This window comes from Salinicoccus jeotgali, assembly GCF_055379195.1.
The window spans coordinates 1,548,903-1,597,500 of record NZ_AP043830.1; the positions used below are offsets into that span (position 1 = coordinate 1,548,903).

Consider the following 48,598-nt stretch of genomic DNA (forward strand, 5'->3'; position numbering starts at 1 on the left):
TTAGTGACGGCATCCTTGATCTGCTGCTGGATGTAATCCTCGTTGCGTACATCGTTGAAATCTTCGACATAAGCAACATCGACAGTGGCGTTTACAGTGACTTCGATGGATTTCACTTTGACGACTGGTAGTGTTGGATCTGCATGCATGTAATCACTCCTTCTGCGCCATTTTGCCTGCTATTACAGGTGCGACCATCGTGAGTAGCGCGACTGCGATGAAACTAATGAAAAGTATCTGTCCTGTACTGATGACTTGTAGTGCGGAAAGCGTAGCGACAATACCAAACGCGAAGATGCCAAGCCATACCATCTATCCCACTTCCCTTCTGATCTTCGGCGCTTCTTGGAATAGTTCATCCACAGACAAGCCATAATGTTCAGCCAACTTGAAGGCCTCTTTTAACTTGAAATCGGTGATGCCATTCTCACGGTTCCAATAGTTCCCTTTAGTGAGTCCGAGCAGCTTGGCGGTATCTGCTATAGAGTCGCCGGCTTCGTTTCGTGCAATGTAGAGTGTGTAGAACTTCTTCATATACGTCGCTCCATTCTGAGTCGAGCGTCCCGACCCTGGTTGATTTCTTTTGGTGGAATACCGTAGTCATCCAGCAGTTTCATGAGCATGCCTTGCCCTTCAAACAGAACGTCCTGCAGCTCCGATGCGATTCGAGTGACGGATTCCTTCTCTTCTCTTGTCAGGAACTCTGGGTGCTTGTCCAAACGGATCTGAGGCAACATGTCTGTAAACTCCTCAATCTCCTTCTGAATGCGGAACCTGAAGCTCATGCGGTGGTCGTCGTACACTCTGTTAGATGGTGTTGGCATGGTATAACCACCCGTGACTTCATGGGCCATGTCATTGAGTAGATGTGGATCTGGTACATTGTTGAAGCCTGCTTCATACATTGAAACGGTCATGGTGCGGTCGCCTTTTTCAATCTTGCAGACTTGGGACTTGTCCGTGAAAAGCATATTTGCAACGTCTTGTTGGGTGGCTCCGGTGCGTTTTCGATACCTGACAATTGATGATTTCATAAGTTGACCCCCTGTCATTTTTCATCTATTGAATGTTGTCAGTGTCTACGGTTATTATTAAGTTAGAGTTAATCAGTCGCATAATTGATAACTCACTGGTAAGGCTAGTTGGTCGCTAGTCCTTACCGCCTTTCATAACTGTGAACCCTTTCCTCTTTTGGGCATCTCGCAGCATAGATACATCTATTTTTTTGAGCGCTTCAAGCTGATCTTCCAGTTCTTTAACGGTCGTTTCATCGATCAGTACGTCCTGCACGTGAGAAAGAATGTATTCCAGGAATCCTTCTCTATCCGTCAGCGACTTGATTTTTGCACCTTCATATTCTTCGGGAATCGTGTATACTTTCTCTTTATTGAGCCGCGCCTGTTCAATTAGGTCGATTAGATATTTTAGTCGATTGTAGGTATGTTGATTCATTATGAACTCTCCTTTAAATTTGAATATCTTTTGCTGTAAGTGATTTGATGTACCGTGTCGCCCTATCTACATCCACGCTTCTGATATGGTCATTTCGGGCGTTACCTTTCATCCCCAGATACTTCTTGGTGGAGACAAGAATCTTACTTTTGACAGCTCTTAAGTCTTTCCTGAATTGCTTCTCTGCCGCATTTCGCTTGATTGTAATTTCTTCTAGGGTCATATGACCGACTGGTGTGATTGCATCTAACGTAAGTTGAACCCCGTTGCGTCTGACAAAAAGCTCCGCTTTATCGGATACTGCATTTTTTATAGCGTCCACTTCCCAAGGTTCCGCATACTTTTTTGAGTGCTTTTCATCGACGGTTTCGATGTCCTTCCTGACTTTGCCGAACTCCTCTTTGTTCAATTCATGCCTTCTTTCCTCGCGTCTATCGTTCATCTTCAGATGCCTGACCAGTTCGTCGTTTCGCTCCTTGAATGCTTCTAAAACCGCCATGATCCCTTTATCTAGGTCAGCTACCGTCAAGTTGTACTCTTCCATTGCTTGCTCTTGCTTTCTAACTCCGAACATTTCTTGAAATTTCATGTGAACCGCCTCCATTAATTTACTGTGATTCTATTGTTCAATGCTGTACGCATTGCTCGGCAGAAGGCTTCCAATTCTTCTACGCCCTGCAATAGATTGTCTTTCGTTCTCTGGCTACTTGTGGCAATTGCACCTTCTCTAAAGGCGTTGACGGAGTTTTCTTCAAGGAAATCGTTTATGTTTTCCTTCAGGAAGAGGACGTTGCTTTCCGCTTGGAAACGTCTTGATCCAATCTGCGTCTCTTCGTCAACTTCTTCGACGCGTTGCATCTTTTCCTGATTCTCCTTGGCCTTCCGCAATTCGCTTTCAAGTTGGGCAATGGAGCGCTTGGAATCAAGGAGTTCTCTTTCCTTATCGCTCATCTGTTGCTCAATATACTTCGGTACTTTCTCTTTGTAGACGGTCTTGATTTCAGGCTCTTTGTTCTCGGCTTCATCCACCTTTGATTGAAGAATCTCATTCTCTCTTTGGGTGGATTGGATGACAGAGTCACGTTGTTTTAATGCTTCTTCCTGCTGTTTGAGTTGCTTTTCTAACTCCCTGTATTCTTTGTGAGTTTTAATATCACCATCGAATACTTTCTGATTAACTTCAGGATTCGCTGATGGTTTGGACATTTCGTTTTGTAAACTAGGTGTGAGTTCTTGGAATGTTTCTAGCATTTTTGAATCTTCCAATTTGGAAGAAACGAATTCGTAACGGTTGATATATCTATAAACGCTAGTAGTTTTTAAGCCTAATGACGTGTACCAGTCTTCGAAGCATCCATATCCTTTTTTGGATAGTTTCTCTTTCGCTTTAGTCAAATCTTCTCCGAGTTTTTCGGCTGCGTTTTCCAACGTCTTACTCATGCTGTTTTCTCTATCTTTCAGATATTCAGCAGTGGAAGAATCCAAAACCGAGTAATCGAAGTTGTTCGTTTGAATTTCATTCATTTTCATCACCTGTCCGTAATAGTCGCATGGAGTAATAAAAAACCTTATCCCTTTGCACTCTATTAAAATTCTCTTTTAGCCATTGATCCATCTCTTCGCAACTAAATACTTTTTTGGAATTGTCACTTGTGATGGCATGAATTAAACTATGGCAATTCGGGCACAGTATAGATAGATTTTCTATATCGTCCGTCCCTCCTCGAGAGACAGGTATTTGGTGATGCACTTCTAATGTCGGTTTAAAATCGAAACCGCAAATCTCACAGGACTCAATAATTTCTAATAAAGAATTCTTTTTATTTTTTATAGATTTTCTAGATAGCTGTTTCTCGTTCATGTCGTCTCTCCTTTCTTTGGTATACTCCCTTTAGATGGGAGGTGATTAAATGAATTATTCTGCTGAAATCCAAAGCGTTCTTGATTCGAATAGAGGAGTACATGCTTACGTCAACGGTAAGCCTCTAAGAATCAAAGAAGTTATTAACGAAACAGACGACACGCTCTTGATTTTAGGTAATCAATCAAGATTTCTTATAAACAAGGATAGAATCGACTATCTGAAACTTGATGAACCTAAATCAGGCGATATGCCAAGCCTTAAGCATTGATGTTGTAATCCGTAATGGCTTTAATGAGATTCGCAGTTGCTTCAACCAATTGCGGATCTCTACCTTCTTTAATTTCTTCAAGTAGTGCTTTGACTGTTTCCTGCATTAGTTCTTCCATGTTATGCCTCCTTAATTAACGTTATCCGTTACTATAATGTCAAAAAAATTTGATGGGTCTACATCCAGTATTTTCGCTAATTCAGGAAGGAGATTGGCATCTAATTTCGCTACGCCTGTTTCAATCCTGTAATACTGCATCTGGGAGAGCCCCAGTTGTTCTGCAACGTGCTTCTGAGTGAGCCCTTTTCTTTGACGGATAGATCTGATATTTTTGTTAATCATTTGCCTCACCTCCCACTAACGCTATCCGTTAATTAGACTATACTAACGTTTTTAGTTAATGTCAACACTTTTAGATAAAAAATTATCAAATTACGTTAGTAAGGTAACATATACCGTTATTTTTGATAGTATTAAAGATGATTGGAGGGGGTTATATGAGTGTTTCCGATAACATCAAAAAATATCGAAAAATGAATAACTTACTCCAGAAACAACTGGCTGATAAAATCGGGGTATCTTCACAAGTTATATCTAATTGGGAAAGAGGATACACTAACCCAAATTATGAAGATGTAATAAAATTATCCGATGCGCTCGACTGCTCTACTGATGATTTATTAGGTAAGAGAAAAGAGCTGGAAACCCCTCTCGATGATGTGGACGCTTTAATGTTCTCTGATAAGGAAGGCTTCGATAATCTTTCCGAAGAGGATAAGCAGGAGTTAAGGGAGTTGCTGAACGATCAACTAGAGTATTGGATTGATAAGAAGAACAAGGGGAAGTAATTAGGGCACTGCCCTATTATTTATAGATTTAAGTTACATATTTTAGAATTATAGGGGGATTTAGTATGCCAGAACAAAAGACGCCAATTTACAAGAAGTCGTGGTTCGTCATTATTATGTTGATTATCTTCTTTCCGATCGGCTTATACCTGATGTGGGCGCACACAAATTGGAATAAGGCGGCGAAATGGATCGTCACAGCAGCAATTGCAGTGATTGGCTTATCATCTTTAATCACTGGAGAAGATGAAACAGACACCGCAGGCACAGAAGTCGCCACCGGTACCGAACAGAGTGAAGAAGCTACTTCAGCACCTGCGACGGTGGAAGAAGAAACTGAGGAAAATACAGAGGAACCAACCGAAGAAGAGACGGTTGAAAAGGAGGAACCGACAGAAGAAAAGACTGTTGAAGAAGAAGTTGATGAAACGGCTAGTGTAGGTGAAGCTTTAACAGTGGATGAAATCGACTTTGTTGTGAATGAATGGTTCCAACGCGATTCCGTCGGCACTGGTTTATCATCAACAGCAAACGACACCTATCTTGTTTTGGATGTATCAGTAACCAATAATAAAAATGAAGCTGTAATGCTAACGAGCGACTTCTTTAAAATCACCGATGGTGAAGTGGTATATGAACCAGATACGACTGCTTCTACTTATATGAATCAGGAAGTTGCAGCGGACAATCTCGGATTATTGGCTGAAGAAGTCAACCCGGGATCTTCCAGAAATGCGTATGTAGTTTATGATGTAGCACCTGGCGTCATTGACAGTGACACTAAACAGCTGCAAGTACAATCCGGATTCTGGGGCACACAGACAGGCATCATCAATTTACAGTAGTAATATAACCAGCTGACCACTGGCACTTTTGGTGGTCAGTAATTTTTTAAACTTGAAACCGAACACACGTTCTTAAACTAAGGGGGATTTTATGAGAATTGAAAAAAGGGTTAATGACATTGTAGATATGTGCGTCACGGATCGGTTGGATTTGAACATCTCGCACCTGTCCTATATGTTTTCAGCACACATACTCTACAACCATATTGATAACGCTTATATGACAAAACGAGGAATAGATGTCATAGCACTTAAAATCGATGCATCATTTAAAATGTGGAAGGCGTTCTGCCATGAAGCCGGCCATATGTTCCTGCATTGTACAGATCAACGCCACATGCCACGCGCGTTTAATCAGATGCAGGAAGCTGAGGCTGAGAAGTTCGCTATTCTGTTGATGATGCCGGAGAAGTTAATCATGAAGTATGAATTATATACGGCGCAGGAAGTGACAAGCTACTTTAATGTACCATTTGATCTTGCTTTGAAACGCATCGAGATGCTGATTGAACACACGCGGATGACCATTTATAACTAGGAGGAATAAACATGCCGATATACAAGGATGAAAGCAGAAAGACATACTATGTCAGTTTGTCTTATATGGATAAGTTTGGAGAACGGAGATATCACAAGAAAAGAGGGTTCAGACGCCGCAAGGACGCTCGAACGTATGAAGATGACTTCTTCATCAGCTTGGATGAAGGGGCAATCAAAGATGCACTCCCCTTCACTCATCTATCCAATGATTATCTGGAATGGTACGCGGATCGTAGAAAGCCGTCCAGTATTAAAACCATGAAGAATTACATCAATAATCATCTGGATCCATATTTCAGGAACATAGATGTCTATAACATGACCACAAAGGACATATTGGATTTTCATAAGCATATGCAGGAAAAAGAGTTTAGAGGAAAGAAGCTATCGAAGGGGTACGTTCAGGATATCCATACTGCGCTCAGTAGCATATTGTCGCATGGCATGAAGTTCTATGACTTAAAATCCAATGTCGCGGCACTAGCAGGCAACATTGAGAATGATGAGGACTATACGTGGAATTATTGGACTGTAGCGGAGTTTGAACATTTCTATAGTGTAATAGAGGATTTACGATACAGGGCTTATTTCAGGTTGCTATACTTCAGTGGTGTGCGACATGGAGAGCAACGGGCGCTGACCTGGCGGGATATCAATTTTCAGGAAGGGTATATTAATATAGATAAGACAAACTACAATGGCCAAGTCCACAAGCCAAAAACCAAGACTTCCAAACGGAAAGTGTACATTCCGGGCCACGTAATTGAGGTGCTGCAGGAGTATAAAGCATGGTATCAGGAGAATCAACCATATAAAGAGGATTATGTCGTGTTCGGCTCCTTTTACCAATCCATTGGAGAAACAACAGTGGGGAAAAAATACGATGCGCTGGTGAAGCAGACAGATATTAAAAGAATCAAGATACATGAATTCAGACACTCCCATGCATCCGACTGCATCAATCGGTTGGGCATGGACCGGGAGACACTGGCCAAAAGACTCGGACACGCTTCATCAGTTACCATCGAAAAGGTGTATGGCCATCTTTATCCAAGCACAGAAAAGGACGCCATATCCGGCCTATAAATACGTTTTGGTGTCCATTCCGTGGCCATAGCGTGGCCACACAAAAAGAAAACCCCATAACCACAGGGGTTACGGGATTGGTACGGAGATGGAGGGATTTGAACCCTCGCGCCGGGAATACCGACCTACACCCTTAGCAGGGGCGCCTCTTCAGCCACTTGAGTACATCTCCATGGCTCCACAGGTAGGATTCGAACCTACGACCGATCGGTTAACAGCCGATAGCTCTACCACTGAGCTACTGTGGAATGCTGTCAATTTCAATCGAACATTTACAATTATAACAACTTTACACAGTATTTCAACCGTTTGAGCACATGTTTTATATTCTTATTACACTTCTCGCTTAACTTCCAACCCATTTATGTAACTTATATAAGAATGATAGATCGTTTCGTTCACTCGTGCCGCTTCTCCCCGTCCCATGGTAGGATATTGGAACTGCATACTCATTTCTTTCTTCTGATACTTCTCTTTCTGCTGATTGAATTTATAATGCAGCTTCAAGGCGTTCAAGTATTGATTGTTGAAGGATGTATATGAAATGTCTATTATCCGCTCTTCATTATTTGAAAATAGCACCCGTGTCATGCCCTCATCATTCATATAGGATTGAATATGATTGATGTTGAACCAGTTATTTTCACTAATCCGATCGGAATGGGTGCAGAAATATATGTAAGATCCGAATAGATCGATGATGATCGGTACTTTGCTTGAGATGCCGGTCAACGTCCTGCTCAAATCTTTTCTCGCATGATAGTTCTGCGAATGGCTACGGCAATTCCTCTCTATCACTTTATTTGGATTGAGTCTGCATTCGATCCCCTCTCCGTACGCTTCTCCAATCCGACTTTCGATCATCCCATCATTGTCGATCGGCACGATATACATCGTTTCCTCGTGTATCTGGTAATGAAGTCTTTTCATCGCATGCTCCCCTTTGCTTTATGTTAATTAAATAATAGCACATGCATTTATTTTTGTTAACTATAATATAACAAAATGTTAAATAAATTGCTTTAATGTAATTTTACATTATTAAATTAACGGAATATTCGAAATGTTGTTTGACCTATGGCATTTCGTGTTATATAATTTGTAACAACCAAATGATGAAGGGGGATGTAGAGATGAATAAGCAAGTATACCCGGCGAACCAGTTGAGAGTCTTCATCAACACCATAAACGACCTTTCTGCCGAACTTCTTCTCCAAGAAGCGATTGACGACTATAATCGCAAGCTATACCTTGAAAAGATTGAAGCATCACTTGTAGAAAAAGATGAAGAGAAGTTTATGATATATACATCAAAGCTAAAGGAAATGGATAATGAAGATGCTGCTGAAGAGTAATCAATATAAAAAAAGCTGACTGTTAACCGGTAGATTATACATATGGTTAACAGTCAGCTTATTTTTATGCAATTAGATCGAGAAATTCCTCTCTGGTGATCCTGCCGAGGTAAAAACTGATATCGACATCCGCCAACGCTTTGTCGATGGCTTCACGATTATGCTCGGTGCCGATCAGTCGTTCTTCGATGACATTCACTTCTCCTACGCCAAAAAAGTCGCCGAATATTTTTGCCTGTTCTATTCTGCCCTTCTTGACATTAAGCCTGACGTCCAACAAACCTGCATCGAACTTGTGGGAGACATCAAAATTGTATTTAGGGTTTTTGCCATAATTCCAATCCCACGTCTGATACTTCTCTTCCGATAACTTATAGATTCTTTCCCAATCCTCTTCAGTCAGCACATATTCTTCAATATTTTCGCTGCCATCGAATATGGATTCGAGTATTTTCTGTTTAAATGTTTCTATATCAAGAGGTTCTTCCATAAAATCGTTGATGTTGCCGACACGGCCTCTTACTGATTTTACTCCTTTTGATTCAATCTTCTTCTTATTCACCCTGAGCGCATTCTGGACTTCTGAGATGTCACTATCTAGCATCAGCGTGCCATGAGAGAACATCCGGCCCTTTTGTGTAAACATAGCATTCCCCGAGACTTTTTTTCCATCAATCTCTAGGTCGTTACGTCCAGACAATGCTGCATTGACACCCATGTTCTGCAGTACATCCACAATAGGTTGAGTGAACTTGCTGAAGTTATGGAAACTCTCTCCATCGTCTTCTGTTATGAAGCTGAAGTTCAAGTTACCCTCATCATGATAGACCGCGCCCCCTCCCGATACACGACGTACAACCTTTATGTCATTTTCACGTATATAAGGTTCGTTTATCTCCTCGATCGTGTTCTGGTTTTTGCCGATGATGATGGAAGGCTGATTTACATAGAACAGGAAATAGGAATCGTCTGTAGGTATTTCACGCAACACGTATTCTTCCATAGCGAGATTGATCATTGGATCTTTGATGTCATTATTCGAAATGAATTTCATTCAACTGGTGCCTCCTTATTAAAAATGCCCTGATATTATCATAATAACATCCGGGGCATTTTTTTACATTTATTCTGAAATTGATTCTACTGCTTCTATGGCCTGATCCACACAATCCGGCAGTCCTACCCCATTATGCGAAGCACCTGTCAGGATGATTCCTGGATACTGTTTGGCCATATATTCCTTGATTCCGGCGATCATTTCTTTATGGCCGACTTTATACTGTGGCATGGAGTTTTTCAAGCGGGTTACGATGGATAGTTCAGGTTCTCCATTGATCGTCATGATATCATCAAGGTCTTTTCTAGCCAAGCGGATGATTTCATCATCATCCTTCTCGTTGACGATCGGATCGCCCGGGCGACCGACATAAGCGCGTAGAAGTGCTTTGCCTTCCGGAGCGGAATACGTCCACTTCTTGCTGGTCCACGTACATGCTGTAATGGTCGTATCCATCTTGCGGCTGACAACGAAACCTGTACCATCTATATCATTTTTGACCTGATTCTCATCAAAGGCCATGACCACTGTCGCAACACTTGTGGCTTCCATATGCTTGAAATATTCAAGCGAAAGGTCGTTGAACCACCTTTTGTATTGGAAGTGTGGCGTCGTCACGATGATGTTGTCATACTCTTTTGTACGTTCGTTTGCGGTCAGGCGATAGCGTTTGCCATGTTTTTTGATGGCACTGACATCGTATCCGAAATGCATCGAGGCACCTTGTTGCTCAGTGGTCTCTTTCAGTCGGTCTATGAAGGACTGTAGACCATGCTTGAACTGTAGGAATTGCCCCTGTTTTTTACCGGTAGGGGTTTTGGCACCTCCGGCTTTTTGATTCTTTTGATGATAGACCCCTTTGATCAGGCTACCGTGCTGTTCTTCAAGTTCCTTGAAATGAGGGAAGGTCGACAGTAGGCTGAGTTCATCTATTTTTGTACTGTAGATGCCAGAAAGCAATGGTTCAATGATATTTTCCAAAACCTCATCACCCAGCCGTCCCCTGAAGAAGTGGCCGACAGAGATATCTGTATATACGGGGGTTGGCTTCTTAAGGAAATCAACACCGGCACGCAGTTTGGCATTAGCAGAGATGAGATCTGTCGTCATGAACGGTACAAGCTCGGTTGGCATCCCGAGGACTGAACCTTTTGGTAGGGATGAGAGCTTGTTGTTCACGTAAATATAGGATGTTCCTGTTGAATTTCGCACAAGGTCATCTCCGAGGCCGATCTCCTCAGCCAAATCCGTCATGCTCTGCTTTCTGGCAAGATAGGATTCAGGACCAAGTTCAATTGCGTATCCGTCTTTTCGGTACGTGTTGATCTTACCGCCTGCACGGTCACTCTTTTCATACACGTCCACTTCGACATCTTCCAGCTTCGAGAGATAGTACGCTGCTGATAAACCTGTTATACCTGCGCCTATAACTGCAATTTTCTTCAAGTTAATCCGCCTTTACTACAATCTATTTATTTCGTTTATCATTGCTTGGATGTAGCGTTCATCAGTATTCGGCATCGTTGGCCTATGATAGCCCGCACCGACTTCATCACATACCACTTTGCACTCGACGTCATTGTCAAACAGCACTTCAAGGTGCTCGCAGACAAAGCCGACTGGCAGATAGACGAAATGCTTGTAACCGTATTCGGCATGCAAGTCACGTGTCAGATCTTGGACGTCCGGACCAAGCCATGGATCCGGGGTGTTTCCTTCTGACTGCCAACCTATATGCACGTTCTTTAGATTAGCGTTATCCTGGATCAATTTTGCAGTTTCAGCAAGCTGATCCGGATACGGGTCATTATGCTCTTTAATCTTCTCAGGCAGACTATGTGCACTGACGATGACCGCCGTCTCATCTAGCTCGGAATCCGGTACTTCAGCAAGGGAAGATTTCACTGCTTCTGTCCAGAAATCAATAAACGGTTCCTGTTCATAATAAGATTCCACCGATTTGATTGAAATACCATACTTCTCGGCCTCTTCATGAGCACGCTTGTTGTAGGAACCGACTGAAAAGTTCGAGTAATGAGGTGCCAGTACGACTGAAACAGCTTCTTTGATGCCATGGTCATGCATCGCTTCAACCGCATCCTCGATGAATGGGTCGATGTGTTTGAGTCCAATGAACAATTCATATTCCACTGCATCTTGCGAAGCGTTGAGTTTAGCTGCCAACGCTTCTGCCTGCCTTTTTGTCGTATCAGCAAGCGGTGAAATGCCACCGATCGCTTCGTAGCGGTCCTTCAAATCTTGGAGCGCTTCTTCAGAAGGTTTTCTGCCACGCCTTATATGCGTGTAATATGGTTCAATATCTTCTTCTTTATAAGGCGTACCGTACGCCATGACAAGCAATCCTTTTTTCTCTTTCATCACTATCACTTTCCTTTACTGTATTCATGAACGAAAGCCGTAAGACGTTTTAATGTGTCCGGCTCAACTGCTGGGAACACCCCGTGTCCGAGGTTGAATATATGACCTTCATTGTTCCCCTGATCTAGGATGTCTTTCGCCCGCGCTTCGATGACGTTCCAATCTGCAAGCAACAATGCTGGGTCAAGGTTGCCCTGAAGTGCTTTTTTGACACCCATTTCCCTCGCTTCATTGATTGACGTTCTCCAGTCAAGACCCAACACATCCATGCTGAGTTTATTCCATTCGGGAATAAGGTGGGAGGCACTGATTCCAAAGACGATTACTGGTACACCCTTTTCTTGGATGGCTCTGATGATCTTGTCCATCGAAGGGGATAGATAATATGCATAATCTTCTTTACTTAACGCCCCGCCCCATGAGTCGAAGATTTGTATCATTTTCGCTCCGGAGTCCACTTGGGCACTAAGATAACGGATGCTCATCTCAGTCAGCTTATCCATCAGCTTGAACCAAGTTTCTGGTTGATTATACATCATCGTCTTCGTCTTATGGTAATTTTTGGTTGGTCCACCTTCAATCATATAGCTTGCTACAGTAAACGGCGCACCGCAGAAGCCGATGAGCGGTACTTGGAGTTTTTCTTCAGTCAATATTTTAATTGTCTTGTAGATGTAGTCGAGATCTTTATAAGGATCCAGCTCTCCAAGTTTTTCTACATCTTTTATGTCTCTGATTGGATTTGAAATGACTGGGCCGACACCAGGTTTGATGTCGACATCGATGCCCATCGGGGCCAATGGTGATACGATGTCCTTATACAGTACTGCCGCATCGACATTATAGTTTTCTACCGGTGTGCCTGTCAGATAAGCTGTCAGCTCAGGTTGTCTTGTGATTTCAAGCAAAGAGTACTTTTCTTTCACCTTGTTGTACTCAGGCTGACTCCTACCAACCTGACGCATAAACCATACAGGGGTATGATCCGTCTTCTCTCCCCTTGCTGCTTTCAATATTGTATCGTTGAACACATCATTCTCCTCCAATTTATATATATATCCACCCAGTATTTTAACATATTGAAGCAGGCGAATTGAAATAAGTGGCATAATGTCAAAAATTCGATTCATTTGAACCAGGTTTAAGACATTAGCGTTTAAGGTATAACTGTAATAAGACTAACGACGAGGTGAAATAGATGAACTTACATCTGACGACAGGAACAATATCCTACATGATTGATTTGAAAAAGAATAATGAAGGGCTCAACATCGCAGCAATCGGCAAAGACGCCCTCCTATATTATGAATCCGAAGAAAAGGAAAGCATGTTCAGTTCAAGGCATTCATATAATTTGAGTCATTCGACCAGTGAACTTGATGAACACTCTCCGGTTTCAATCCATTTCATTCCTGTGCCCGGAGACAGTAAAGGCCCTGTGCATGGCCATCTGTCTAGACTTTCAGAAGTGCTTGACAACACGCGTGGCGTACAGTTCTACCGTATCGGCGAAGCACTCGGCGAAGACGAATTCATAGTAATGATTGGCTGGGCCCAGTCCTCAACCTATTACGACTTCAAGGATACCGATGGCTACTCCGACTTCCTGAGCACCGATGCCCTGGCAAAATTCAGGACGGAGGAATCGCTTTTCCATAAATCGATTTCTTCCAAATTCTATCTCCCGCTGAAAGACAATGAAGAAGATGGAGAGGACGACTTCTAAGCGACTGAGTGACTCAGTCGCTTAGTTCTTTTTCTTTTCTGTAGACCGCCCGGCTCAAGCTTCGGTTGATGATGTACCCCCAGAGCGGGAACATGATCCCTAAGTAGAAATATCCCGGGTGGATTGATATGAAAAGGATGCTGAAAATCAGCGCTATCACGAACACCAATTTATGTGAATAGGTTACATAACTCTTCTGTATATATGACCGATCCACCGGCCAGACCTTCGGCCAGAGCAAGTATGCCTGTGCTGTATAGATCTGAGACATCTGAAGGACGATGATGTATATGCCAAAAAGTGCGATGACTACAGATAGATACAAGTTGGCGATCCATACCATAACGACACCGAACAGAACCAGTAATCTTAGGACGATCATAGGCAGATCATGGTCTCGGGCGAACGTCCGGTAGAAAAGGTATTCATACATCTTTTCTTTGTTGAAGGAAGCTTCTTTTGGTTTCCAGAGTAGCGGGTCCAAATATCTTCTACGCTTGAACTGCTTATCTATATGACTGACATTCGTAAACAACGAGACCGTCTGGTAATACTTGTTCAGCTGTTCCTCTTCGTAACCGATCAGTTTTCGCCAATCCATACTTGCATGACTATGCTTTTTGGCAAAGAGCAGGAGGAGCGCGTAGACGATGAACGGCAATACAATCAGGATGGGCTCTGTAAGGATCAAGATAAGCGAGAGGATGGTCAGGGCGATCAATCCGAATGATACGGGCAGCACAGGCCACTCTGAATTGATGATTTCTTTTCTGATCATGAAATTCATCACGTAGAAAAAAACTGAGGCTAGCAGTGCAATGATTATTTCAATGGCCGGGTGTCCTGCCGTCATCAGAATCAACGCAACAACGCCACCTGCAACCGGCCTCCATAGCCCAAGTGTCAGAGAGTAGCGATCTACCGCTCTAAGATAGTCTTTTAGCTGCGCTTCATAGGCCAACAGGAAGATTCCATCCGCCTGCTTGAATAAAGTTCGGTAGGACGGCAGCAGCGTGATGCCGAGTACAAATGAGATGATGACATTCAGCCAGAAGGATGGGGTGAGTGTCTGGACGAGCGATAATAAGGAATATAGGAAGAATCCGATTGCTATCGATAAGAATATGAGGAAATGGCTGTTGAATATGAATTTCCCGTAATGGCTGCGCCTTGCAACATCCTCATTCATCCGCATTCTGAACAGTCGATCAGTCATCGTAGACTTCTCCCCCTGTTATTTTGAGGTAGACCTCATCAAGAGTCGCCCCTGGCATATGCCACTCCTCCCGCAACTCCGGCAGTGTGCCGATTGCAGTCAAATGCCCGTCGTCGACGATAGCGAATCGATCACAGTAGCGTTCTGCAGTGGCAAGGATATGGGTGCTCATCAGTATCGAGCGCCCCTGCTCCTTTTCCTCTACCATCAATTGTATGAGTGATTCTATGCCAAGTGGATCCAGCCCAAGGAACGGTTCGTCGATGATGAAAAGTTCAGGGTGGGACAAGAAAGCACAGATCAGCATGACTTTTTGTTTCATGCCTTTGGAGAAATGTGTCGGGAACATATCTATTTTTGTTTCCAGCCGGAAGATCTTAAGCAGTTTGTCTGCACGCTGCATCGCAGTTGCTTCATCTATCCCGTAAGCCATGGCTGTCATATTGATGTGTTCTTTCAAGGTGAGCTCTTCGTAGAGGACCGGTGACTCCGGAATGTAGGCTAATTGCCTGCGGTACGCCTCGATATCTTCATCAGCAGTCACACCCCCTACCCTGATCTCTCCGGAGTGCGGTCTTAACAGACCCAATATATGCTTGATAGTCGTACTTTTCCCTGCACCGTTCAATCCGATCAGACCTATTATTTCACCTTTATCGATATTGAACGAAATATCATGTATAACCGGGACTTTGGAGTAGCCGCCGGTCAATTGATCTATTTGAAGTACCATATTCAACTTCCTTTTAAATGTAGGTTATTATTTGTATACTGATACTAAGTAAATATATCACAAGAGAACAATGGAGGTACAATGAATGAGTAAAACCATTTTTGAACAGATTGCAGACGGTGAAATTCCAGCAAACATCCTATATGAAGATGAAACATGCATCGCCTTCATGGACGCCTTCCCCCTATCAAAGGGGCATACGCTGGTCATACCCCGCAAACCGATTGAAAACATTTATGATCTCGATGAAGAAACCGGCGCGCACATCATGAAAGTCGTCACGAAGATGGCGAATGCGTTGAAGAGTACTTTTAATCCCGATGGCCTGAATGTCATCCAGAATAACGGCTCCTACGCTTCCCAATCCGTCTTCCATCTACACTTCCACCTCATCCCACGCTACAAGGCAGAATATGATGGGTTCGGATATGAATGGCAGTCTGATGAGAACTTGCACTCTGATGAAGAGAAAAAAGAAATCGCCCGCTCAATCCGTGAACAATTGGATGCATGAACCCGAGAACATGAGGGTAATGTAATATAAATCAAAAAGGACGTGACACTGTATGAAATTCAGAAATCTAGCGGCAGGCTTCGCTGTCGGTGTAGCGGGCGGTACACTCATCGCTGTTTTGAATGCCCCGAAGTCAGGAGCTGAATTGCAATCTTCCCTTAAATCCGGGTCCGGAAATATGAAGACACAGATGAATCAGCTTAAAATGGAAGCGAATGAAGTGAAATCCTCTTTCCTCCAGACTAAGCGCGAATCACAGGAAGTGTTTGAAACGCTTGGGGACGAAGTCAAAACAATGATCAGCAACTTCCAGGCGGATATCAATCCAAATATTGAACATATCAAAAAAGATGTGGATAATATACAGAATCGTGTCGAAGAGATCCAGGACACCTTTAACAGCGACAAATAAAATCAATCTGATGAAGCGGCGGGGGACTACAATTGTGCCTCGTCGCTTTATTATGATATATTAGCACCTGTATCCACTATCAAAGGAGATTTGTGCAATGAAGAAGATAATAGCGCCCATGGTGCTCGGACTTGGTCTCATCGGCCTGGCCGGATGCTCAGACGATAACAGTGAAAACAGCTCATCCAGTGAAACAGAATATGGTGACGTCCTTGCCACAAGTGATGCAGGTGATGTAACTACAGACGACATACTTAACCAGTTGGGAACAGACAGTATAGCCAACCAGACATTCCAACTGACGTTGGATACAATACTTAAAGAGAAATATGCTGATGAGATCGACACAGAAGAAATTGAATCACAGATCAATGAAGAAATAGAAGGCATGGGCGGGGAAGATCAATTTGCCGCACTGCTTCAGCAGCAACAACCAGGCATGACCGTCGAGAAATACAAAAAACAACGGATCAACAACGCCTTCCATGATAAATTCTTCAGTGAAAAATTTGATATCACTGATGAAGAAGCAAAAAAATCCGTCCGTAAAGCCTCTCATATATTGATAGAGACTGGAGATGGAGAGGACGCCCTAAGTGACGAAGAAGGCAAAGAGAAAGCCGAAGAGTTGCTTAAGGAAATCAAAGATGGCAAAGACTTCGGAGAAGTGGCCAAAGAAGAGTCATCTGATACCGGTAGTGCCCAAAACAGCGGCGAACTCGGCTACGTCCAACGGGGACAAATGGTTGAAGGTTTTGAAGATGCACTATTCGAACTCGAAAAAGGTGAGATTTCGGATGTTGTCGAATCTGAATACGGATACCACATCATCAAACGTCATGAAGAAAAAGACATTGATGGAGAACTCGATTCCATAAAAGGTCAACTGATCAACGAGAAGATTCAAGAAAACCCAGATAAAGTCCTTGAGTATTACAAAGAATTGCTCAAAGAATATAATGTAGAGTTCAAAAACGAAGAAATCAAGACGTACATCGAGGATACTTACCTGAATCCGGAATCAGAAGAACCAGTTGAAAAACCAGGTGACGACACTTCTGTAGAAGAACCGACTGAGGAATCGGAAGAATAAAAAAATACCGGGACGCTAAAATTAGCGTCCCGGTATTTTTTATTCCAAATGTTCCGGGCGGTAGAAGAAGCGGCTTTCAAGAGGGAAGATCCGTTCCGTGAACTGACCTTTTTCCGCCTTGTCTATGTGTTTATCCATCATCATCATGCGCGCATCTATATTGTCGATGAAATGGAGGATTTCTGCTTCTTTCAGCATTGGTTGCTTAGGTGAACCGTATTCGAGCTTACCGTGGTGACTTAAAATCATATGTTTAAGCAGCAGGACTTCCTCTCCCTCTATATTGAGTTCAGCTGTCACTTTGGAGATTTCTTCACTCGCTATCACGATATGCCCTATCAGATTTCCTTCAGTCGTATAGGTTGTACCGACAGGACCAGACAGTTCCTTAACCTTTCCTATATCATGAAGGATGATGCTGCTGTAAAGTAGGCTTCTGTTCAGTGAAGGATAGATGTCGCAGAGCGCTTCTGCTGTCCTCAGCATATAGTGGACGTGGTAGGCAAGTCCGGAGACGAAATCATGATGATTGCTCATTGCAGCCGGATAACTTAAAAATTCCTTGCCATATTTCTTCAGCATCTGCCTTACAATCCTTTGCAGACTGCCATTTTCAATCTTGATCACATAATCCATAATGCTTTCGTACAAGGTGTTTTCATCGATCGGCGCTTTCTCGACGAAGTCTTTAGGATTCAACCCATCCTCTTCTGTAGCTAATCTGAAGGTAGCGATCTTCATCTGTTTCTTGTTGCGGTAATCAATGATATCCCCTTTCACCTTGATCAGTGTTTCTGGCTTCAGGACTTCCATATCTTCTTTTGAAACGGTCCATAGCTTGGCTTCGATATCTCCCGTGCGATCCTGCAGGAACAGGGTCATATAGGGTTTACCTTGTGATGTGACGCCTTGCTGGCTCCTTTTTATAAGATAAAAAGTGTCGACGGAATCTCCAGCCTTCAGTTTCGATATATTATTCATGTGCACTCACCTCATTTGACTTTCTCTTTAAGTTTGATGGTTTGGGACGTAGGAATTGAGTTATCGAGGTTACATGTAAAATACAGCACCTGATCTTGCACTTCATTCCTCAAATAATCCATGATGATCTTTTTCCTCTCCTTGTCAAAATGCACGAAGGCATCATCGATGATGAGAGGTAACTTATAATACCCTTTCAACGCCTTGATCAGACTCAGCCTTAAACTGATGTAGAGCATTTCTTTTGTAGACTGTGACAGTTCAAGCGGATGGAAGAGCTGACCGTTGTCATGCCTGACCTTCACTCCGTCATCATCATAGATGATGTTGATATAACGTCCGTTTGTTATCTTCTGGAAAATAGTCCTTGCCTCTTCGATGACGACAGGCAGACGTTCATCTTTAATCTTTCGGATGTGCGCTTCAATCAGTATCCGGATGTAGTTCAATGACATGTAGTCTCTCGATATATTCTGGATATATGATTTTTTCATCTCATATAAGTGATGAAGTTCACTTAACTTACCGTCGCTCTCCATCATCGCGATCTCCGAGTTCAGTTCAGCCAGCGTTTTTTGCTCCACATGAACCTTATCATTAAGTGCTTCGATCTGTTCGACAATGTCTTCTTCTTCCTCCCGCAGCTCAGACATCAGGATATCGGCCAAGGCATTCCGTGCATCATAATCGAAATGCTCTTCACCCAACTTCTCATCCAATTCATTATAACGGCGGACATTCCTTCTATGTTCGTCGTCTTTTCTCGCATAGTAATAATATGTCTCTTCATCCTCTGCCAAAACCTGGTCGAACAGAGAGTTGATCTCGTAGTGCGCTTCTTTTACGCTATCCTGAAGCACCTTATTCTCATTCTGCAAGAGAGTAATCTGATCATTCAATCGAGTATGGTCAGCTTCATCCTTATACATGTCGGATGCTGCATTCTTTACATCATGGAATACACTCGCGTCGTCATAGTGGATACCGTAATGCATCAGATCCTCCTTGACGCTGCTTTTGAATTCCTGGAGTTCACGGGTGAGATTATCCATCTCGACTTGATACCTGTTGATCTGGTTCCTCTTTTGTTTTATCTCCCTGATCGTGTGGATGGCATCAGGCATTGATTTGTTTTCCATGTCCATATCTATCTTCAGATCTGCTTTCATCTTCGACAAATCGGTGTTCAATGAATCATGCAGTGCTTCTTTGTTCGATAAAGTTTCTTTCAGTTCTTCAAGACGGACATGGGTCGAAATGCGTTTCGCCTTGAGTTCCTTAAGATCCATTTTGAGTTCTCTTGCGGTACTGAGCTCAAACTCCATGTTGTGGTTCCTGTTGATGGTTTCAATCGCTTCTTGAAGTTCCGCGACCTCTTTTTGATAGTCCTCCTTCAGCGATTCATCCGGTTTTTCCCTGTTCAAGGTAAGTAGCAGCAATATCAGTGCGCCGGCCACGGCCGATGCACTTCCTATCACCCATTCTGACCCGACAAGATAGAAGATGCCAACCAACAGGGCAATGATCCCGACCCCAATGATGAGCATCTGCTGCATCCTGCTGGATCTATTGCGTTTACGTTTTTCCCGTTCATAGTCTTTTTCGATCAGACTGAACATCTTTTCCTTTTCCTTCAGTTCAAATTCCTTGTCCATCAGTTCCTGCTTTTTTCTGATGCGCGTTTCACTGATCTGATCCGCTTCCAACTGTGCCAATTCCTTATCGTAATGACTGATGTCGGACTTCACCTGATCGAATTCACGCACCAGAAATTGTTCCTCCAGCGCCACTTCATCCAATTTCGAAAGGAGCGACTGAACAGACTCCTTCACGATGTTGGAATCATCGACCTCATGATGTTCCTCACTCCAGCCTACGTCCCTCATGAGCAGGCCGATGGCTTCTTCATTGCTTGCTATTTCTGAAGCGAGACGCTTGTGCTCCATTCGCTTCTGCTTGATTTCAGGCTCTTTCTTCAATATACCTTCCAAATGGGCGATTTTTTCTCCATCAGGTTTTTTGATGCCTGCCAACTCTTTTTCCAGAACTTTTAATTTTTCTGTACGCAAGGCAATATCCTGATCGGACTGTTGGAGTTGATGCTTCATCTTCTCATATCGCTCGATCCCTTTTTCAGGAAAATTGATCGGTTCGATGTTCACTTGACTCTCAAGATTCTTCCATTCTTTGATGTCTTTATGGTAAACGACTTCTTTCATTTTCTGCTTTCTTATCGATTCCAGCTGATGCAGACCATCTTTGGTGAAGTTTAATGCTTCTTCACTCTTCACTCTTTCATTGGTTAGAGTATCGTACCGTTCCTCCACCTGCTCAAGCGCCCTGATCTTATCGTTGAGCTCTGACATTTCAGCAATTTCCTTATTCAATTCCGGCTTTGAACCATTTTTCTTATAGATCGTGCCTAGCTCGGAATCGATTGCACTAAGCATCTCATCATATTCATGGGAGCCAAGCGCGCCTGCACGAAGCAGGTACTCCTGCAGCTTGTCTTCAGTCATATTCTTGTGTATATCCTGCAGTCCGAGCACATCGAAGGAAAAGATCGAGCGGTATGTTCTTTTATCGATGAAATTCAATTTTTTGATGAGCCATTCTTCACCACGCACAGTCCCGTCTTCAAAATAAATTTTGACGTCACCCTGCACTTTACCTTTTATGCGTTCGATCTCTACGGTGCCCGGCTCATCAGGAAATTCGACTGTAATCTTTCCCCCATATAGATTGTGCATGCGCGGCTCTCTTCTCGGCTCCTGTTCCTTACGGGTCGGGAATCCGAATAGAATGGAGTGGATGAACGACTGCATCGTTGACTTGCCGGCCTCGTTCTCGCCAAAGAGTTGAACTAATTGTTTATTGGTATCAAATTTTGTTTCTGTTATTTTTCCATAGCCATATATATCGAGTCCAATAATTTTCATATATTCACTACTTCCTCATCAACATTCTAAGTCGTTCTTCACCCTCTTCAAGCAGCGCTTCCGGGATGATATCCTGCACAGGGTCCAGATACCTGTTCAGCCTCGGGTCCATGTAGAGCGCATTGACCGCTTCTTTGAACAGTTCTTCATCGGAAGAATGACTTGCTTTGATGTCGTTGATCAAGGCGATGTTGTCTTGCTGCAGGTACCTCACCTTAAGGTCATCAATCCAGACGAACTCTTTTATATCCCTCTCATCTTCCTTCAACAACTCAATTACTTCAGTCAGATCGGCACCCGTCAGTTCCTCGTCTCCATCATAGACGGTAGTCAACTGGATGATGTGCTTTCCTTTATCCCTTAAGCGATTTTTGAATTCTGCAATTGCCTGGTAAAGGGACTGCTTGCTCAGGTTTGCCACTTCGAGTTCATACTCGGCAAAAATGATTTCCTGTACAGGGATGAACCGTGTTGTAAGATATACATCATCGCCCTCCACCACAAGGAAGCCTTTTTCGCCATACTCATTCTTATGGCGGCCTTGTATATTACCTGAGTAATGCACAGGTGGCAGATCACTCAATTCTTCACGCTGATGGATATGGCCAAGCGCCCAATAATGATACAGTTTTTCATTCAACATCCGTAGATTGAATTCCGTGTATCGTTTTTGGGTGGACTGACTCTGGGAATAAGTACCATGCAGCAGGCCGATATGTATGCCTTCGTTCATTGTATTGACTGGATATTCCTCCAGTCTGTTTTCATATGTATCATCCATGAAATAGCTGAAACCGTGGAGGAAGATACGTTCTCCGTGTGAACTCACCATCTCATACGTTTCTACATTTTCACCAAATACCGTGACGTTGTCCGGCCACTCCGCTTTGAAGCCATCTGTCAACGGGTCATGGTTGCCATGGATGATATAGACGAAGATGCCGGCTTCTTTCAAACGTTCAAATTGGCGTTTCATGAACACTTCGGATTTCAGTGTACGGTTCGCTGCATCGAACATGTCTCCTGCTATGACAAGGAAGTCGACCTTTTCCTGGATCGCGTAGTCAATCATCCTTTTGACACTGATATATGTACTTTCTGTAAGCACGTCAAAGATTCCTGGAATCATTTTCGAGCGGGACTTGAATGGACTGTCCAGATGCAGGTCTGCACAATGTATAAATTTAAACAATATTCCTCACCTGACTTTTCTGCTCATTATATCTACAGTATACCAAAAACCAAAAGAAAAGAGGCCCTCAACAGACCTCTTAGCAATTAGTTTTCGTTATTTACACCGTATAGTTCTTCAATCGGCTTCATGATGACACGGTTCAGATCCTGGATGAGTTCACTCATCTTCTGTTCTGCTTCCATAAGAGCTTTGATGTTTTCGTCCTTTTCGATGTCTTCAGCGGATTTCTGTGCTTTTTGGACATCTTCTTCCTGGATTTCCTCACCTTGCATCTGTTTTTGCTGCAGGTTCATCTGTACTTCCCTGAACTCATCGAAGAGTGATTTCGACTCTGGATTAGCATTTACTTTTTCATAGTACTCTTTCATATTCTTGAATTCATCTGATTTGCGCAATGCATCTTCCAATGCATTTGCCTGATCGTATACGTTGACTGACATTGATAAAAAACTCCCTTTAATAAAGATAACTATACTGTAACATAAAATCGGCACTTATAAAAATACAACAATCAGCCCTTGTATGATTCCGATCATGCCACCAAGGAAAAAGCCAAGCAATGTGATCATACGGAACTCTTTATCAGATATTTCCATGACAAGCTTTTCGATATGACTCAATTCAAAGCTGTCAATCTGATTTTTTATGACGTGGGCCAAATGGAGCTTCTCGACAATCCTTCCGGTATTCGCTTTCAGATATTCAATGATATTACCACCCAATTTGTATTTGCCGGTTTCCTTGAAGGTATTGAACATCTCGGGATTGAAGTCCTTAATCGGATAATCCAGTATGCCGTCTATATCTATCCGCCTTTTCAATGTCTCCGCAATGCTGTCAATCAGAGCATCCCGGTCACCTTCTGTGACGATTTCATCCAATCGGGTCTTTTTGAGGCGTTCATATTCTTCATTGATGATCCTCAGCTCTATATCGGTCAATTTCGGGTCGTATATCAGCTTGTTCAATTCCTTTTGGATATTACGTACGATGGATTCCGTCGTCATTATATATTTCAGGGAGCGTGCGAGCCTCCCTCTGTTCTGAACGAACTCGTCAGCCATCGTATACAGGTCTTCATACCCTTTCTGAGAATTGATGTAGGCTGAAATTTTCCTCGTCAATTGGGGTTGGAGTCCATCCACCTTTCCATCGAGTGTGGCGAGCGCGGCTTTAGGAATCAGTGACTCGATGCTCCGGCCATATAGCTTGCCGCCTTCTTCAGCCACCTTTACATCAAGGGCATCGTTGAAGCTCCTCATCACCTTCTCTGACAAGCCTTCATGGATCCGCTCCAGGAAATAGCGAAGGCTCAAATTCTCCGATTCTATTGTCTCTATCTGCCGATCTATGAACAGCATGATGAAGCGCCTCGTTTCATCACTGTCGATTTTGTTGATGAAAGCGTCCGGCGTCAGCAGATGTTGGGTAATGATCTCCCCCATCTTAACTGACGCTTCTTCCCTGCGGCGCGGAATTACACCTGGTGTGAATGGCAGTTGTCTGCCGAAGATATATTTAGGTTCATAGGGTCTGAACAGCATCTTTATGGCAAGCATATTGGTCAATCCGCCTATCAGAGCCCCGATGATCATCATCAGGACGATCTGGATTCCATCATTCATGAAAAACACCCCTTCCTGTTACCGTCATGTATAAATAAGAAAAGGCACCATGAGGTGCCTTAGACAGGTTGTAGATCAGACTGTCTGTTAAAGTACGTTCTGATCTCCCTTTCGATATATGATGCATGGAGCGGTCGGTTCATCGGGCTCAGTACCCGATAGATTTTATTGCTTTTATTATATTGCAGGCGATAGCCATTCTTTCTTTCAAGGTCATCCCAATAGACCGCTTCCCCTTCATAGTTCGGGTAGACACAATGGCCTCTTGAGATCAGCTGTGCCAACTCCAGAGGGTCACCGCCGAAACTGTTGGTCAGGACATCACTATCCCTAAACAGGGCACAAAGCGAAATGCATGTCGTCCAGTTAGGAAGGATCCGTTCTTTTTCTATCTGTACAAGCGTCTTTTTGGATAGGCCGATCGTCTGACTCATGGAGTCCTGAGTATAGCCCGCTTCGGTCCTTACCATTTTGAACTTGGACTGGAGTAACTCCGTAAAAGTCTGTTTATCCATTCTTTTCTTCCTTTCACTCGTTTCGGTTATTATAAAAACCACTTACTATAATAATACACTTTTAATATAATAGTATATTTTCATGTAAATTAAAAGGGCATATATTGAATTTCACCAAGAGTTCAATATATGCCCGTCATTTAATTGTCACTAATCATCATGTTTCCTGTCCGGTTTTGCCTTCTTTACGGTTCTCCTGTTCGTTGATGATCAGAGATATTGCCGCATCACCTGTAACATTGACCATCGTCCGCGTCATATCAAGCAACCTATCTATACCGATGATGATTCCGATTGCTGCAGGATCGAGTCCGATTGCAGTCAGCACCATTGCCAGCATGACAAGCCCGACGCCCGGCACCCCTGCTGTACCGATGCTTGCGATCGTCGCAATCAAGACGACTGTAACCATCTGCATGATCGTCAGGTCGATGCCTGAAAGCTGTGCGATGAATACCGTCGCGACACCTTGCATGATTGCCGTCCCATCCATATTGATCGTGGCACCGAGCGGCTGCACAAAACTGGAGATGCTTTTACGGATCTTGAGGTTCTCCTGAGCTGACTTCAGTGAAATCGGCAGCACTGCGCTGGACGAAGATGTACTGAACGCCACACCCATTGCGGGAGCAAAACCTTTAATGAACCAGATGAAGCTCTTCTTTGCCAAGAACTTCACTGCAGCACCGTAAACCAGGAACATATGGATGAAGAGTGCCAACAGTACACAGATGAAATACATGCCGAGTTGCTGTATCGCTCCGAATCCGGCCTGGACGAAAGCTGTTGCAACCAGCCCGAACGCACCGATGGCTGCAAAGTATTTCATTATAGCGAGTACTATCCACATCACTACTTCATTTGCTTCCTCGAATAATTTGACGAGGCCCGCCGTCTTATCCTTCTTGGCGATTATCGCGATACCGATGAAAATCGCAAATGCGATGATCTGAAGCATGTTTTGTGTACCCATCGCCTCGACGACGTTTGTTGGGATCAGATTGATGACAGTTTGATCAAAACCTTGCTGCAGTGCTTCCCCCGTGCTTCCACCTTCAAGCTCGGTCTCGCGATACTCAGCGACTTCGTCTGAACCAAGTAGAGCAGACTGCCCTTCACCCGGATCCAGTATATTCGCAACGACCATTGCGATGGTGATTGCAATGGCGGTGGTCGCCAAATAGAACAGCAGCGTCTTCAGACCATAACCTCCAAGCAGTTTAGGGTCGCCTACACTTACAACGCCAAGCACGATGGAGATGAAGACTATTGGTACCACCATCATGAAGATCATATTAAGGAAAAGCTGGCCGAGAATATTGAATATGTACTGGTCGACCCATTGCACCCATTGCTGGCTGTCATACATCGGGCTCAGTATCGAGCCGATGATGATACCAAGGATTAGTGCAACTACAATCTGTATAGTAAGTTTATTTCCTATTTTCATATTATGCCTCCAAACTTTGAAATGTCTGTGCTAATTATACTGTTTGATGCAAACGTTTGTAAACAATAATTGAAAACGATTTCCAAAACACCTTACAATTTGATTATATTGTACTTGATGGCGTATATTACAGCCTGTGTCCGGTCTGTCACCTCAAGCTTGTTGAGAATATGGCTGACATGCGTCTTGACTGTCTTTTCACTGACATACAAGGCTTCACCAATTTCACGGTTTGATTTTCCACGAACGATTTCCCTCAACACCTCAATTTCACGTGCGGACAGCGCATTTTTTTCATGCGGCATATGCCCTTCCCTATCTATTACCTCAAGTATATCAGGATGGATGACCTTCTCCCCTTCGATTACACTTTTAATCGAGGCAATGAGTTCCTCTGCTTCCATTTCTTTTATGATATAACCATCAGCATGCGCCGAAAAGACCGGCCTCACATACTCTTCGGTAGTATAACTGGAGAGCACCAGAACTTTAATTTCAGGGTAATATGCCTTGATTGCACGTGTGACTTCTATACCATCCATCTCGGGCATGACAAGATCTAAAAGGATCAAGTCTATATCTTTGGCACTCTTCAGATATTCAAGAAGTTCCCTACCAGTACCGAAATCTTCGACTACGCGAATATCTTCTGTAGTCGACAACAGGAACTTCATGCCTTCCCTTACTATATGGTGGTCATCCACTAATATGATATTGTACATATGCTTCACTCCTTCATGGGGATGGTGATCATGATGCGGGTCCCCCTCCCCTTCCCGGTATCGATATTTATATTTCCATTGAGCTTATGGATCCGTTCGGTCATATTCGACAAGCCATAGCTGGACCGATGATTTTCCTCAAATTCAAAACCGCTGCCTCGATCTTCGATGATTACGGAGAAGACATCGTCCTTCGCCATCATTCTAATTATCGCATGTTCAGCACCCGAATGCTTGCGTATATTATTCAAGCTTTCCTGTATAACCCTATAAATGGCGACTTCCACATGGTCTGGCACATCATAGAAGCCCTCCATACCAATCTCAACTTCAAGGCCAAGCAGCCCTGCATACTTTTCGACAGCATCGATGATGCCGTTCTCGAGCCCTATCGGCTTCAGTTGCCAGATCAAGGCTTTCATTTCCTTCATCGCATGTTTCGAAGTCCGCTCTATGGAATCAAAAGCCACATTCGCCTTGTCCGCATCATTCAATGATTTTGCAGCATGCGAAGTGATGCCTATCGAGAACAGCATTTGATTGACCGAATCATGCAGATCTCTCGCGAGTCGCTGTCGCTCTTTTATGAGCATATTCTCCTGCTCACGCGTCGTCAGTTCTATGCGTTTTAAAGTAGATCCTATCTGAAATGCCACCGACTCCAGAAGATCCAGCTCGTCCTTGGCGAACTTCTCACGATAAGGGCTTGCCACGTTCAATAGACCGAAGGATTCGTCCCCAGAAATAAGTGGGACAGTAGCATGATGAGTGATCCCATTATTTTCATTGGGGTACTCGTTACGGGCTTGTTCAAGCCTCGAACATACAAAAATATTCGTTGCCGTCTTAAGTTCTTTCCTGTTATATTTATTGACACACCAGCATTTGCCCTCACATAAATAATGATAATTGTTATTTTTTAGGGAGGACGGGAGACGGTAATGCGTGGTGAGTTCATGTTGGCCCGCTTCATTTATGAAGAATATCCACCCCGTATCAAATTCCGAGTGATCGACCAGCATCTTCAATGCCCCTTCGACCATTGTCGGCCTATCCGTCTCTTCATTCAGGAACTCTGCGATGTCTTTCAACAACTGAAGTTTACTTTTCATAAGGATCACCCCACTTTAAAAATTAACAGCTTTGTAACCTTAACTTCCACATCCAACGGCCGTTTTCACTTATAATGATACAGTATGGGTTCGAATCACTCGTCTATCGGAGGGCAGCCATGTCAAAAAACAAGTTTTATATGCAATCCATTTTCCTCATCTCATTGATCGCCACTCTCGGTTCGCTTTATTTCAGCGAAATCAGACAGTATGAACCGTGTGAGTTCTGCTGGTATCAACGCATACTCATGTATCCGCTAGTACTGATTTCCATCATTTCAGTCATCCGTAATGATCATGGTGCCGTATACTATATCCGATTCATGAGTCTGCTTGGTCTCATTATCGCATCTTACCATTACGCCCTGCAGAAAATCAGTTTCCTCGGTGATGGATTTACAGCCTGTACCGGAGTTTCCTGTACCATCCAGTATATAGACTGGCTGGGCTTCATTACAATTCCATTCTTGTCGCTCATTGCATTTGCGCTCATCTTTATACTATCATTTATTTCAAAAAGAAAATAAGAAGGAGACTGAACCATGGGAAATAAAATATTCTACGGCATTGTAGCACTTATCATCGTGGCATTTGTAGGCATTTTTATATTTATGAACAGTGCATCAAATGATCCTGATAAAATCAGCGATTCGGGATACTATCCCTACACGGACCTTGAGCCGGAGGAGCTTGAAGGCGCAACCATCGACAAGTTGGATGATGAGAATTACCACTTCAATAAAACTTTCGATGAGACAAAGAAGATTATAGAGGAAGAAGATAACGCGTTCGTCTATCTATGGAGCCCGACATGTGTACACTGCATCGCAGCCACGCCATTTTTAGCTGATGCATTTGAACAGACGGATGCTGAAGTCACGCAATTGAATGTCTTGGAATATGACGCAGCATGGTCGGAATTTGAAATTGAAGGGACACCGACCCTCATCTATTTTGAAGATGGCAAGGAAGTCGATCGCCTCTATGGTAATCCCGGAAACTCTGATGACTACAAATCTTTCATTGAAGATATGACAGGGGACAAATAGATGAAATTCACAATACATGAGAATTTTGACGGGTCAACACTTGAAGAAATGCTGAAGACCCTTCATGTACCCAAAAAAGAACTTCATTTGCTGCGCATGTCGAAAGAGATAACGCTAAATGGTGAACCAGCCCGTCTCAATTCACCCATCCATGCAGAAGATGTAGTCGTTCTCCCAGATGACGGTTCCAAAAGCCAGTACAAACCAAGCTATCGGACATGTGATGTTTTATATGAAGATCGTTATCTCGCTGTACTCTTCAAGCCTCGCGGCGTCAAGACACATCCGAACGAGATGTCTGAGACCAATACACTGATGAACCATGCCATCTATACTCTAGAGGCCGACTACCTCGAACCAGTCCATCGTCTTGATCAGGAAACCAAGGGCGTCCTCCTTGTCGTCAAGCACCCTTTAGTCAAGAAGATGCTTGACCATATGTTGAGTGAACGTGAAATCAAAAGGACTTATATTGCACGCATTGATACAAAAAGGTTGATTGAAAAACAAACCATCAGTGCCCCGATAGCCAAAAATCCAAAAGAGCGCAATAAATACCATGTTACTGATAAAGGGAAAGAAGCAGTGACCCATATCACCAAGTCGCATGTTACACCGGATTATTGCGAGCTTGAAATTGAATTGGAGACAGGCCGCACCCACCAGATTAGAGTACATTTGGCACACATCGGTTCCCCAGTCATCGGTGATCCCCTGTACGGGAACTCGACGCTTAGGGACCTGCAACTCTTCAGCTATAGAATCGAATTCATCCACCCCCTGCTTCAAAAAACTGTACGCGTAGAACTCGACAGAAAGACATTGTAGAAAAAACCTTCACCCCAAGAAATTACGGGGTGAAGGTTTTTTTAGCCTGTATCGTTTCATTTCCGTCTTCTGAAACGATCTTTTACTTTAAGCAACAGCTGATTTTCATGTTGGATGATCTGTTCGCGACCGCTTCTTTCAGAGCGGCGCATCAATTCCACTTGGGCACTGATGGGAGGATGTTCGTTTTCAACATAAACATAAGTGCCGTCAGCGCGTTGGCTACGCGCTTTGATATTATCCATCAGATACAACCTGACAATCGCTTTGATCTCTTCGATGATTGCTGGATCTTTGACTGGGAACAATATTTCCACACGCTTGATCATATTCCGCGTCATCATATCGGCAGAAGATAAGAACATCTTCCCTTCACCATTATGGTTGAAATAATAGATTCTTGAATGCTCAAGGAACCTTCCGACGATGCTCACCACTCTGATATTTTCGCTGACATCCTCTATTCCTGGTTTAAGGCAACAGATGCCCCGCACCACCAGATCTACTTTCACACCCTCTTGGGAAGCCTGAAGAAGCTTGTTGATAATTTTCTTATCTGTAAGCGAGTTCATTTTGGCGAATATATAACCTTTGCCGTATGTCCGATGCAGTTCGATTTCCTTATCGATATGATCCGCGAATAGATCCCGGATTTCAAACGGAGCGACATGGAGTGATTGGTAGTCGGGCTTTAGGGAATAGCCACTGAGGTAGTTGAAGAAGTTGATCGCATCATTCCCTATGGCCTCGTCCGTTGTGATCAGCCCCATATCCGTATACAGTCTCGCAGTGGAGTCATTATAGTTGCCGGTACCAAGGTGGACATAGCGGATCAATCTGCCTTTGACTCTTTTGACCACCAAAGTAATTTTACTGTGGGTCTTCAGGAAATTCATGCCGTAAATGACGTGGCATCCGGCATCTTCAAGTTCTTTTGCCCACTGGACATTATTTTCTTCATCGAAGCGTGCCTTCAACTCTACGAGCACAGTCACCTGCTTACCATTTTCAGCAGCATGCTTCAGTGCTGCAATCACCGGAGAATCACTTGAGACCCGGTAGAGTGTCTGTTTAATCGCAAGGACATCTGGATTCTCTGCCGCCTCACGCATAAAATCCACAATCGTCTGGAAGCTTTCGAAAGGATGATGTAGGAAGACATCTTTTTTCAAGGCACGCTTGTAGATGTTCTCTCCTCTCAGGAATTTTGGTTCTTGCGGCACGAATGGCGGGTATGCAAGATTGGGATGGCGTTCCTTGAACCTCGCTGTCAAGTCGAACAGGAAGGTTAAATCCAATGGCCCGTTGAACCTATATACATCCTGCTCCTCGAGATTCAATTCATTTTTCAGAAAGGAGCCATTGATGGAATCGTCCTTGCTTGTGTCTATCTCCAGCCTGACGGCCGCTCCTTTTGTCCGTTCCTTCAGGAAACGCTCGATCTCTATCAGGAGATCAGCAGCCCCTTCTTCATGGATGGTCAGGTCCGCATTGCGCGTTATCCTAAACGGGAAGGTCCGTTCAATCCTATAACCTCTGAACAATTCACTGATGTGCTGTTCAATGATATCTTCAGTCAGGACAATATAGGTTCTGTCCCCTTCCTTAAGTTCATAAAACCTGCGGATAACAGTCGGCAGTTGGACGATGGCGGTCTGATCACCCAATTCATTCGAAAGGTTGACGAAAATATTGATTTTCTTATTCATCAATTTTGGGAATGGGCGATAGGCATCCATTCCAAGAGGAGTAAGGGAAGGGAATATTTCATTTCTGAATATCGTGCCGAGTTCTTCCTGCAGATGATGCGGAAGTTCATCCGGCCGCTTCAGGATGATGTCATAGCCTTCCAATTCCTTCATCAGACGATGAAAGATGGCATACTGGGCATCGCAGTTCCGCCTGTTCATATCACTGATGCCCTTGAGCTGTTCGCCAGGCGTCATCTGCGTCTTGGTGTCCGGTTCATGATAATCCATCTTTACCTGGTCTTTCAGCCCTGCAACACGTACCATGAAGAATTCATCCAGATTTGAACTTGTAATTGCCAGGAACTTCAGCTTTTCAAGTAGCGGGTTCGTATCGTCCTCTGCCTCTTCAATCACCCGGTAGTTGAAGCTGAGCCAACTGAGCTCTCGATTGTTGTAGTATTCTTTATTGTTCAATCGATATGTCATTACTATTCTCCTACTTCCTCTAAGATGAAACTGGTTATCATGCTTCTATGAATTTGATTTCCAGATGCCCATCCATAATCTTTTCGATATGCTTCTTCTGTCTCGCTGCCTGGTACTCTTCTGCAATCGGATCCCCTTTATATTTGATTGTGAGAGTCATATCATCTTCTTCATCATCCAGATAAAGATCCTCTACAATGCTTGTGTTCGAGATGTTCAGGGCATTCGCAAACTTCAATATGCTGCCGAGCTTCATGAGAATGCTCATTTCCTCGCTATTGAACCATCCGGATTCATCCGCAAAGAACTTCAGGAGCGTCTTGTTCTTGAAGCTTGCAAGCAGAGCCAGCTTCACCCGGTCTCTATGGACAATGCCGTTGATGTTGCTGTTTGAGATCAGATAGTAGGTGTGCTGACTTGTCGCATCCCGGTCGATGAACGACCCGAGATAGAAAATATATGCAGCATTCTTCATCAGGTATTTCTCATGTCTGCTGATGGAGATGAAATCATACCGCTCCAATTCATGATAAAGGCGTTCAGTGATCTCCTGACGTTTCTTCCCTTCCTCGAAATCGATCTGGAAATCACTGGCAAGTTCCTTCAATGAATCCCTGAAAATATGGTATTTATTAAAGGCCGCCGGGTAGTCTCTGGTAATCATGGACATCGCCAGACCTTCCCGTATCCCCTGCCTGCTGAACTTGAATTCTTGGGCTCTTGAGATATCGTAAAGCGATTTGAAGACGATGGTACTCGGCAGGATTATGTCGCTACGGTCCTTACTCAACCCATCGATGTCATCTAGATTATCTTCCTTTGTGTTCTCAAGAAGATCATATACATCCTGTAGATCATTCCGATCCATGGAGTAACCGTGGACGCCTGCTATGGGATAATTGGTTGAAGATTGGTGGATACGTGCTATATTACGCGCACTTCCTCCAATCGCAAGTATCGGTACTTTACGCTTTGAGAGCCACTTGATCGATTTAAGCTGTTTCTTGACATACTTTTCCGTCTCTTCCAACGCCTCTTCATCATTATGTTTCTTATCATCAAAGAACATGCTTTTCAATGTTACGACACCGAATGGGAGGCTGACCGAATGGATGAGTTCCTTATTCTCGAAATATGTCAGTTCAGTACTCCCCCCACCTATATCGATGATGAGGCCGTCCATATTGCTGATGGTATGAACCACTGCATGATAGCCGTAGAATGCTTCTTCCCTGCCAGTGATGACTTTGATTTCCATACCGACTTCTGATTTTACCCGTTCGAGGATGTCATCCACGTTGACGGACTGTCTGATGGCCGCTGTTGCGACCGGATGGATTTCCTTGACGCTGTATTTTTCACTGATCAGCTGGAAACTTTTCAGGATGGAAATGAGATTATCGATCCCTTCTTCTGCCATGACTTTGTCCTCATCGAGGTACCACGCCAACCGTGCTGGTGTCTTGATGTTCTGGAGCTCTTTAAGACCGGTCTCCTCATCATATTCAAACAATACAAGGCGTACAGTATTAGATCCGATATCCACAAGTCCGATTCTCTTCATCATATACAGTCTCCTAATCTTTGGATTGGGTCATCTCTTCTGGTTTGATCCATTCGTCGAATTGAGCTTCGGTCAGATGTCCGGATTCAATTGCGGATTCTTTGAGGGTCAAACCTTTCTCATGGGCATTTTTGGCGATTTTCGCTGCATTTTCATATCCGATATGTGGGTTCAGTGCCGTGACCAGCATAAGGGAATTGTTTAGGAATTTATTGATGTTCTCCTCAATCGGTTCTATTCCGACAGCACAATTATCGTTGAATGTCTGCATGCCGTCTGCAAGCAGGTAGATGGACTGCAGTGTATTATAAAGGATGACTGGCTTGAATACGTTCAGCTCGAAATTACCCTGGGAGGCTGCAAACCCGACTGCCGAATCATTACCGAAGACTTGTACTGAAACCATCGTCAGCATCTCAGACTGCGTCGGATTGACTTTACCTGGCATGATTGATGAGCCCGGTTCATTCGCAGGGATTTCAATTTCTGCTATTCCAGCGCGTGGACCGGAGGCAAGCCATCTGACGTCATTTGCTATCTTCATGAGGTCCGCAGCCAACGCCTTCAATGCACCATGGAGATAGACGACTTCATCATGCGCCGTCAAAGCATGGAATTTATTTGGGGAGGAGACGAACTCGTAACCGGTCTGCTTGGAGATTTCTTTTGCTACACGGTCGCCGAATTCAGGGTGGGCGTTGATGCCTGTACCTACAGCCGTACCACCGATTGCAAGGTTTCTGATTTGATTTTTGGATTCACCTATCAGTGCTTCACACTTTTCGAGCATGTATCTCCAACCACTGATTTCCTGGCCCAATGTCAATGGAGTGGCATCCTGCAGATGCGTGCGACCGATTTTGATTATGTCTTCAAACTGCTCTTCTTTTTCCTTGAATGTCTTTTTAAGACCTTCGAGGGCAGGTATGAGTTGTTCCTCTACAGATTGATAGAGGGCGACATGCATTGCCGTTGGGTATGTGTCGTTGGAGCTTTGGGATTTGTTGACGTCATCGTTCGGGTGGACCTTTTCGTCTACACCTTTTTCAGATAGATATTCATTCGCGACATAGCTGACGACTTCATTGACGTTCATGTTACTCTGGGTACCGCTTCCAGTCTGCCATACTACAAGAGGGAAATGGTCGTCCAGTTCACGATTGATTACTTTATCACACGCGTGGATGATCGCTTCTTTTTTATTTTCGGAAAGTTTGCCGAGTGCATGGTTGGAAACTGCCGCAGCTTTTTTGAGGTGTGCAAATGCTGTAATGACCTCAATAGGCATTTTTTCTTTTCCTACTGGGAAATTCTGCTTGCTTCTTTCTGTCTGTGCACCCCAATATTTGTCACTTTGAACTTTAATTTCGCCGATCGTATCTTTTTCTATCCTGTATGACAATTAAAAAACCTCCTGAAAATTAGTATTCATAGAATATTTTATACTAATTTACAGAAGGATTCATCAGTTATCCATTATTTTCATCATCTAAGTCTTCTTCATGTGTTTCATCGTTCGAGGAATCAATCGGATAATCTTCATTTTGAGAAATCTGTTCCATTTCTTTTCCCAGCGCTTTCACATCTTCCATATCCTCTGTCATCTCATTACTTTCAGGTTCGATATCTTTCCTATAATCCACTTCTTCATCTTTTTTCATCATATCCCACCTTACGCAAACTCTGATGTGTAGTAGTCGACGATATCGTGGTCAAGCTGGGATGCCGCTTCTGAATCCATGACAACAGTCACCATGCGGTGTTTCTTAACTTTGGCGAAATCTTCCTGACCGTTCTCTGCCGCGTCGTACAGATCTCTCACTGCCTTAGCCTTATCGTTTCCGGTGGCCACAAGAATCATCTCCCGTGATTCAAATAATTGTTCATTCCCTTCGACATTGTTGTAGCCAATCTTTTTATTGGCTCCGATCGATAACACTGTAAGGTTTGCTTGTTTTTTGTCATCAAGGACCGATTTCATCGACTCTTTGGTGCCTTCTAATTTCAGTTGACTTTCAGGAATGTCCAATTCATTGAATACTTCAGTATTTCCATCCCGATTGATGGCTACAATATAGATTTGGGAATAGTTGGCCGGGTGTTCTTTTGATTCTTCAACCAACTTGCCATAGCTCCCCTCCAATTCACTGCTCATCTCCAGACCAAGCACACTTGTCGGGTTGTTATGGATTTGCTTTCTTATGATGTCTGCAATATAGTCGTTTACCAAAGTCTTATCCTTGAATATCTTAAAATTCATTGCCATATAAATTCCTCCCGGTTTTCTCTGTTTTATAAACATCTATATTATTCTACCCTGGTGAGTAGCGATTCTAACAAAAATTATCCCTTTTCAGCTTTTTTCTTTCTTCTGGATGGTTTATAATGTTATCATGTATGGAAATATAGGAGGCGCTAATTATGAAAGCATTTCTGATATTGATGGTCAGTATGTCCTTTATCACTGCCATTCTTTCTTCAAGCCGTGATTCCGAATATGGATATAAGGATGACGGTGAAGAAAAGCTAAGTTAAGTTCAAAGTAGGTCATGTATAGCATGGCCTGCTTTTTTTATTGGCCGAGAAAGCCTTGCCTCTTTACGACAGCATCCACATCAAGCCGTTGCTTTTTGCCGAGCATGCCGATCACCTGGTCACTCCAGCTGTCTCGCCGTTCCCCCCCGGTACGACCTTCATAATAACTCCTTATCCTCTCATCGTAGGCGTCGATCTCCGGTTTCACTTTTGCCGTTGGAGTATAGGTGTTTTCATGATAGACCGCTTCAAAAGGCAGGCGTTCTTTCTGACTGCCCTCATGATCCGGATAACCGACTACCATGCCGAAAACCGGAAATACACCTTCAGGCAATTCAAGTATTTCTATGACCTCCGCCATATCATTTCTCAGTGAGCCGATATAACACATGCCAAGTCCCATGCTTTCTGCCGCCACAGCAAGATTTTGAGCTGCTAGGGAGGCATCGACGGTACCTACAACAAATTGTTCTGTCTTATCGTGCGAAATCGGTGTCCCTTTGTCTTTTGACAGTTCGATATGGCGGTGATAATCAACTAGAAATACAAAAAGGTGGCCATTATCCTCTACGTACGGTTGGGTGCTGATTGCCCTTAAAGCCGCTTTCTTGTCTTTATCGGTGACACCCAGGATGCTATAGGCCTGCACATAGCTGGATGTACTCGCCGCCTGTGCAGATTTCACCAGCTCCCGAATCGTCTCCTGATCCAGGGGCGTCTCCTTAAATTTCCTGATCGATCTGTGCGCCTGTAGTAGCTCGGTAACTGAATTCATTTTTCTCCTCCTATTTTATATGCGGAAAACCTTGTTGCCTCAATGCTTCATATATGAGGATCGCCGCTGTATTAGCCAAATTTAAAGATCTCACCTTATCTGTTATCGGGACTCTTAAGGCACTATCGCCATACTGCTCCTTGAGCCAGTCGGGTAGCCCTGTCGTCTCCCGTCCGAAAATGAAATAATGGGCTTCTTCGTCACTCGAAAAGTCCATATCCGTATAAGGTTTTGTCGCAAATTTCGTAAGCAGGTAATAGTTCCCTTCAGTCGCTTCAAAAAACGCTTCTGCCGAATCATGGTGGACGACATTTATATGTGGCCAATAGTCGAGGCCAGCCCGCTTCAGCATTTTATCGTCCGTAGAAAAGCCGAGTGGGTGGATCAAATGCAGTGTCGAACCCGTTGCTGCACAAGTCCTTCCTATGTTGCCCGTGTTGTTCGGGATCTGGGGTTGATATAATACGATATGGTTTGCCATATGTTCCTCCTAAGCGCTCTCTTGGATGCCTTTTAGCATCTCTTCCTTTACTGTCTCGTCCGTCTCTATTTTAAATCTTTCTCCAATGTAGCCAAGTGCATCGTTTTCCAGTATGCAGCCTATCGCCCAGTAGGCGGTCCCCTTGATTACAGGACGCGGGTCATTTTCCGCTACACGTTTCAATACATCTACAGCCGATACTTCCTTGAAATGTGCCAGGGCTATGATCGCATTGCGCTGTATGGGTTTCTTGCCGCGCCAGGTTCCTGCAAGATGCCCGTATGTCTCCTTGAAATCCCTGTTTGATATTTCAAGCAGTCCAGTAAGTTCAGGCTTCAATATTTCAGGTTCCAGTACAATATCATCATGGTGGTTTGTATTGATGCCTTTATTGCGCGGGCATACCTGCTGACATGTATCGCAGCCATACAGCCTGTTGCCGATCTTACCGCGATATTCATCAGGCAGGAAGCCTTTTGTCTGTGTCAGGAAAGAAATGCATTTTTTTGAATTCAGCTGCCCATTTCCGACGAGGGCACCTGTAGGACATCTGTCCACGCATATATTGCAGTCCCCGCAAGAGTCGATCAATTCTTCATCAGGCGGAAATGGGAAACTGGTGATCATCTCACCAAGATAAGTATACGTTCCGAGTGTGGGGTTTATGACGAAGCCATTCTTCCCTATGAAACCAAGACCACTCCGCCGCGCCACTTCACGATCACTCAACACCCCGGTATCCACCATCGAGTTGCATTCGATTGAAGCGTCGATGGATTTTATATAGGCTTCGAGTTTTTCAAGCCTTGAGTTGAGCAAGGTATGATAGTCCATCCCCCAGGATGCGCGGGCGAACATGCCCCGCCGCTCACCCTTTTTACTTTTAGGTGCATCAGGAAGTTTATTCGGATATCCCACCGCGATGGAGATTATGCTGCGCCCTGATTGCAATGTGCGGTCAGGATCCGTCCTCTCCTCGATGGTCCCTTTTTCAAACCCTGATTCAAAGCCTTTCTCATGATAATCAATCAATTTTTCCCTATATTCCACAAACGGCTCGGTATGGGTGAACCCTATATCATCAATGCCGATTGAATGGGCGTACTCAATGATTTTTTTCTTAAATTCAACACGGTCCATTTCGTCACCTGCTTTCTTCGACCACGTTATTATGCCGCTTGATATTATACTATCAGACGGACGTTAGCCACAACCCTCGGCTATCTATATTTTTCCTTTTTGGTAATCCGAATGCCACACTTCTTCAGGCACCATGCTTCCGCCTGTACACCACAAAACATGCGTTGCTTCCTCTTCTTCGACATCCATTTTGATAGGGCCTATAAAGCTTGCTGCCGCAGATGGCTCAGCTTTGATCCCCTCAGTGTCGTAGGCCGTTGCAAGCAGCTGATACAACTGCTCGTCTGCAATGGTATAGAAGGAATGGATCTGATTCTCCAAAAGCTTGCCGATGAATTGCGACGGCCTCCCCACAGCAAGCCCGTCCGCTACCGTGTTATTATCCAATCCGATGTCTTTTACCGACAATGCATCGTGCCGTCCCGTCATCACCCCTAAAAGCATGCTGGGGGCCGCTACAGGCTCAGCGAACACCGGATGGACATGTTGGCCGTAGACTTGCTTCAGACCAAAGCTGATGCCGCCTGGTGCACTCCCTACACCACACGGCAGATAAACATATAAAGGATGCTTTTCATCTACAGTAATGCCTGCTTCATCCAGTTGATTCTGCAAGCGCAGTGCCGCCACTGCATAACCTGTAAAGAGTGGTTTTGAATTTTCGTCATCTACGAAATAGCTATTCCTATCGGAAATTGCCACCTGACGGCCCACATCCACAGCTTTGCTGTAGTCATCTTCATGTTCGACGACTTCAGCCCCATGTTCCCTTAAAAGATCTTTTTTCCACTGTTTTGCATCACTCGACATATGGATCGTCACTTTGAAGCCAAGTGCTACACTGATGATGCCGATGCTCAGTCCGAGATTTCCAGTCGAACCACAAATTATTGTGTAGTCTGAAAAGAATTTCTTGAATGGCAGAGAAGAGAAGCGACTGTAATCTCCATCCAGTCCAATCAACCCTTCATTTACCGCCAATTCCTCTGCATACTTCAATACTTCGTAGATGCCTCCACGTGCTTTGACAGAACCGGATACAGTCAGAGCATTATCCGCTTTAATGAAGCATGATCCCCTGATCATCTTATGAAACTCTCTCTCTAGATGCGCTTGGAACCGATCTGCCGGCAACAATGGTGATTCGATGATTCCTTCATCCTTCACAGTCTCATCAAAGGCTTTTTGTATGAACGGTGCAAATCGTCTCAACCGTGCATCTGCTTCCTTTATATCTTCTAGGGTCAGCTCAAAACCTTGAGGTTCTTCAATGGTTTTTCCGTATACTGGATTTTCCCAGAAAACTTCTTTTTTACGCGACATTTCTGTTATAAGCGGCCATTGTTCCGCTAGTGTATACAAAGAATCCAATACATCCACTCCATTCTTTTGACTGTTCCAGATTTTCTAGGCAAGAAGGCAATTTTAGAGCGTTCCGTCCCATTCATTATAGAATTGTTCAAGATATCTTTCCATGAATTGATGTCTTTTTTCAGCTTGTAGTTTGGCTGATCTAGTATGCATCAGTTTTTTCAGTTTAAGCAGTTTTTCATAGAAATGATTGATTATAGTGTTATCTTCCTTACTGTACTGCTCGAAAGTCAAGTTTTGCCTGGCATGCATTTTTGGATCATGGAGCTTGTGGTTTTTACTTCCGCCAAAAACCATCGTACGTGCAATGCCGATTGCGCCCAATGCATCGAGTCGATCTGCATCCTGAACGATGGCATCCTCAATGGTTTCAACCTCTACAGGGTTCGTTCCTCCCTTGAAAGATACGGCCTGCATAGCATGGATGATTCTATCGACGGTGCCTTGAGCCACACCATGCTCTCTCAGGAAAGTTTTTATGCGTTTCAACTCTCGCCCTTCATCATCTGTCATTTTATAGTCGATCATATCATGGAACAATGCTGCAATCTGGATTGTAAAGAGGTCTCCGCCCTCTTTCGACTGCAGCATACATGCATTATTATATACGCGCATCACATGCCAATAATCATGTCCCGTCATGTCATCTCCATGAAATTCACCCACCATGGCCTTTGCTTCTACAATAATCTTCTCGTTATCCATTATCGAACCTCCATATGTATACATCGTGAACCAGATGATCCAATTATAGCATTTGAGTTAGCCGTTATAAAAAGCATTAATAAAAGCCTCTATGAATTCATAGAGGCTTTTATGGAATAATACTACTCTGTCTTTTCTGTAAACTCGAGTTCAACCATCGCTTTGACTTCTTTACCTACCATGACGCCGCCTGTTTCCAATTTCTGGTTCCAAGTCAGACCGAACTCTTCGCGGTTGATGACGAACTCACTTTGGATACCGTGCACTTCATTGCCCCAAGGGTCCATCGCTTTGCCATTATATTCAAGTTCTATTGTCTTCTCTTTTGTAACACCATTCATCGTAACATCGCCAGTAGCTGAAATCGTTTCACCCGATTTACTTATACTTTTAGACTGGAATGTGATTTTCGGATTCTTTTCGGCGTTGAAGAAATCTTCGGACCTCAAATGCTCATCTCGTGAGGTGTTTTTAGTGTTGATGCTCTCTGTTTGGATTTCCGCATAGAGGCTGGCATCTTTAAAAGTTTCCAGATCTTCTGTTTCGATTTCGAAATGGAAGTTCTCGAAGCCTCCCCTTACTTTTGACACCATCATATGCTTAACTTGAAATGCAACTTCTGAATGCGCTTGATCAGATACATAAACTGTCATTGTCAATTACCTCCATGTAGTAAAATTTATCTTTGATTCGAGATAATATGATTACACTTCATGCTCCATAGAAATGCAAACCTAAAATGCACTGAAGATGAAGAACCTCATATTGCAACTCTTCTTAATTTCAGAGTTGTTACTTTCTTCCCTATCTTCCCCATATCAAACACTTTCTAGAATGAAATTAATTTAATCAAATGTAGAGTGCGTGCCACCATAACATTTAACTGAATCAACTTTCACCTTTAAAATAACCAATAAAAACATACTAAGATTAGTACCACAGGACCCGGCCAGGTCCTGTGGTACTATTTTCATATAGTAGGAGTGGAGATCAGGTCGACGAGGTTTTAGGATTTAGAATCCGGAATAAAAACGGGCCAGCTCCACTATCCTTATCTGAATCAGGTTCAGTATGTGGGATCTTCGAGATCGAGTATGAGAAAAGGGAATCGATGAGGATACGTGGTCACTTCTGCTTAAAACAAAGGAGGAGAACCAAATGAAAAGTGTCATCGCATTTGATGTCAGTATGGGACACAGCTACATGGTCGTCTATGATGCTTGGCAGCACTGTATATTTGAAGGGGATATCACGCATACCAGATCGGCTTTTGATAATGTCCGGATCCAGATTGAGACGCAACGGAAACAGGATGGCGTCCTGCCTGATATTGTATTTGAAGCCACAGGGGTCTACTCAAAGGCATTGGAACGCTTCATGCAGGCATGCGGGTTCGAGTATGCGCTGCTCAATCCACTGGCGGCCAAGATGCAGAGCCTGTCCATGCGGATGCACAAGACGGACCGGAGTGATGCCCATAAACTCGCCCAGGCCTGTTTTACCCATCCGCCCCGCAACAAGCAGGTTCAAGAAGGGTATTACGAAGAAATGCGCAGCCTCTCCCGCCACTACGCTGAATTGGAGCAGGAGATTGTCCGACTGAGAACCCGGATCCATGCCCTGGTTCAGATGACCTTCCCGGAACTGGAGCAGCTCTTTACCCGAACTTCCGACCTGTATCTTTCCATCCTCCAACTGTTTCCGCATCCGGATCGGGTGACTGTGCTGTCCAGAACGAAAGTGAAGAATATGATCCTCGGCAGCACCGGGAAGCGCCAGTCCCGAAAACGCGCAGAAGAGAAAGCCGATCAGCTGATGTCGGCGGCCGCAGATGCCTATCCGGCACTGTCTACAGATGACGTCCGAATTGAACAGCTCAGAAACTATGCTGCACGCTGTCAGACCCTGCTGGAGCTGAAGCACCGGCTCATCCAGCAAATGGTCGCCATGTCTCAGGAACAGGCGGAATACCATATCCTGAAGAGCTTTCCAGGGATTGCAGACATTACAGCGGTCCGTATCATCGCTGAAGCCGGAGACATCCGCCGGTTCGACACGGCCAATCAGCTGAATGCCTATACCGGCATCGACATCCGCCGCCATCAATCCGGCACCCTTCTGTACAAGGATAAGATCAATCGGCGCGGCAATAAGCATCTAAGGAAAATCCTGTACTACATGATCGAGAATATGATCCGGAACCAGAGGCACGCGGATAACCATCTGGTGGACTACTATCGGAAACTAAAAAAGCAACCCCATGGTAAACACCATAAGGTTGCCTGCATCGCCTGTGTGAACAAGTTTTTGAAGTGCCTCTTCCATCTTGTCACCGTTGGACAGCGATATGATTACGCTGTGGCCACCCACCACTGCGTCAATTCGTAACTCAAGTATACCACAGCCCCTGCTCCGAAAAAACTGAAAAAGCAGGGCCTATTTGGCATGCCGACATCCCTATCCAGCGGGGCGCCCCGCTGGATAGGGATGAAAAATATGGAATATATGCTTGTAATCTATTGACTAATCGTAAGAAAAACCCTCTGCTTACGGCATAAGCCGTTAAACAGAAGAGCTTTTGAATACAGTCATGAATGGGAAACATTCTTTTAAAGACCATTGTTAACTGTCTATTTGATTTATCGTCTTGCCAGTACTTCTTTTACTGTTGTTGCAATGTTCTTTGGCTTATTCTTGCTAATCGTAATACCTTCTCCTTTAATTTCAACCATAAAAATAGCGGCCCGATGAAATGTTTCATCCGGCCGCTCGCAGCGCGTACTAAAATCACATTATTTGATTAATCGATTATACCACCGGCCGGGATCGAACCGGCACTCCCGCAATGGGAACTGGATTTTGAGTCCAGCGCGTCTGCCAATTCCGCCACGGTGGCCCAGTATTATTTTAATGGAGCGGAAGATAGGATTTGAACCTATGTCTTGCTTCAGGAAGAAGCATGTTCTGAGCACTGAACTACTTCCGCAAATATTGAATTGATTTTTACATCTTACGATGCTCTGACCTATATAAGACCAGGATACTAAATGGAGCGGAAGATAGGATTTGAACCTATGTCTTGCTTCAGGAAGAAGCATGTTCTAAGCACTGAACTACTTCCGCTTAGTAAATTATGGAGGCACCAACCGGATTTGAACCGGTGATAGAGGATTTGCAGTCCTCGGCCTTACCACTTGGCTATGGTGCCCTAAAGCTGGGCTGACAGGATTCGAACCTGTGCATGACGGTACCAAAAACCGTTGCCTTACCGCTTGGCGACAGCCCAATAATGGGGCGGCTGATGGGGATCGAACCCACGAATGCCGGAACCACAATCCGGTGTGTTAACCACTTCACCACAACCGCCATGGCAGGGGTAGTAGGAATTGAACCCACATCTAAGGTTTTGGAGACCTTCATTCTACCATTGAACTATACCCCTAAATATATGGAGGGGGGCAGATTCGAACTGCCGAACCCGAAGGAGCGGATTTACAGTCCGCCGCGTTTAGCCACTTCGCTACCCCTCCACGCTTATATATATATGATGGTGCCGCCCAGAGGAATCGAACCCCCAACCTACTGATTACAAGTCAGTTGCTCTGCCAATTGAGCTAGAGCGGCGCCACAACATAACAAATGGTGGTTCAGGACGGAATCGAACCGCCGACACTGTGAGCTTCAATCACATGCTCTACCGACTGAGCTACTGAACCACTTAAATTTAAAATGGCGGTCCCGACGGGAATCGAACCCGCGATCTCCTGCGTGACAGGCAGGCATGTTAACCGCTACACCACGGGACCACTTAAATAATTGCGGGAGGTGGATTTGAACCACCGACCTCCGGGTTATGAGCCCGACGAGCTACCGAACTGCTCCATCCCGCGATAATAGAATAATAAAAATGGCGGAGGAAGAGGGATTCGAACCCCCGCGGGCGATGAAGCCCCTGTCGGTTTTCAAGACCGATCCCTTCAGCCAGACTTGGGTATTCCTCCGTATGAAACTATGCAATTAAAACATGGTGGACCTTGCAGGACTCGAACCTGCGACCCAACGGTTATGAGCCGTTTGCTCTGACCAACTGAGCTAAAGGTCCAATATAGCGGCGGAGGGGATCGAACCCCCGACCTCACGGGTATGAACCGTACGCTCTAGCCAGCTGAGCTACACCGCCATAATAACATATTAGAATAAATGGTGGAGACTAGCGGGATCGAACCGCTGACCTCCTGCGTGCAAAGCAGGCGCTCTCCCAGCTGAGCTAAGCCCCCATATAATCTGTGTAAGTGCGGGTGAAGGGAGTCGAACCCCCACGCCCGAAGGCGCTAGACCCTGATTCTAGTGCGTCTGCCAGTTCCGCCACACCCGCATTTAATAAGAGTCGGGAAGACAGGATTCGAACCTGCGACCCCTTGGTCCCAAACCAAGTGCTCTACCAAGCTGAGCTACTTCCCGTTTTTTTAAAGCGCGCCCGAGAGGATTCGAACCCCTAGCCTCCTGATCCGTAGTCAAGCGCTCTATCCAATTGAGCTACGGGCGCATATGATATTTATACTGGTGCCGAGGACCGGAATCGAACCGGTACGGTAATTACTTACCGCAGGATTTTAAGTCCTGTGCGTCTGCCAGTTCCGCCACCCCGGCGAACTAAACAATGGAGCGGAAGACGGGATTCGAACCCGCGACCCCCACCTTGGCAAGGTGGTGTTCTACCACTGAACTACTTCCGCTGATGATGCGGGTGAAGGGAGTCGAACCCCCACGCCCGAAGGCGCTAGATCCTAAATCTAGTGCGTCTGCCAGTTCCGCCACACCCGCAAGTCATGAGCCATAGAGGATTCGAACCTCTGACCCTCTGATTAAAAGTCAGATGCTCTACCAACTGAGCTAATGGCTCAAGATATTTCAAAAAATGGTGCCGCCCAGAGGAATCGAACCCCCAACCTACTGATTACAAGTCAGTTGCTCTGCCAATTGAGCTAGAGCGGCTTATTAAAATGGTGGAGAATGACGGGTTCGAACCGCCGACCCTCTGCTTGTAAGGCAGATGCTCTCCCAGCTGAGCTAATTCTCCTCAAATCATTTTTCATTCTGCATTTCCAAATACTGCCCGGCGGCGTCCTACTCTCACGGGACGTCAGTCCAACTACCATCGGCGCTGGAGAGCTTAACTGCTGTGTTCGGCATGGGAACAGGTGGGGCCTCTCCGCGATTGCCACCGGACAATATGGCATGCTTGAATGCCCCTTGGACATTCAAAACCGGATAGAAGCAATGCGTTTGCGTAGTAAACCATACACGGTTTTCTTCATTTGAATAAGTCATCGATCGATTAGTATTCGTCCGCTCAATGTGTCGCCACACTTACACGCCGAACCTATCTACCTCATCATCTCTGAGGGATCTAATGGGGAAATCTCATCTTGAGGGGGGCTTCATGCTTAGATGCTTTCAGCACTTATCCCGACCATACATAGCTACCCAGCGATGCCGTTGGCACGACAACTGGTACACCAGTGGTATGTCCATCCCGGTCCTCTCGTACTAAGGACAGCGCCTCTCAAATTTCCTACGCCCACGACGGATAGGGACCGAACTGTCTCACGACGTTCTGAACCCAGCTCGCGTACCGCTTTAATGGGCGAACAGCCCAACCCTTGGGACCGACTACAGCCCCAGGATGCGATGAGCCGACATCGAGGTGCCAAACCTCCCCGTCGATGTGAACTCTTGGGGGAGATAAGCCTGTTATCCCCGGGGTAGCTTTTATCCGTTGAGCGATGGCCCTTCCATGCGGAACCACCGGATCACTAAGTCCGTCTTTCGACCCTGCTCGACGTGTCTGTCTCGCAGTCAAGCTCCCTTATACCTTTACACTCTATGAATGATTTCCAACCATTCTGAGGGAACCTTTGAGCGCCTCCGTTACTCTTTAGGAGGCGACCGCCCCAGTCAAACTGTCCACCTGACACTGTCTCCCACCCGGATTACGGGTGCGGGTTAGAATCTCAACATCACCAGGGTGGTATCCCACCAGTGCCTCCACGTAGACTGGCGTCCACGCATCAACGGCTCCCACCTATCCTGTACAAGTGAGGTCGAGGTTCAATATCAGGCTACAGTAAAGCTCCACGGGGTCTTTCCGTCCTGTCGCGGGTAACCTGCATCTTCACAGGTACTATGATTTCACCGAGCCTCTCGTTGAGACAGTGCCCAAATCGTTACGCCTTTCGTGCGGGTCAGAACTTACCTGACAAGGAATTTCGCTACCTTAGGACCGTTATAGTTACGGCCGCCGTTTACTGGGGCTTCGATTCGCACCTTCGCTTACGCTGAGCGCTCCTCTTAACCTTCCAGCACCGGGCAGGCGTCAGCCCCTATACGTCACCTTTCGGTTTGGCAGAGACCTGTGTTTTTGATAAACAGTCGCTTGGGCCTATTCACTGCGGCTCATTTTCATGAGCACCCCTTCTCCCGAAGTTACGGGGTCATTTTGCCGAGTTCCTTAACGAGAGTTCGCTCGCTCACCTTAGAATTCTCTTCCCAACTACCTGTGTCGGTTTGCGGTACGGGCGGTAATGTATTCACTAGCGGGTTTTCTTGGCAGTGTGAACCCACAGCTTCGCCTACTATTTTCGGCTCCCCATCACATCTCGTCGTTACACAGGGCGGATTTGCCTACCCTGACGACTCGATGCTTGGACGTGCACTTCCTTCCGCACGCTCTGCTTCTCCTCCTGCGTCACCACATCGCTCAAACACACATCACCGGTACAGGAATTTCTACCTGTTATCCATCGCCTACGCAGTTTCGCCTCGGCTTAGGTCCCGACTAACCCAGAGCGGACGAGCCTTCCTCTGGAAACCTTAGTCGTTCGGTGGACGGGATTCTCACCCGTCTTTCGCTACTCACACCGGCATTCTCACTTCCGATCGCTCCACATGTCCTCACGATCATGCTTCGCTGCAATCGGAACGCTCTCCTACCATCAATATAATTGATCCACAGTTTCGGTAATATGTTTAGCCCCGGTACATTTTCGGCGCAGCGTCACTTGACTAGTGAGCTATTACGCACTCTTTAAATGATGGCTGCTTCTAAGCCAACATGCTAGTTGTCTGTGCAACGCCACATCCTTTTCCACTCAACATATATTTTGGGACCTTAACTGGTGGTCTGGGCTGTTTCCCTCTCGACAACGGACCTTATCACCCGCTGTCTGACTCCCGTGCATCACATAGGTGGCATTCGGAGTTTGTCTGAATTCGGTAACCCGGGATGGGCCCCTCGTCCAAACAGTGCTCTACCTCCACGATGCTAACACGAGGCTATACCTAAATATATTTCGGAGAGAACCAGCTATCTCCAGGTTCGATTGGAATTTCTCCGCTACCCACACCTCATCCGGTCACTTTTCAACGTAAGTCGGTTCGGCCCTCCATCCAGTGTTACCTGGACTTCAGCCTGGACATGGGTAGATCACCTGGTTTCGGGTCTGCAACCCCATACTAGACGCCCTATTCAGACTCGCTTTCGCTACGGCTCCACATTCGCTGCTTAACCTCGCATGCAATCACAACTCGCCGGTTCATTCTACAAAAGGCACGCCATCACCCATTAACGGGCTCTGACTACTTGTAAGCACACGGTTTCAGGTTCTATTTCACTCCCCTTCCGGGGTGCTTTTCACCTTTCCCTCACGGTACTGGTTCACTATCGGTCACCAAGAAGTATTTAGCCTTGGGAGATGGTCCTCCCGGTTTCCGACGGAATTTCTCGTGTTCCGCCGTACTCAGGATACACCGCCACACATCAAAGCTTCGCATACGGGACTGTTACCCCCTATGGTGCGACTTTCCAGTCGCTTCTGCTCGCTTCAATCTGCTTTTTCGGTGTCCTACAACCCCAGTCAAAGACTGGTTTGGGCTCTTCCCGTTTCGCTCGCCGCTACTCAGGGAATCGATTTTTCTTTCTCTTCCTCCGGGTACTAAGATGTTTCAGTTCCCCGGGTCTACCTCTCTCAGGCTATGTATTCACCT

Annotated in this window: 51 protein-coding genes, 27 tRNA genes and 2 rRNA genes (2 of these 80 only partly in view); 14 read left to right on the top strand and 66 right to left on the bottom strand. The window is 44.8% G+C overall.

All coding sequences use genetic code 11. The annotated features are described in order from the left end of the window. The 8 genes from ACZ43I_RS07870 to ACZ43I_RS07905 form a co-directional block, all read right to left on the bottom strand. Nucleotides 1–149 carry the 5' portion of a hypothetical protein gene (locus tag ACZ43I_RS07870; protein WP_344702278.1) on the bottom strand. The gene continues 52 nt to the left of window position 1, outside the view, so 149 of the gene's 201 nt are visible here — the first part of the coding sequence; its start codon is at nt 147–149; the stop codon falls past the left edge of the window. Nucleotides 150–153: 4 nt separating this feature from the next. Next, a complete protein-coding gene (locus ACZ43I_RS07875) occupies nt 154–312 on the bottom strand; it encodes a hypothetical protein (RefSeq protein WP_344702276.1) in 159 nt (52 codons plus the stop codon). Beyond that, a complete protein-coding gene (locus ACZ43I_RS07880) occupies nt 313–534 on the bottom strand; it encodes a helix-turn-helix transcriptional regulator (protein WP_344702274.1) in 222 nt (73 codons plus the stop codon). Then, entirely contained in the window at nt 531–1,034 is a 504-nt protein-coding gene (locus tag ACZ43I_RS07885) for a helix-turn-helix transcriptional regulator (protein WP_344702271.1), read from the bottom strand. Before ACZ43I_RS07885 ends, ACZ43I_RS07880 begins: the two co-directional genes overlap by 4 nt. Before the next feature lie 115 nt (nt 1,035–1,149). After that, nucleotides 1,150–1,452, bottom strand: a complete 303-nt coding sequence (locus ACZ43I_RS07890) for a hypothetical protein (RefSeq protein WP_344702269.1) — start codon at nt 1,450–1,452, stop codon at nt 1,150–1,152. 13 nt (nt 1,453–1,465) lie between these two features. Then, complete coding sequence (locus ACZ43I_RS07895; RefSeq protein ID WP_344702266.1) at nt 1,466–2,041, bottom strand: hypothetical protein; 576 nt, start codon at nt 2,039–2,041, stop codon at nt 1,466–1,468. A gap of 14 nt (nt 2,042–2,055) precedes the next feature. After that, complete coding sequence (locus tag ACZ43I_RS07900; protein WP_344702264.1) at nt 2,056–2,976, bottom strand: hypothetical protein; 921 nt, start codon at nt 2,974–2,976, stop codon at nt 2,056–2,058. Then, nucleotides 2,969–3,313 carry an HNH endonuclease signature motif containing protein gene (locus ACZ43I_RS07905; protein ID WP_344702262.1) on the bottom strand — a complete coding sequence of 115 codons (345 nt, stop codon included), beginning with the start codon at nt 3,311–3,313 and terminating at the stop codon, nt 2,969–2,971. The genes ACZ43I_RS07900 and ACZ43I_RS07905 overlap by 8 nt, the downstream gene beginning before the upstream one ends. A gap of 49 nt (nt 3,314–3,362) precedes the next feature. On the opposite strand from ACZ43I_RS07905, the gene ACZ43I_RS07910 reads away from it, so the two are divergent. Further along, nucleotides 3,363–3,584 carry a hypothetical protein gene (locus ACZ43I_RS07910; RefSeq protein ID WP_344702260.1) on the top strand — a complete coding sequence of 74 codons (222 nt, stop codon included), beginning with the start codon at nt 3,363–3,365 and terminating at the stop codon, nt 3,582–3,584. Here ACZ43I_RS07910 and ACZ43I_RS07915 read toward each other — a convergent pair. Next, the gene (locus tag ACZ43I_RS07915) at nt 3,574–3,702 is read right to left on the bottom strand and encodes a hypothetical protein (protein WP_344702258.1); all 129 of its coding nucleotides are present in this window, start codon (nt 3,700–3,702) and stop codon (nt 3,574–3,576) included. The two genes, ACZ43I_RS07910 and ACZ43I_RS07915, sit on opposite strands and share 11 nt — an antisense overlap. Before the next feature lie 11 nt (nt 3,703–3,713). Continuing rightward, a complete protein-coding gene (locus ACZ43I_RS07920; RefSeq protein ID WP_344702256.1) occupies nt 3,714–3,926 on the bottom strand; it encodes a helix-turn-helix domain-containing protein in 213 nt (70 codons plus the stop codon). A 155-nt stretch (nt 3,927–4,081) separates the two neighbouring features. Between ACZ43I_RS07920 and ACZ43I_RS07925 the strand changes: the two genes are divergently transcribed. The 4 genes from ACZ43I_RS07925 to ACZ43I_RS07940 all read left to right on the top strand — a co-directional run bounded on the left by ACZ43I_RS07925 (nt 4,082) and on the right by ACZ43I_RS07940 (nt 6,903). Further along, complete coding sequence (locus ACZ43I_RS07925; protein ID WP_344702254.1) at nt 4,082–4,432, top strand: helix-turn-helix domain-containing protein; 351 nt, start codon at nt 4,082–4,084, stop codon at nt 4,430–4,432. Between the two features lie 65 nt (nt 4,433–4,497). Further along, nucleotides 4,498–5,277: a DUF4352 domain-containing protein gene (locus ACZ43I_RS07930; RefSeq protein WP_344702252.1), complete on the top strand. Its 780-nt coding sequence runs from the start codon at nt 4,498–4,500 to the stop codon at nt 5,275–5,277. A gap of 91 nt (nt 5,278–5,368) precedes the next feature. Further along, nucleotides 5,369–5,815 (top strand): ImmA/IrrE family metallo-endopeptidase, encoded by a 447-nt coding sequence (locus tag ACZ43I_RS07935; RefSeq protein ID WP_344702250.1) that lies wholly within the window; start codon nt 5,369–5,371, stop codon nt 5,813–5,815. A gap of 11 nt (nt 5,816–5,826) precedes the next feature. After that, nucleotides 5,827–6,903, top strand: coding sequence for a tyrosine-type recombinase/integrase (locus tag ACZ43I_RS07940; RefSeq protein WP_344702248.1), 1,077 nt, complete (start codon nt 5,827–5,829; stop codon nt 6,901–6,903). Between the two features lie 83 nt (nt 6,904–6,986). Here the strand turns inward: ACZ43I_RS07940 and ACZ43I_RS07945 are convergent. The 3 genes from ACZ43I_RS07945 to ACZ43I_RS07955 all read right to left on the bottom strand — a co-directional run bounded on the left by ACZ43I_RS07945 (nt 6,987) and on the right by ACZ43I_RS07955 (nt 7,833). Further along, nucleotides 6,987–7,075, bottom strand: a tRNA-Ser gene (locus ACZ43I_RS07945). A gap of 1 nt (nt 7,076) precedes the next feature. Then, nucleotides 7,077–7,151 (bottom strand) — tRNA-Asn (locus tag ACZ43I_RS07950). 85 nt (nt 7,152–7,236) lie between these two features. Then, entirely contained in the window at nt 7,237–7,833 is a 597-nt protein-coding gene (locus ACZ43I_RS07955; protein ID WP_344702245.1) for a competence protein ComK, read from the bottom strand. 203 nt (nt 7,834–8,036) lie between these two features. On the opposite strand from ACZ43I_RS07955, the gene ACZ43I_RS07960 reads away from it, so the two are divergent. Continuing rightward, nucleotides 8,037–8,258: a hypothetical protein gene (locus tag ACZ43I_RS07960; protein ID WP_344702243.1), complete on the top strand. Its 222-nt coding sequence runs from the start codon at nt 8,037–8,039 to the stop codon at nt 8,256–8,258. Between the two features lie 64 nt (nt 8,259–8,322). Here ACZ43I_RS07960 and ACZ43I_RS07965 read toward each other — a convergent pair whose 3' ends face one another. The 4 genes from ACZ43I_RS07965 to hemE form a co-directional block, all read right to left on the bottom strand. Next, a complete protein-coding gene (locus ACZ43I_RS07965; protein WP_344702240.1) occupies nt 8,323–9,312 on the bottom strand; it encodes a lipoate--protein ligase in 990 nt (329 codons plus the stop codon). 69 nt (nt 9,313–9,381) lie between these two features. Further along, nucleotides 9,382–10,761 carry a protoporphyrinogen oxidase gene (hemY, locus tag ACZ43I_RS07970; protein WP_344702238.1) on the bottom strand — a complete coding sequence of 460 codons (1,380 nt, stop codon included), beginning with the start codon at nt 10,759–10,761 and terminating at the stop codon, nt 9,382–9,384. A 15-nt stretch (nt 10,762–10,776) separates the two neighbouring features. Then, a complete protein-coding gene (hemH, locus tag ACZ43I_RS07975; protein ID WP_344702236.1) occupies nt 10,777–11,694 on the bottom strand; it encodes a ferrochelatase in 918 nt (305 codons plus the stop codon). 5 nt (nt 11,695–11,699) lie between these two features. Continuing rightward, a complete protein-coding gene (gene hemE, locus ACZ43I_RS07980; protein ID WP_344702234.1) occupies nt 11,700–12,725 on the bottom strand; it encodes a uroporphyrinogen decarboxylase in 1,026 nt (341 codons plus the stop codon). 167 nt (nt 12,726–12,892) lie between these two features. On the opposite strand from hemE, the gene ACZ43I_RS07985 reads away from it, so the two are divergent. Further along, nucleotides 12,893–13,420, top strand: a complete 528-nt coding sequence (locus ACZ43I_RS07985) for a hypothetical protein (protein ID WP_344702232.1) — start codon at nt 12,893–12,895, stop codon at nt 13,418–13,420. Nucleotides 13,421–13,433: 13 nt separating this feature from the next. Here ACZ43I_RS07985 and ACZ43I_RS07990 read toward each other — a convergent pair whose 3' ends face one another. Then, on the bottom strand, nt 13,434–14,636 hold the full coding sequence (locus ACZ43I_RS07990) for an ABC transporter permease (RefSeq protein WP_344702230.1): 1,203 nt from the start codon (nt 14,634–14,636) through the stop codon (nt 13,434–13,436). Then, entirely contained in the window at nt 14,629–15,369 is a 741-nt protein-coding gene (locus ACZ43I_RS07995; protein ID WP_344702228.1) for an ABC transporter ATP-binding protein, read from the bottom strand. Before ACZ43I_RS07995 ends, ACZ43I_RS07990 begins: the two co-directional genes overlap by 8 nt. Before the next feature lie 85 nt (nt 15,370–15,454). Here ACZ43I_RS07995 and ACZ43I_RS08000 point away from each other — a divergent pair, with 85 nt between their 5' ends. From ACZ43I_RS08000 to ACZ43I_RS08010, 3 genes are all read left to right on the top strand, one after another. Then, nucleotides 15,455–15,883, top strand: a complete 429-nt coding sequence (locus ACZ43I_RS08000) for an HIT family protein (RefSeq protein WP_344702226.1) — start codon at nt 15,455–15,457, stop codon at nt 15,881–15,883. Between the two features lie 52 nt (nt 15,884–15,935). Then, nucleotides 15,936–16,295, top strand: coding sequence for a YtxH domain-containing protein (locus ACZ43I_RS08005; RefSeq protein ID WP_344702224.1), 360 nt, complete (start codon nt 15,936–15,938; stop codon nt 16,293–16,295). A 97-nt stretch (nt 16,296–16,392) separates the two neighbouring features. Further along, a complete protein-coding gene (locus ACZ43I_RS08010; protein ID WP_344702222.1) occupies nt 16,393–17,388 on the top strand; it encodes a peptidylprolyl isomerase in 996 nt (331 codons plus the stop codon). 39 nt (nt 17,389–17,427) lie between these two features. On the opposite strand, the gene yhaM is transcribed toward ACZ43I_RS08010, so the two are convergent. From yhaM to ACZ43I_RS08055, 9 genes are all read right to left on the bottom strand, one after another. After that, entirely contained in the window at nt 17,428–18,369 is a 942-nt protein-coding gene (gene yhaM / locus ACZ43I_RS08015) for a 3'-5' exoribonuclease YhaM (protein ID WP_344702220.1), read from the bottom strand. An 11-nt stretch (nt 18,370–18,380) separates the two neighbouring features. After that, the gene (locus tag ACZ43I_RS08020) at nt 18,381–21,308 is read right to left on the bottom strand and encodes an ATP-binding protein (RefSeq protein ID WP_344702218.1); all 2,928 of its coding nucleotides are present in this window, start codon (nt 21,306–21,308) and stop codon (nt 18,381–18,383) included. 7 nt (nt 21,309–21,315) lie between these two features. After that, nucleotides 21,316–22,500: a metallophosphoesterase family protein gene (locus ACZ43I_RS08025; RefSeq protein ID WP_344702216.1), complete on the bottom strand. Its 1,185-nt coding sequence runs from the start codon at nt 22,498–22,500 to the stop codon at nt 21,316–21,318. An 86-nt stretch (nt 22,501–22,586) separates the two neighbouring features. Then, nucleotides 22,587–22,943: a YlbF/YmcA family competence regulator gene (locus tag ACZ43I_RS08030; protein WP_344702214.1), complete on the bottom strand. Its 357-nt coding sequence runs from the start codon at nt 22,941–22,943 to the stop codon at nt 22,587–22,589. 54 nt (nt 22,944–22,997) lie between these two features. Further along, nucleotides 22,998–24,128, bottom strand: a complete 1,131-nt coding sequence (locus tag ACZ43I_RS08035) for a DUF445 domain-containing protein (RefSeq protein WP_344702211.1) — start codon at nt 24,126–24,128, stop codon at nt 22,998–23,000. A 59-nt stretch (nt 24,129–24,187) separates the two neighbouring features. Next, a complete protein-coding gene (gene xdrA / locus ACZ43I_RS08040; RefSeq protein ID WP_344702208.1) occupies nt 24,188–24,643 on the bottom strand; it encodes an XRE family transcriptional regulator XdrA in 456 nt (151 codons plus the stop codon). A gap of 157 nt (nt 24,644–24,800) precedes the next feature. Beyond that, nucleotides 24,801–26,093, bottom strand: coding sequence for a dicarboxylate/amino acid:cation symporter (locus ACZ43I_RS08045; RefSeq protein WP_344702206.1), 1,293 nt, complete (start codon nt 26,091–26,093; stop codon nt 24,801–24,803). A 92-nt stretch (nt 26,094–26,185) separates the two neighbouring features. Then, nucleotides 26,186–26,815 carry a response regulator transcription factor gene (locus tag ACZ43I_RS08050; protein WP_344702204.1) on the bottom strand — a complete coding sequence of 210 codons (630 nt, stop codon included), beginning with the start codon at nt 26,813–26,815 and terminating at the stop codon, nt 26,186–26,188. 5 nt (nt 26,816–26,820) lie between these two features. After that, the gene (locus tag ACZ43I_RS08055) at nt 26,821–27,927 is read right to left on the bottom strand and encodes a GAF domain-containing sensor histidine kinase (protein ID WP_344702202.1); all 1,107 of its coding nucleotides are present in this window, start codon (nt 27,925–27,927) and stop codon (nt 26,821–26,823) included. Nucleotides 27,928–28,046: 119 nt separating this feature from the next. Here ACZ43I_RS08055 and ACZ43I_RS08060 point away from each other — a divergent pair, with 119 nt between their 5' ends. The 3 genes from ACZ43I_RS08060 to ACZ43I_RS08070 are packed head-to-tail and all read left to right on the top strand — an operon-like array spanning nt 28,047 to nt 29,804. Next, the gene (locus ACZ43I_RS08060) at nt 28,047–28,454 is read left to right on the top strand and encodes a disulfide oxidoreductase (RefSeq protein WP_344702200.1); all 408 of its coding nucleotides are present in this window, start codon (nt 28,047–28,049) and stop codon (nt 28,452–28,454) included. Between the two features lie 15 nt (nt 28,455–28,469). After that, nucleotides 28,470–28,976, top strand: coding sequence for a thioredoxin family protein (locus ACZ43I_RS08065; protein ID WP_344702198.1), 507 nt, complete (start codon nt 28,470–28,472; stop codon nt 28,974–28,976). Beyond that, nucleotides 28,977–29,804: an RluA family pseudouridine synthase gene (locus ACZ43I_RS08070; RefSeq protein WP_344702196.1), complete on the top strand. Its 828-nt coding sequence runs from the start codon at nt 28,977–28,979 to the stop codon at nt 29,802–29,804. Between the two features lie 56 nt (nt 29,805–29,860). Here the strand turns inward: ACZ43I_RS08070 and ACZ43I_RS08075 are convergent, their stop codons facing one another. The 11 genes from ACZ43I_RS08075 to ACZ43I_RS08125 form a co-directional block, all read right to left on the bottom strand. After that, the gene (locus ACZ43I_RS08075; RefSeq protein ID WP_344702193.1) at nt 29,861–31,981 is read right to left on the bottom strand and encodes an RNA degradosome polyphosphate kinase; all 2,121 of its coding nucleotides are present in this window, start codon (nt 31,979–31,981) and stop codon (nt 29,861–29,863) included. A gap of 37 nt (nt 31,982–32,018) precedes the next feature. Next, entirely contained in the window at nt 32,019–33,548 is a 1,530-nt protein-coding gene (ppx, locus tag ACZ43I_RS08080) for an exopolyphosphatase (RefSeq protein ID WP_464761438.1), read from the bottom strand. 10 nt (nt 33,549–33,558) lie between these two features. After that, on the bottom strand, nt 33,559–34,947 hold the full coding sequence (gene fumC / locus ACZ43I_RS08085; RefSeq protein WP_344702190.1) for a class II fumarate hydratase: 1,389 nt from the start codon (nt 34,945–34,947) through the stop codon (nt 33,559–33,561). 67 nt (nt 34,948–35,014) lie between these two features. Beyond that, nucleotides 35,015–35,209, bottom strand: coding sequence for an SAS053 family DNA gyrase inhibitor (locus ACZ43I_RS08090; protein WP_464761440.1), 195 nt, complete (start codon nt 35,207–35,209; stop codon nt 35,015–35,017). Between the two features lie 8 nt (nt 35,210–35,217). Beyond that, complete coding sequence (locus ACZ43I_RS08095; protein ID WP_344702186.1) at nt 35,218–35,811, bottom strand: sugar phosphate isomerase family; 594 nt, start codon at nt 35,809–35,811, stop codon at nt 35,218–35,220. A gap of 306 nt (nt 35,812–36,117) precedes the next feature. Continuing rightward, a complete protein-coding gene (nfsA, locus tag ACZ43I_RS08100) occupies nt 36,118–36,855 on the bottom strand; it encodes an oxygen-insensitive NADPH nitroreductase (RefSeq protein WP_344702185.1) in 738 nt (245 codons plus the stop codon). Nucleotides 36,856–36,865: 10 nt separating this feature from the next. Further along, complete coding sequence (gene trmL, locus ACZ43I_RS08105; protein ID WP_344702183.1) at nt 36,866–37,336, bottom strand: tRNA (uridine(34)/cytosine(34)/5-carboxymethylaminomethyluridine(34)-2'-O)-methyltransferase TrmL; 471 nt, start codon at nt 37,334–37,336, stop codon at nt 36,866–36,868. Nucleotides 37,337–37,345: 9 nt separating this feature from the next. After that, entirely contained in the window at nt 37,346–38,476 is a 1,131-nt protein-coding gene (gene queG / locus ACZ43I_RS08110) for a tRNA epoxyqueuosine(34) reductase QueG (protein ID WP_344702181.1), read from the bottom strand. An 84-nt stretch (nt 38,477–38,560) separates the two neighbouring features. Then, nucleotides 38,561–39,856, bottom strand: coding sequence for a D-serine ammonia-lyase (locus tag ACZ43I_RS08115; RefSeq protein WP_344702179.1), 1,296 nt, complete (start codon nt 39,854–39,856; stop codon nt 38,561–38,563). Between the two features lie 45 nt (nt 39,857–39,901). Continuing rightward, on the bottom strand, nt 39,902–40,552 hold the full coding sequence (locus ACZ43I_RS08120; RefSeq protein WP_344702177.1) for an HD domain-containing protein: 651 nt from the start codon (nt 40,550–40,552) through the stop codon (nt 39,902–39,904). 122 nt (nt 40,553–40,674) lie between these two features. Next, entirely contained in the window at nt 40,675–41,205 is a 531-nt protein-coding gene (locus tag ACZ43I_RS08125) for a YceI family protein (protein WP_344702175.1), read from the bottom strand. Nucleotides 41,206–41,710: 505 nt separating this feature from the next. On the opposite strand from ACZ43I_RS08125, the gene ACZ43I_RS08130 reads away from it, so the two are divergent. Next, the gene (locus ACZ43I_RS08130) at nt 41,711–42,940 is read left to right on the top strand and encodes an IS110 family RNA-guided transposase (protein ID WP_344703124.1); all 1,230 of its coding nucleotides are present in this window, start codon (nt 41,711–41,713) and stop codon (nt 42,938–42,940) included. 423 nt (nt 42,941–43,363) lie between these two features. On the opposite strand, the gene ACZ43I_RS08135 is transcribed toward ACZ43I_RS08130, so the two are convergent. The 27 genes from ACZ43I_RS08135 to ACZ43I_RS08265 all read right to left on the bottom strand — a co-directional run. Then, nucleotides 43,364–43,448, bottom strand: a tRNA-Leu gene (locus ACZ43I_RS08135). 15 nt (nt 43,449–43,463) lie between these two features. Next, nucleotides 43,464–43,538 (bottom strand) — tRNA-OTHER (locus ACZ43I_RS08140). Between the two features lie 62 nt (nt 43,539–43,600). Continuing rightward, nucleotides 43,601–43,675 (bottom strand) — tRNA-OTHER (locus tag ACZ43I_RS08145). Nucleotides 43,676–43,686: 11 nt separating this feature from the next. Continuing rightward, nucleotides 43,687–43,760, bottom strand: a tRNA-Cys gene (locus tag ACZ43I_RS08150). 6 nt (nt 43,761–43,766) lie between these two features. Beyond that, a tRNA-Gln gene (locus ACZ43I_RS08155) sits at nt 43,767–43,838 on the bottom strand. Between the two features lie 4 nt (nt 43,839–43,842). Further along, nucleotides 43,843–43,918 (bottom strand) — tRNA-His (locus ACZ43I_RS08160). 2 nt (nt 43,919–43,920) lie between these two features. Further along, nucleotides 43,921–43,994 (bottom strand) — tRNA-Trp (locus ACZ43I_RS08165). Between the two features lie 7 nt (nt 43,995–44,001). After that, nucleotides 44,002–44,082 (bottom strand) — tRNA-Tyr (locus ACZ43I_RS08170). Between the two features lie 18 nt (nt 44,083–44,100). Then, nucleotides 44,101–44,176, bottom strand: a tRNA-Thr gene (locus ACZ43I_RS08175). 16 nt (nt 44,177–44,192) lie between these two features. Then, a tRNA-Phe gene (locus ACZ43I_RS08180) sits at nt 44,193–44,268 on the bottom strand. Between the two features lie 14 nt (nt 44,269–44,282). After that, nucleotides 44,283–44,358, bottom strand: a tRNA-Asp gene (locus ACZ43I_RS08185). A gap of 10 nt (nt 44,359–44,368) precedes the next feature. Then, nucleotides 44,369–44,442 (bottom strand) — tRNA-Met (locus ACZ43I_RS08190). An 18-nt stretch (nt 44,443–44,460) separates the two neighbouring features. Then, a tRNA-Ser gene (locus tag ACZ43I_RS08195) sits at nt 44,461–44,553 on the bottom strand. Nucleotides 44,554–44,577: 24 nt separating this feature from the next. Next, nucleotides 44,578–44,654, bottom strand: a tRNA-Ile gene (locus ACZ43I_RS08200). Nucleotides 44,655–44,658: 4 nt separating this feature from the next. Next, a tRNA-Met gene (locus ACZ43I_RS08205) sits at nt 44,659–44,732 on the bottom strand. Nucleotides 44,733–44,753: 21 nt separating this feature from the next. Beyond that, a tRNA-Ala gene (locus ACZ43I_RS08210) sits at nt 44,754–44,829 on the bottom strand. Between the two features lie 16 nt (nt 44,830–44,845). Then, a tRNA-Leu gene (locus ACZ43I_RS08215) sits at nt 44,846–44,927 on the bottom strand. Between the two features lie 12 nt (nt 44,928–44,939). After that, a tRNA-Pro gene (locus ACZ43I_RS08220) sits at nt 44,940–45,013 on the bottom strand. 11 nt (nt 45,014–45,024) lie between these two features. After that, a tRNA-Arg gene (locus ACZ43I_RS08225) sits at nt 45,025–45,098 on the bottom strand. A gap of 15 nt (nt 45,099–45,113) precedes the next feature. Further along, nucleotides 45,114–45,202 (bottom strand) — tRNA-Leu (locus tag ACZ43I_RS08230). Between the two features lie 11 nt (nt 45,203–45,213). Continuing rightward, nucleotides 45,214–45,288, bottom strand: a tRNA-Gly gene (locus ACZ43I_RS08235). Nucleotides 45,289–45,294: 6 nt separating this feature from the next. Further along, a tRNA-Leu gene (locus ACZ43I_RS08240) sits at nt 45,295–45,376 on the bottom strand. 6 nt (nt 45,377–45,382) lie between these two features. After that, a tRNA-Lys gene (locus ACZ43I_RS08245) sits at nt 45,383–45,455 on the bottom strand. Between the two features lie 16 nt (nt 45,456–45,471). Continuing rightward, nucleotides 45,472–45,547, bottom strand: a tRNA-Thr gene (locus ACZ43I_RS08250). Between the two features lie 9 nt (nt 45,548–45,556). Continuing rightward, nucleotides 45,557–45,632 (bottom strand) — tRNA-Val (locus ACZ43I_RS08255). Between the two features lie 34 nt (nt 45,633–45,666). Next, nucleotides 45,667–45,781 (bottom strand): 5S ribosomal RNA (rrf, locus tag ACZ43I_RS08260). Between the two features lie 89 nt (nt 45,782–45,870). Next, nucleotides 45,871–48,598: ribosomal RNA gene (locus ACZ43I_RS08265) — 23S ribosomal RNA — on the bottom strand; it runs 149 nt beyond the window's last position.

Bases quoted from the DNA above. Each gene is read 5' to 3' on its own strand.
- ACZ43I_RS07920 (WP_344702256.1), bottom strand. From the start codon at position 3,926: ATGATTAACAAAAATATCAGATCTATCCGTCAAAGAAAAGGGCTCACT.
- ACZ43I_RS08095 (WP_344702186.1), bottom strand. From the start codon at position 35,811: ATGGCAATGAATTTTAAGATATTCAAGGATAAGACTTTGGTAAACGAC.
- ACZ43I_RS08125 (WP_344702175.1), bottom strand. From the start codon at position 41,205: ATGACAGTTTATGTATCTGATCAAGCGCATTCAGAAGTTGCATTTCAA.
- ACZ43I_RS07890 (WP_344702269.1), bottom strand. From the start codon at position 1,452: ATGAATCAACATACCTACAATCGACTAAAATATCTAATCGACCTAATT.
- ACZ43I_RS07895 (WP_344702266.1), bottom strand. From the start codon at position 2,041: ATGAAATTTCAAGAAATGTTCGGAGTTAGAAAGCAAGAGCAAGCAATG.
- ACZ43I_RS07940 (WP_344702248.1), top strand. From the start codon at position 5,827: ATGCCGATATACAAGGATGAAAGCAGAAAGACATACTATGTCAGTTTG.
- nfsA (WP_344702185.1), bottom strand. From the start codon at position 36,855: ATGAATTCAGTTACCGAGCTACTACAGGCGCACAGATCGATCAGGAAA.
- ACZ43I_RS08120 (WP_344702177.1), bottom strand. From the start codon at position 40,552: ATGGATAACGAGAAGATTATTGTAGAAGCAAAGGCCATGGTGGGTGAA.
- ACZ43I_RS08050 (WP_344702204.1), bottom strand. From the start codon at position 26,815: ATGTACAATATCATATTAGTGGATGACCACCATATAGTAAGGGAAGGC.
- ACZ43I_RS08130 (WP_344703124.1), top strand. From the start codon at position 41,711: ATGAAAAGTGTCATCGCATTTGATGTCAGTATGGGACACAGCTACATG.
- ACZ43I_RS08010 (WP_344702222.1), top strand. From the start codon at position 16,393: ATGAAGAAGATAATAGCGCCCATGGTGCTCGGACTTGGTCTCATCGGC.
- ACZ43I_RS07965 (WP_344702240.1), bottom strand. From the start codon at position 9,312: ATGAAATTCATTTCGAATAATGACATCAAAGATCCAATGATCAATCTC.
- trmL (WP_344702183.1), bottom strand. From the start codon at position 37,336: ATGGCAAACCATATCGTATTATATCAACCCCAGATCCCGAACAACACG.
- ACZ43I_RS08070 (WP_344702196.1), top strand. From the start codon at position 28,977: ATGAAATTCACAATACATGAGAATTTTGACGGGTCAACACTTGAAGAA.
- ACZ43I_RS07985 (WP_344702232.1), top strand. From the start codon at position 12,893: ATGAACTTACATCTGACGACAGGAACAATATCCTACATGATTGATTTG.
- ACZ43I_RS07925 (WP_344702254.1), top strand. From the start codon at position 4,082: ATGAGTGTTTCCGATAACATCAAAAAATATCGAAAAATGAATAACTTA.
- ACZ43I_RS07885 (WP_344702271.1), bottom strand. From the start codon at position 1,034: ATGAAATCATCAATTGTCAGGTATCGAAAACGCACCGGAGCCACCCAA.
- ACZ43I_RS07880 (WP_344702274.1), bottom strand. From the start codon at position 534: ATGAAGAAGTTCTACACACTCTACATTGCACGAAACGAAGCCGGCGAC.
- ACZ43I_RS07995 (WP_344702228.1), bottom strand. From the start codon at position 15,369: ATGGTACTTCAAATAGATCAATTGACCGGCGGCTACTCCAAAGTCCCG.
- ACZ43I_RS08000 (WP_344702226.1), top strand. From the start codon at position 15,455: ATGAGTAAAACCATTTTTGAACAGATTGCAGACGGTGAAATTCCAGCA.
- ACZ43I_RS08045 (WP_344702206.1), bottom strand. From the start codon at position 26,093: ATGAAAATAGGAAATAAACTTACTATACAGATTGTAGTTGCACTAATC.
- ACZ43I_RS07910 (WP_344702260.1), top strand. From the start codon at position 3,363: ATGAATTATTCTGCTGAAATCCAAAGCGTTCTTGATTCGAATAGAGGA.
- queG (WP_344702181.1), bottom strand. From the start codon at position 38,476: ATGGACCGTGTTGAATTTAAGAAAAAAATCATTGAGTACGCCCATTCA.
- ACZ43I_RS08020 (WP_344702218.1), bottom strand. From the start codon at position 21,308: ATGAAAATTATTGGACTCGATATATATGGCTATGGAAAAATAACAGAA.
- ACZ43I_RS08030 (WP_344702214.1), bottom strand. From the start codon at position 22,943: ATGTCAGTCAACGTATACGATCAGGCAAATGCATTGGAAGATGCATTG.
- ACZ43I_RS07990 (WP_344702230.1), bottom strand. From the start codon at position 14,636: ATGACTGATCGACTGTTCAGAATGCGGATGAATGAGGATGTTGCAAGG.
- ACZ43I_RS08075 (WP_344702193.1), bottom strand. From the start codon at position 31,981: ATGACATATCGATTGAACAATAAAGAATACTACAACAATCGAGAGCTC.
- ACZ43I_RS08055 (WP_344702202.1), bottom strand. From the start codon at position 27,927: ATGAAAAGTAAACTTCAGTTGTTGAAAGACATCGCAGAGTTCCTGAAT.
- ACZ43I_RS08035 (WP_344702211.1), bottom strand. From the start codon at position 24,128: ATGAATGATGGAATCCAGATCGTCCTGATGATGATCATCGGGGCTCTG.
- ACZ43I_RS08060 (WP_344702200.1), top strand. From the start codon at position 28,047: ATGTCAAAAAACAAGTTTTATATGCAATCCATTTTCCTCATCTCATTG.
- yhaM (WP_344702220.1), bottom strand. From the start codon at position 18,369: ATGAATAATATATCGAAACTGAAGGCTGGAGATTCCGTCGACACTTTT.
- xdrA (WP_344702208.1), bottom strand. From the start codon at position 24,643: ATGGATAAACAGACTTTTACGGAGTTACTCCAGTCCAAGTTCAAAATG.
- ACZ43I_RS07960 (WP_344702243.1), top strand. From the start codon at position 8,037: ATGAATAAGCAAGTATACCCGGCGAACCAGTTGAGAGTCTTCATCAAC.
- ACZ43I_RS08065 (WP_344702198.1), top strand. From the start codon at position 28,470: ATGGGAAATAAAATATTCTACGGCATTGTAGCACTTATCATCGTGGCA.
- ACZ43I_RS07905 (WP_344702262.1), bottom strand. From the start codon at position 3,313: ATGAACGAGAAACAGCTATCTAGAAAATCTATAAAAAATAAAAAGAAT.
- ACZ43I_RS07900 (WP_344702264.1), bottom strand. From the start codon at position 2,976: ATGAATGAAATTCAAACGAACAACTTCGATTACTCGGTTTTGGATTCT.
- ACZ43I_RS08005 (WP_344702224.1), top strand. From the start codon at position 15,936: ATGAAATTCAGAAATCTAGCGGCAGGCTTCGCTGTCGGTGTAGCGGGC.
- hemH (WP_344702236.1), bottom strand. From the start codon at position 11,694: ATGAAAGAGAAAAAAGGATTGCTTGTCATGGCGTACGGTACGCCTTAT.
- ACZ43I_RS08090 (WP_464761440.1), bottom strand. From the start codon at position 35,209: ATGATGAAAAAAGATGAAGAAGTGGATTATAGGAAAGATATCGAACCT.
- ACZ43I_RS07915 (WP_344702258.1), bottom strand. From the start codon at position 3,702: ATGGAAGAACTAATGCAGGAAACAGTCAAAGCACTACTTGAAGAAATT.
- ACZ43I_RS07875 (WP_344702276.1), bottom strand. From the start codon at position 312: ATGGTATGGCTTGGCATCTTCGCGTTTGGTATTGTCGCTACGCTTTCC.
- ACZ43I_RS07935 (WP_344702250.1), top strand. From the start codon at position 5,369: ATGAGAATTGAAAAAAGGGTTAATGACATTGTAGATATGTGCGTCACG.
- ppx (WP_464761438.1), bottom strand. From the start codon at position 33,548: ATGATGAAGAGAATCGGACTTGTGGATATCGGATCTAATACTGTACGC.
- ACZ43I_RS07930 (WP_344702252.1), top strand. From the start codon at position 4,498: ATGCCAGAACAAAAGACGCCAATTTACAAGAAGTCGTGGTTCGTCATT.
- ACZ43I_RS07955 (WP_344702245.1), bottom strand. From the start codon at position 7,833: ATGAAAAGACTTCATTACCAGATACACGAGGAAACGATGTATATCGTG.